Source organism: Anaerotignum sp., from assembly GCF_030625865.1.
Taxonomy (GTDB): domain Bacteria; phylum Bacillota; class Clostridia; order Lachnospirales; family Anaerotignaceae; genus Chakrabartyella.
In genome coordinates this window covers 1-57,354 of the sequence record NZ_DAOUQB010000019.1, presented here as the reverse complement: position 1 = coordinate 57,354, position 57,354 = coordinate 1, and the positions used below count along the sequence as shown (strand labels likewise).

47 protein-coding genes are annotated in these 57,354 nt (G+C 37.6%); 44 read left to right on the top strand and 3 right to left on the bottom strand.

The genetic code is table 11. The features are described from left to right. The first annotated feature begins 569 nt into the window (after window positions 1–569). The 16 genes from spoIVA (at window position 570) to P9Q65_RS07155 (ending at window position 25,220) form a co-directional block, all read left to right on the top strand. The gene (gene spoIVA, locus P9Q65_RS07230) at window positions 570–2,048 is read left to right on the top strand and encodes a stage IV sporulation protein A (RefSeq protein ID WP_304508705.1); all 1,479 of its coding nucleotides are present in this window, start codon (window positions 570–572) and stop codon (window positions 2,046–2,048) included. A gap of 500 nt (window positions 2,049–2,548) precedes the next feature. Beyond that, window positions 2,549–4,996, top strand: coding sequence for an ATP-binding protein (locus tag P9Q65_RS07225; protein ID WP_304508704.1), 2,448 nt, complete (start codon window positions 2,549–2,551; stop codon window positions 4,994–4,996). A 6-nt stretch (window positions 4,997–5,002) separates the two neighbouring features. Beyond that, the gene (locus tag P9Q65_RS07220; RefSeq protein WP_304508703.1) at window positions 5,003–5,758 is read left to right on the top strand and encodes a LytR/AlgR family response regulator transcription factor; all 756 of its coding nucleotides are present in this window, start codon (window positions 5,003–5,005) and stop codon (window positions 5,756–5,758) included. A 299-nt stretch (window positions 5,759–6,057) separates the two neighbouring features. Then, window positions 6,058–11,793, top strand: a complete 5,736-nt coding sequence (locus P9Q65_RS07215) for an S-layer homology domain-containing protein (RefSeq protein ID WP_304508702.1) — start codon at window positions 6,058–6,060, stop codon at window positions 11,791–11,793. A gap of 165 nt (window positions 11,794–11,958) precedes the next feature. Beyond that, window positions 11,959–12,417, top strand: a complete 459-nt coding sequence (locus P9Q65_RS07210; RefSeq protein ID WP_304508701.1) for a stage IV sporulation protein A — start codon at window positions 11,959–11,961, stop codon at window positions 12,415–12,417. A gap of 317 nt (window positions 12,418–12,734) precedes the next feature. Then, the gene (locus P9Q65_RS07205; RefSeq protein WP_304508700.1) at window positions 12,735–13,478 is read left to right on the top strand and encodes a glycoside hydrolase family 25 protein; all 744 of its coding nucleotides are present in this window, start codon (window positions 12,735–12,737) and stop codon (window positions 13,476–13,478) included. 195 nt (window positions 13,479–13,673) lie between these two features. Next, a complete protein-coding gene (locus tag P9Q65_RS07200) occupies window positions 13,674–14,336 on the top strand; it encodes a response regulator transcription factor (RefSeq protein WP_304508698.1) in 663 nt (220 codons plus the stop codon). After that, window positions 14,333–15,343: a sensor histidine kinase gene (locus P9Q65_RS07195; RefSeq protein ID WP_304508697.1), complete on the top strand. Its 1,011-nt coding sequence runs from the start codon at window positions 14,333–14,335 to the stop codon at window positions 15,341–15,343. Before P9Q65_RS07200 ends, P9Q65_RS07195 begins: the two co-directional genes overlap by 4 nt. A gap of 140 nt (window positions 15,344–15,483) precedes the next feature. After that, the gene (locus P9Q65_RS07190) at window positions 15,484–16,122 is read left to right on the top strand and encodes a biosynthetic peptidoglycan transglycosylase (protein WP_304508696.1); all 639 of its coding nucleotides are present in this window, start codon (window positions 15,484–15,486) and stop codon (window positions 16,120–16,122) included. Between the two features lie 110 nt (window positions 16,123–16,232). Further along, window positions 16,233–16,997, top strand: coding sequence for an ABC transporter ATP-binding protein (locus P9Q65_RS07185; protein ID WP_304508695.1), 765 nt, complete (start codon window positions 16,233–16,235; stop codon window positions 16,995–16,997). Next, window positions 16,987–18,960, top strand: coding sequence for an FtsX-like permease family protein (locus tag P9Q65_RS07180; RefSeq protein WP_304508694.1), 1,974 nt, complete (start codon window positions 16,987–16,989; stop codon window positions 18,958–18,960). The genes P9Q65_RS07185 and P9Q65_RS07180 overlap by 11 nt, the downstream gene beginning before the upstream one ends. Before the next feature lie 466 nt (window positions 18,961–19,426). Further along, entirely contained in the window at window positions 19,427–20,140 is a 714-nt protein-coding gene (locus tag P9Q65_RS07175; protein ID WP_304508693.1) for a LytR/AlgR family response regulator transcription factor, read from the top strand. Between the two features lie 3 nt (window positions 20,141–20,143). Further along, window positions 20,144–21,412, top strand: a complete 1,269-nt coding sequence (locus tag P9Q65_RS07170) for a sensor histidine kinase (protein ID WP_304508692.1) — start codon at window positions 20,144–20,146, stop codon at window positions 21,410–21,412. A gap of 169 nt (window positions 21,413–21,581) precedes the next feature. Beyond that, window positions 21,582–21,737 (top strand): cyclic lactone autoinducer peptide, encoded by a 156-nt coding sequence (locus tag P9Q65_RS07165; protein WP_304508691.1) that lies wholly within the window; start codon window positions 21,582–21,584, stop codon window positions 21,735–21,737. A gap of 41 nt (window positions 21,738–21,778) precedes the next feature. After that, the gene (locus P9Q65_RS07160; protein WP_304508690.1) at window positions 21,779–22,375 is read left to right on the top strand and encodes an accessory gene regulator ArgB-like protein; all 597 of its coding nucleotides are present in this window, start codon (window positions 21,779–21,781) and stop codon (window positions 22,373–22,375) included. Between the two features lie 916 nt (window positions 22,376–23,291). Next, window positions 23,292–25,220, top strand: a complete 1,929-nt coding sequence (locus tag P9Q65_RS07155; RefSeq protein WP_304508689.1) for a proline-rich domain-containing protein — start codon at window positions 23,292–23,294, stop codon at window positions 25,218–25,220. Between the two features lie 258 nt (window positions 25,221–25,478). Here P9Q65_RS07155 and P9Q65_RS13420 read toward each other — a convergent pair whose 3' ends face one another. Then, a complete protein-coding gene (locus tag P9Q65_RS13420; protein WP_442870840.1) occupies window positions 25,479–25,661 on the bottom strand; it encodes a hypothetical protein in 183 nt (60 codons plus the stop codon). Further along, window positions 25,655–26,089 carry a hypothetical protein gene (locus tag P9Q65_RS07150; RefSeq protein ID WP_304508688.1) on the bottom strand — a complete coding sequence of 145 codons (435 nt, stop codon included), beginning with the start codon at window positions 26,087–26,089 and terminating at the stop codon, window positions 25,655–25,657. The genes P9Q65_RS13420 and P9Q65_RS07150 overlap by 7 nt, the downstream gene beginning before the upstream one ends. A gap of 200 nt (window positions 26,090–26,289) precedes the next feature. On the opposite strand from P9Q65_RS07150, the gene P9Q65_RS07145 reads away from it, so the two are divergent. The 28 genes from P9Q65_RS07145 to P9Q65_RS07010 all read left to right on the top strand — a co-directional run bounded on the left by P9Q65_RS07145 (window position 26,290) and on the right by P9Q65_RS07010 (window position 56,897). Beyond that, entirely contained in the window at window positions 26,290–27,633 is a 1,344-nt protein-coding gene (locus tag P9Q65_RS07145; RefSeq protein WP_304508687.1) for a radical SAM/SPASM domain-containing protein, read from the top strand. Further along, window positions 27,620–28,498, top strand: coding sequence for a GNAT family N-acetyltransferase (locus P9Q65_RS07140; protein WP_304508686.1), 879 nt, complete (start codon window positions 27,620–27,622; stop codon window positions 28,496–28,498). Before P9Q65_RS07145 ends, P9Q65_RS07140 begins: the two co-directional genes overlap by 14 nt. 16 nt (window positions 28,499–28,514) lie before the next feature. Next, on the top strand, window positions 28,515–28,820 hold the full coding sequence (locus P9Q65_RS07135; RefSeq protein ID WP_304508685.1) for an NHLP leader peptide family RiPP precursor: 306 nt from the start codon (window positions 28,515–28,517) through the stop codon (window positions 28,818–28,820). 43 nt (window positions 28,821–28,863) lie between these two features. After that, complete coding sequence (locus P9Q65_RS07130; RefSeq protein WP_304508684.1) at window positions 28,864–29,184, top strand: NHLP leader peptide family RiPP precursor; 321 nt, start codon at window positions 28,864–28,866, stop codon at window positions 29,182–29,184. Between the two features lie 129 nt (window positions 29,185–29,313). Further along, window positions 29,314–30,453, top strand: coding sequence for a hypothetical protein (locus tag P9Q65_RS07125; protein WP_304508683.1), 1,140 nt, complete (start codon window positions 29,314–29,316; stop codon window positions 30,451–30,453). Between the two features lie 106 nt (window positions 30,454–30,559). Continuing rightward, window positions 30,560–33,031 (top strand): LuxR C-terminal-related transcriptional regulator, encoded by a 2,472-nt coding sequence (locus P9Q65_RS07120; protein ID WP_304508682.1) that lies wholly within the window; start codon window positions 30,560–30,562, stop codon window positions 33,029–33,031. 153 nt (window positions 33,032–33,184) lie between these two features. Continuing rightward, window positions 33,185–33,418: a DUF2442 domain-containing protein gene (locus tag P9Q65_RS07115; RefSeq protein ID WP_304508681.1), complete on the top strand. Its 234-nt coding sequence runs from the start codon at window positions 33,185–33,187 to the stop codon at window positions 33,416–33,418. A gap of 25 nt (window positions 33,419–33,443) precedes the next feature. Further along, window positions 33,444–34,334, top strand: coding sequence for a biotin/lipoyl-binding protein (locus tag P9Q65_RS07110; RefSeq protein ID WP_304508680.1), 891 nt, complete (start codon window positions 33,444–33,446; stop codon window positions 34,332–34,334). 18 nt (window positions 34,335–34,352) lie between these two features. Next, window positions 34,353–36,509: an NHLP family bacteriocin export ABC transporter peptidase/permease/ATPase subunit gene (locus P9Q65_RS07105; RefSeq protein WP_330695276.1), complete on the top strand. Its 2,157-nt coding sequence runs from the start codon at window positions 34,353–34,355 to the stop codon at window positions 36,507–36,509. 18 nt (window positions 36,510–36,527) lie between these two features. Next, window positions 36,528–38,717, top strand: a complete 2,190-nt coding sequence (locus P9Q65_RS07100) for an NHLP bacteriocin export ABC transporter permease/ATPase subunit (protein WP_304508679.1) — start codon at window positions 36,528–36,530, stop codon at window positions 38,715–38,717. A gap of 61 nt (window positions 38,718–38,778) precedes the next feature. Next, a complete protein-coding gene (locus P9Q65_RS07095) occupies window positions 38,779–39,894 on the top strand; it encodes an ABC transporter substrate-binding protein (RefSeq protein WP_304508678.1) in 1,116 nt (371 codons plus the stop codon). Window positions 39,895–39,973: 79 nt separating this feature from the next. Then, window positions 39,974–40,396 carry a DUF3574 domain-containing protein gene (locus P9Q65_RS07090; RefSeq protein ID WP_304508677.1) on the top strand — a complete coding sequence of 141 codons (423 nt, stop codon included), beginning with the start codon at window positions 39,974–39,976 and terminating at the stop codon, window positions 40,394–40,396. Beyond that, window positions 40,393–41,310: a DMT family transporter gene (locus P9Q65_RS07085; RefSeq protein WP_304508676.1), complete on the top strand. Its 918-nt coding sequence runs from the start codon at window positions 40,393–40,395 to the stop codon at window positions 41,308–41,310. The genes P9Q65_RS07090 and P9Q65_RS07085 overlap by 4 nt, the downstream gene beginning before the upstream one ends. After that, window positions 41,285–42,010, top strand: coding sequence for a QueT transporter family protein (locus P9Q65_RS07080; protein ID WP_304508675.1), 726 nt, complete (start codon window positions 41,285–41,287; stop codon window positions 42,008–42,010). The genes P9Q65_RS07085 and P9Q65_RS07080 overlap by 26 nt, the downstream gene beginning before the upstream one ends. Window positions 42,011–42,027: 17 nt before the next feature. Then, entirely contained in the window at window positions 42,028–42,186 is a 159-nt protein-coding gene (locus tag P9Q65_RS07075; protein ID WP_304508674.1) for a bacteriocin, read from the top strand. 358 nt (window positions 42,187–42,544) lie between these two features. Continuing rightward, complete coding sequence (locus P9Q65_RS07070; protein WP_304508673.1) at window positions 42,545–44,197, top strand: HlyD family efflux transporter periplasmic adaptor subunit; 1,653 nt, start codon at window positions 42,545–42,547, stop codon at window positions 44,195–44,197. Window positions 44,198–44,229: 32 nt separating this feature from the next. Next, a complete protein-coding gene (locus P9Q65_RS07065) occupies window positions 44,230–44,928 on the top strand; it encodes a YggS family pyridoxal phosphate-dependent enzyme (protein ID WP_304508672.1) in 699 nt (232 codons plus the stop codon). 39 nt (window positions 44,929–44,967) lie between these two features. Next, on the top strand, window positions 44,968–45,483 hold the full coding sequence (locus P9Q65_RS07060) for a cell division protein SepF (RefSeq protein WP_304508671.1): 516 nt from the start codon (window positions 44,968–44,970) through the stop codon (window positions 45,481–45,483). 15 nt (window positions 45,484–45,498) lie between these two features. Beyond that, window positions 45,499–45,786, top strand: coding sequence for a YggT family protein (locus P9Q65_RS07055; RefSeq protein ID WP_304508670.1), 288 nt, complete (start codon window positions 45,499–45,501; stop codon window positions 45,784–45,786). A 15-nt stretch (window positions 45,787–45,801) separates the two neighbouring features. After that, window positions 45,802–46,593, top strand: coding sequence for a YlmH family RNA-binding protein (locus P9Q65_RS07050; protein ID WP_304508669.1), 792 nt, complete (start codon window positions 45,802–45,804; stop codon window positions 46,591–46,593). Window positions 46,594–46,608: 15 nt separating this feature from the next. After that, entirely contained in the window at window positions 46,609–47,088 is a 480-nt protein-coding gene (locus P9Q65_RS07045) for a DivIVA domain-containing protein (RefSeq protein ID WP_304508668.1), read from the top strand. A 310-nt stretch (window positions 47,089–47,398) separates the two neighbouring features. After that, window positions 47,399–47,878 (top strand): signal peptidase II, encoded by a 480-nt coding sequence (gene lspA, locus P9Q65_RS07040; protein WP_304508667.1) that lies wholly within the window; start codon window positions 47,399–47,401, stop codon window positions 47,876–47,878. A gap of 1 nt (window position 47,879) precedes the next feature. Continuing rightward, on the top strand, window positions 47,880–48,794 hold the full coding sequence (locus P9Q65_RS07035) for an RluA family pseudouridine synthase (RefSeq protein WP_304508666.1): 915 nt from the start codon (window positions 47,880–47,882) through the stop codon (window positions 48,792–48,794). Between the two features lie 17 nt (window positions 48,795–48,811). Then, window positions 48,812–49,741: an aspartate carbamoyltransferase catalytic subunit gene (locus P9Q65_RS07030; protein ID WP_304508665.1), complete on the top strand. Its 930-nt coding sequence runs from the start codon at window positions 48,812–48,814 to the stop codon at window positions 49,739–49,741. Next, window positions 49,738–51,009, top strand: coding sequence for a dihydroorotase (locus P9Q65_RS07025; protein ID WP_304508664.1), 1,272 nt, complete (start codon window positions 49,738–49,740; stop codon window positions 51,007–51,009). Before P9Q65_RS07030 ends, P9Q65_RS07025 begins: the two co-directional genes overlap by 4 nt. Window positions 51,010–51,031: 22 nt before the next feature. Next, window positions 51,032–54,589 (top strand): chromosome segregation protein SMC, encoded by a 3,558-nt coding sequence (smc, locus tag P9Q65_RS07020; RefSeq protein WP_304508662.1) that lies wholly within the window; start codon window positions 51,032–51,034, stop codon window positions 54,587–54,589. A gap of 641 nt (window positions 54,590–55,230) precedes the next feature. After that, on the top strand, window positions 55,231–56,169 hold the full coding sequence (gene ftsY, locus P9Q65_RS13300; RefSeq protein ID WP_334307197.1) for a signal recognition particle-docking protein FtsY: 939 nt from the start codon (window positions 55,231–55,233) through the stop codon (window positions 56,167–56,169). 11 nt (window positions 56,170–56,180) lie between these two features. Further along, window positions 56,181–56,897 carry a suppressor of fused domain protein gene (locus P9Q65_RS07010; RefSeq protein WP_304508660.1) on the top strand — a complete coding sequence of 239 codons (717 nt, stop codon included), beginning with the start codon at window positions 56,181–56,183 and terminating at the stop codon, window positions 56,895–56,897. Window positions 56,898–56,985: 88 nt separating this feature from the next. On the opposite strand, the gene P9Q65_RS07005 is transcribed toward P9Q65_RS07010, so the two are convergent. Then, window positions 56,986–57,354: hypothetical protein (locus tag P9Q65_RS07005; protein ID WP_304508659.1), on the bottom strand; the 369-nt coding region annotated here is incomplete at its 5' end.

Below are 57,354 nucleotides of genomic sequence, written 5' to 3'. Positions count from 1 at the left end.
AAGCTAACAAGTATTTCCCCAAAAGCTCAAAAATTACAGGTATACCACGAAGAACAATCAGTTATCAAAAGCGTCGAATACTAGAGAAATTAAAAAACCTATTAATTTGATAAATTAAATTGCCCACCCCCCTTACTTTTTCGGCTAAGTAGTGAGGGGGTTTTTCAATTCCTAATTTTGTTCTTTGGCAACTGAATATGCGTATCTCAAATACCTTCCTCTTATGGCCTCGAAAGGGAAAGCAACTTAACAGATGCCGCTGTGATCTCTGAAAATTTTTGTGTGAGCGATTTGCATTGTGTTTAAACAAACCAATTGCACGGTTTGATTGCCATTACCCATAAACGATATAATGATACTTTTGCCTTGAACGCATCACCGCATTGGACAGCCGCCTCAGAACGGGGCGGAGATGCTGAGGCACTTGTGAAAAACGGTGGGAATAAATTAGCAGAAAAAACAACTGAAAGGAAAAAATGTAAAAACAATTTGAACTTTGTTCTATTCCTGTAATTTTATCATAAAGTATATTGTATGGATACAGTTTGAAATCAAAGGAGGAAATTACGGTGGAGAAATTCGATATTTATAAGGATATTGCGGAAAGAACAGGTGGAGATATTTACATTGGCGTTGTTGGGCCTGTACGTACAGGAAAATCAACTTTTATCAAAAGGTTTATGGATTTATTGGTATTGCCCAATATTTCGGATCCTCATACCAGAGAGCGGGCAAAGGATGAATTGCCACAATCAGCATCGGGGAAAACAATTATGACAACGGAACCAAAGTTTGTTCCCAATGAAGCGGTTCAAATTTCCCTTGGAAATAATACGGATATGAGAGTTCGTATGATTGATTGCGTGGGTTATCTAGTTCCAGAGGCAGAAGGACATATGGATGGGGAAATCCCTCGAATGGTACATACACCTTGGTCTGAAAATGCAATGCCATTTTTAGAAGCGGCGGAAATGGGGACGAAAAAAGTTATTACAGACCACTCTACCATTGGTATTGTTGTGACAACCGATGGTACGGTGACTGAATTATCCAGAGAAAATTATATTGAAGCAGAGGAAAGAGTAATTCAAGAGCTGAAAGAAATGGGGAAGCCTTATGTAATTCTTTTAAATACAGCAACGCCTTACGCTGAAACAACAGCTTTACTGGTTCAGGAGATGGAGGAAAAATATGGTGTTCCCGTTATTCCTGTAAATGTTGCTCAATTAAAGGCGGAAGATATTAAAACCATTTTGGAACAAGTGCTGTATCAATTCCCTATGCGAGAAATCAGATTCTATTTCCCCGGATGGGTGGAAACACTGGAGGATGACCACTGGCTAAAGAAGTCCCTTGTGGAGGGCTTGAAGGAAATTATGGGGAAGGCTGAACGTCTCAACGATGTTTCCAATGCCATCATGGGTTTAGAGGAGAAGGATTTCTTAAAGAAGGTATTTGCTGATCGAGTGCTGCCTGGAGAGGGTGCTGTGGATGTAGCGTTGACTTTTGATGATGGTTTATTCTATCGCATTTTAAGCGAAACAGTGGAACTTCCCATTGAAAACGACTATTCGTTAATTTCTACCATTCGGATGCTTTCTGAAACGAAGAAAGAGTATGATAAGATTGCCACAGCACTTAGTGATGTGAAACGCAAGGGCTATGGTGTAGTTACGCCAGTGTTTGAAGAAATTGCTTTAGAAAAGCCGGAAGTATTTAAGCAAGGAAGCCGTTATGGAATTAAGTTGCGGGCAAAAGGTGAGTCCATCCACTTGATTAAAGCGGATGTGGAAACAGAAGTTTCACCGATTATCGGCAATGAGGAACAGTCCAGGGAGTTTATTGACAACTTAATTGCAGATTATGAATCAGAACCTGAAAAAATTTGGGATTTAAATATATTTGGACGTACCCTAAGTTCCATGGTTAGTGATGGCATGCAAAACAAGATTTATCGTATGCCTGAGGATGCACAAATGAAATTGGCAGAAACCCTGCAAAAGATCGTAAACGAAGGAAGCGGCGGTTTGATTTGCATTATTCTTTAATGCGCAAAAAGGTTGTTGTCGAGAGACAGCAACCTTTTTGTTGTAGAAAGAAAACCACGTGCTAGATGAAGTTGTCAAGTGAATAGACAATTTAAAAAGCACCTTAAGGAAAGCCTCGTTCAGTTCTATATTGAACAGGGCTTAAATATTTTAAGGCGTAGGCGGGGCATTGATTATTAAGTTGGCGACTGTTTTATCCGCTCCATTCTGTGCGGAGCGTTCCATTTTTCCAGTATAAAAAGCCATACAGAAAAATCTTTGAATACGCCGGCACGGGTGGAGGAACGGGCGGCAGAGAAAAAGCCCTCTATCCGGGAAAGGATTTTATAATGCAAGAATTTATTAAATAAAAATATTTCAAAATAATATGCGCTAATTTTTAATTTATAAGTTATAATTATTACATGAAAAAATTATAAGTATTTAAAAATTTTTATAATTTAGCTCCGAAGTTGATTTGAATAATACTGGTAAGTTTAATGATTAAATAGAGGTTGTTTATGATAAAGATATTTAAAAGAAATAAAATTGAACCTGATTTAGCAGAAAAACTGAATACAGATGCGAATGACATTGTTTCACGCAATACATTGATTATGGGGGTTTTCTGTTGTTTTGTCTTTATTGCAGAAGAGTTGACAAGAATTCAGCAAAATAGAAGTTGGATTATGCATGTAGTGATAGATAGCGCTGTAATTCTGATTGCTGCATCGTTGCCCTTTATACTGAAGAAGTTCAGGGTGCGAGAAAATTTGATTATGCATGCACTGGCAATCGGTTATATTGTAACAATTTCCACGATCATTATAACTTTTGAGGGTGCTAAATTTGGCGGTATTACTGTTTGGGGTAATGTACTTATCATGGTTTTTTTAAGCATGTGCTATTACTCAACCAGCATTTTTTGGTTTTATTCATTTGTTTTCGGGCTTTTTTGGATTACTTTATTTACAGTAAAGACGCCATTTATGTGGACCTATATTGATTTATCCGACCATGTAGGCAGATATGCAATTTTTATAATTATGTCTGGCATAGCGTTTTGGGGCAATCATATGATACGGCGACAAGTATTAGACAACCAAAAACAAATCAATATCATCGAACAATACTCAAAAGAATTAGAGGAAAAAAACAAAGAGCTTCAAAGATTGGATAAGCTGAAAAATGAATTTCTTGCAAATACAACCCATGAGTTAAAAACACCTTTACATAGTATTATCGGTTTGCTGGAACCACTGATAGAATCGGAAAACAAGATGTTAAAGGGTGATGAATTATATGATATTTCGCTGGCGGTTTCCAGTGCAAAAAGACTATCTGGATTAGTAGGGGATATTCTTGATTTTTCAAGCCTCAGAAATCAGGAGATTATTCTCAAGAAGCAGTATGTAGATATTCATGTTTTAACGAATATGGTTTGCTCGTCCTTTGAACATCAGATGAAGAAAAAAAATTTACAACTTGTGAATGCAATTTCTTCTGATATTGATTTAATCTATGTGGACGAAAACCGCCTTCAGCAGATTATGTTCAACTTGATTGGAAATGCAGTGAAATTCACGGAAACAGGGGAAATAAGAATTTCAGCAGTGAAAAGTGCTGATCAAATGCAGATAACAGTTTCTGATACGGGGATTGGAATTGCTTCCGAAAGGCAAGACCATATTTTTAACAGTTTTGAGCAGGCAGATACTTCTATTGCTAGAGAGTTTGGCGGAACAGGCTTGGGATTGACAATTTCAAAAAGCCTTGTGGAGCTTCATGGAGGAAAACTATGGGTCAAATCAAATTTGGGGGAGGGTTCTGAGTTTACGTTTTCACTTCCCTTACCACAAGTTGATGAACCGAAAATTTTACGGTCGCCAGTGACTTCTTTGGAAAAGTGGGAAAACCAATCAGAACCTGACTATGAGATTCAACCCATAAAATATCGGAAAACAATCAAAGAAGATGCACCCCAAATTTTGGTTGTGGATGATGAACCTATAAACATTCGAATTATTTATAATATCTTATCCAAGGAAGGTTATTCTCTTACAGCGGTATACTGCGGTAAAGAAGCGCTCGACTTAATTCAAAAAGGTCAGAAGTTTGATCTTGTCCTTTTGGATGTAATGATGCCGCAGATATCCGGCTTTGATGTTTGCATGAAAATAAGGGAAACCTATTCACTGGTACAGCTACCAATTCTTCTTCTTACGGCAAAGAATTTAACAGAGGATATGGTGGCAGGCTTTAACGTCGGTGCGAACGATTATCTTTATAAACCTTTTAGTATGAAAGAGCTGACAGCCCGTGTGAAAACACTTTTGGAGCTTAAAAAATCAACAGAAAAAGCGCTTGCCGCAGAATTGTTTTTTTTGCAGTCTCAGATTAAACCCCATTTTCTCTATAACGCATTGAATGCCATCATAGCCTACGTTAGAACCAATCCGGATTTGGCACGGGAAATGATTGTGGAGTTGAGCGGATATTTACAGGAAAACTTCAATTTTAACACAATGGAAAAAATAATGCCCATTTCCAAGGAAATCAGCATTATAAAATCATATCTTTTTATTGAAAAGGCTCGTTTTGGGGATAAGCTTAAGTCGGAATTTAATATTGATGAAAGTATCCGATGCAGTATACCCCATTTAATGCTTCAACCCCTTGTGGAAAATGCCGTTCGTCACGGTATTTTGGAAAAACAAGGCGGTGGGACGGTTAAAATTTCAGTAGAAAGAGATGGTAAAGATGTGCTATTAATCGTAGAAGATGATGGCGTTGGCATAAACCCTGAACGAATTTCAAAGCTTTTGCAACATGAAGTGGCGGGCGTTGGAATTGGGCTTTATAATGTGCATCAGAGGATGTTAGCCATTTATGGACATGGCATTGAGATGGAAAGTCAGCCTGGGGTTGGAACAAAAGTCTGGATGAGAATTCCCGAAATGGAGGTTTAACGGAGTATGTTAAGAGTTATTTTAGTTGATGATGAATTGCCTGCTCTGGATGAGCTTTCTTATCAGCTTAGTAAATTTGAACAAATTGAAATGATCGCCCAATTTACAGATCCGATTATGGCCTTGAAACAAATTGAGCAGATAGAGCCTGATGTGGTTTTTCTTGATATTGAAATGCCCATCCTAAACGGTCTGAATTTGGCAACGGAGCTTTTGGAGCAGGATAAGTCTTTTTCTATTGTATTTATTACTGCATACAATCATTATGCACTGCAAGCCTTCGAGGTGAATGCCGTTGATTATATTGTGAAACCTGTGCGTGTGAGCCGTCTGAAACAAACGGTGGAGAAGCTGCAAAAAAATATGGAGAATAATGTACGTCATACGCCACAGCTTATGAAACAGATGAAAGATACAGTGAATGAGGCTGCCGATAAGCTAGTTGTCTTTGACGGGGAAAACTATCATTTTATAGAGTATGAGGAAATTATATATATTGAAGCTCGAATGAAAATTTCGGAGGTTGTAACCAGAAAAGGGGCCTATTCTACCAAGAAAACCATGAATGTAATGGAGGAACGATTGAGAAGCCATGGATTTTTTCGGTGCCATAGAAGCTACATCATCAATCCCAAGCATATAATAAAAATTATGCCCTCAAGCAGTGGTACTTTTCAGATAAAATTAAATCATTCTCCTTTGATTCCCGTGAGCAAACCCCATACGATGGAAGTGAAAAAAATAATTGAGCGTATGGAGTGATTGTTGCAATAAGAAGAAAATCCAATATTTAAAAGGCTATGAAAGTGTTCCCTTAACAGTTTATAGCCTTTTTTTCTTTGAATAATTCATACCAAAAAACAGTTTATTCATACCGTAATTCAGTTCATTGGTAAAAAATCACGTGATATTAATTTTATTTATGATAAAATGAAGCGAATTTTTAAGGGGTTTTTACCAGTAAACTTACCGCTGCAAGTAAAGTATAGAAAAAAAGGGGGCATTTGAAAGCAGAAATGAATTTTACATAAAATTACTTATAAATAAATGGGAGGAGAATTATGGGCAAAAAAATGAAAAAACAATTGTTGAGTGCACTATTAAGCTCCTGTATGGTGTTGGGCTTAATACCTGGCGCATTAACAACAGCGTTCGCAGCTGAACCAGAGTATATCACCATGGCGTATCCAAGCTTTAGCTACGATACGAATCAGGATTCACTAATAACTTCCGGTCGAGTAGCGAATGATTATAGGGGAATTCTGACCTACGCTGGCGAACAAAATCAGGTGGGCGGTTTGTTTGCGAAAAACATTATGCCTATGGGAACTGATGGATTCTCCTTAGCTGCAAAAACAGAGTTTGGAATTTCCAATGGAACAGCTGTTCCGGGAACTGGTATTGCATTTGTTTTTGCGAAGGATGCCACTGAATGCACGGAGGAATACGGTGATGGTCTTGGATATAAGGGTTTAACAGGAGAAAGTATTGCCGTGGAATACTTTGCAACGAATAGTAGACATGGGCTTGCATTGGGACAGGATGGCGTTCAGTATGCTGATACTTTAGATTCTGATGGGCTTTCAGCATCTCCGTATGATAAATATGTTTATTTTTGGATAGACTATAATGCAAGTAATACGGAATTAGCGGTTTATTTGAGTTTTACCTCTACAAGACCTACTGAGCCTACAAAAACATATTCCGTGGATTTGAGCGGCTATAAGAATTTCCATTTAGGGGTTACTGGTGCTACAGGGACGTATCACCAAATGCACAAGTTAAATAGTTGGTATTACGATGCAGCTTATCATAGCGACAGTTTGTCGTTGGATGGCACAACGACTTATGATGATGATTTTTCCGTTAAAAACGTAACTTCTACCGGTGCTACCGTTAGTGATATTAAGAGTACTGAGGGGTTTGAATATCGGGAAAGTGGAGCAGTTGGCACGGAAACTCAAGTAGAAGCAACAGATGGTTCGGCAACGATTACAGGGCTTGCCCCTGGTACATCTTATGAGTATCGCTCTTATTGGACTACCAGTGATGATACCATTTATGGCAATTGGAAGTCCTTTACTACGTTAGAGGAATACCAGATAACGGTACCCGAGGGCTGCTATATCGGGGAGGATACAACTATGACCTCCCAAACTGTCATGGAGGGGGATTCTGTAACGGTAACTGCACCCGAGGTGGCAGGGAAAAATTTCACCTCATGGACAGATGGCGATGGTAATTATATTAGTGACGAAGCAACTTATACCTTCACGGCATCAAAGAATCTTTCTTTGACTGCAAATTATGCAACCATGACAGTATTATCGGGGGCAGGTACGAGAACGAATCCGTATAAGATTAGTAATGTAGATGATTTGAATACCCTTGCTGCTATGGTAAATAATGGTGATACAGAATATGTAGGTGCATATTACAGCTTAACGCAGGATATTACTTTGTCCGATACTCCATTTATACCCATTGGGTTTAAAGGAGTTAATGAAGGCGGTGAAAGTGAGCCTGTAGACTATCCTTTTGAAGGTATTTTTGATGGGAATGAGCATACCATTTCTAATTTACATGTAGAGGGTGTCAACTATGGCGGTTTGTTTGGCTATGCGGAAGGTGCAACCTTTACAAATCTGACGGTTGTGGATGCTTCCGTTTCCGCAGACGAAAATGCAGGCGGTGTTGTTGGCTATGCAAGTGATACGGTAATTTTAGGCTGTAATGCTGTAAATTGTAGTGTAACTGGCGGCGATTCCGACGAAAATTGTTCCGCAGGTGGCATTGTTGGTACTTTTTCTTCAGTTGCCTCCTTATGTAATGCTACGAATTGTACTGTTACAGGTGTTTGCAGTGGTGGGATTATCGGACGCTCCTATAGTGCGGACATTAGTCTTTGTGAGGTGCAAGATAGCACCGTTACCAGTTCCTTGAACAAGTATTCTTCATGTGCAGGTGGTATTATAGGTAAATGTGACACGTATAATCCCCAAGGCAAAATTTCAGATTGTACCGTATCAGGTGGCAGTAAAACAACAATTAGCGGTAAATTCTATACAGGCGGAATAGTAGGTTATTGCACTGAGGATATTGAAAAATGCACGGCGATTTGTGATGTTTCTAGCAAAGAATATACAGGTGGAATTGCTGGTTATCTTCATTGTAAAAAAGTTTCACAGTGCGAGTATAACGGTAATATTACAGGCATTGCAGGAAGTAGCTTTTACGGCGGCGGTATCGTGGGACTAATCTATACTTCCGATGGCAATTTAATTCAAAATTGTGTTGCCTACGGCACTGTAAATAGCGGTGATCCCTCTCATTACGTTGCCTCTGGTATTTTGGGTCAATGTGGCGGTGTTGGGAGCTATAGCTTTACAATTGATCACAATGTAGCAATGCAAAGTGATATTTCAGCAGGTAAGGTAAATAGTCTCTGTGCGGCAAATCAGTCAAGCACTTCTCCATTAACCGATTCATATTGTAATGAGAATTATGCAGGGGATTTTTTAACACTTATGGGAACACTACAAGGGGTTGCATGTGATACGAAGGCTGCGGCAGAGATGGATGAAAGTTTCTGGAGCAATCTTGGTTTCACCCCTGCAAACGGCTGGGTATATGAAACAGAAAATAAAACAACCACAGCTGGGGTGGAGGTGCATCGTGGGGAAGTAACACCATTCACACTTACGGTAAGCGGAAATGCGGTTCCTTGTTATTCCAATACGCCTCTTACAAAAAATGGCGATAACACTTATACTGTTTATGCCGGCATGAAAATTTCTATGAGGGCAGCAGATGAGTATAAAATTACCCAGATGGATGTAAACGGAACAACCCTAAGTGAAAAACCTTGGGAATTTACGGTTTCCGATAATACCGATGTGTCGGTTTCTACGGCAGAGGCAACGAATGCTATTTGGGCTTACAAAGACAAGTATGTTGTAGGAGCATATGATGCAAACAGCACCGTGGATGACATTGATTGGGCAGGCGCAAAAACTTCTAGTATTACGCCTCTTTCTGGCACATATACGGATATGGATCTTTATCTTTTCGGAAGTAGTAGCTTCGGAGGCGACAATGTACTTAAGATTGGGCAACTGAATCTTGGTAATGGCAAAGTTATTGTGCCTGAACAAGAAAACAATCCTAACATTTTTATTTCGGGTAAAGATGAAAACAGCTTTCTTCATGCAGACGCCATATCAGCTGCCGAAGAATTTGAAATTTTAGATTTAACAGTGAATGTTAATACATTATTTTCGGTTGATGGGATTGTCATTTTTTCAGATGGAATAGATACCTCATTAACAGTAAAAAATGATGCTCAGCTTTCAGATTTATTTATGGGTGCACAAGTTACCTTTTTAGGTAATTTAACTGCATCAGATGATGTGGGAGTGTTCTCTGGCAATCTGAAGGTAAGCGGCAATTTGACAGCAGGAGAGTTTGAAATGGGTTCTTCTTATGGGGATGGGAGTTGTGATGGAACTGCCGAAATCAATGGTGACTTAAAAACAACAAGTACTTCAAATGGTGTTTTTGTACGAAATTATTCCGATTTACAGGTATCCGGCAAGGTGGAAGCATATAGTTTTTCTATGGCGGACCACGCAACAGCGAAAATCCTTGGAGGTGCAGTAGTTTCAAATTCTGTATCCTTGGTAGGTTCTTCTGTTCTGGATGTAACAGGTACCCTTTCAGCCGCAAGTGGTATTGATATCAAATCTAAGAATGCGGTGTTGATTAACGCGGCAAGCGACAGCAGCATACCTATTTTTAACAGTGATACAGGCGATACTTATTTTCGTACCATGTTGACGGGAATGCCCAAGAACACATTAATGAACATCGTTTCTGCTTTGAATGCTTCTCAGGATATGTCATTTATTCAACGTACGGATGGAAATGGTCAGCTGGTGGTTTGGCTGCGTAAATCGGGAGATACCGTAACAGCCACAACTTTGGATGGTACGGAATATAGCGGAAGTGACACCGTTGGGAATTCAAAAATTACATTGGGGCTTCCAACTGGCGTTTTCGGCATTGCCCTTTCCGCAGATGTGCCATCGCAATTTAGTGCAGGGGAAACAGTGAATTACTGCAATACAAATGCTGTGAGCGGTGACGGTGGGTATACCTGTGATAACAGTCATATAGAAGTATCCCTGGTTGATGACAGTGGAAATTCTGTTGCAGTAGACACTCCACTTTCAGTAGGTAAATATGATTTGGTTCTTACTTATATTGAAAAAGATGGAAATGGTAATTTGGTTGCCTATGGCACTGTCTCTTATCCCATTACTGTAGTAAATCAGTATACGATAAGTTTTGATGCAGCAGGCGGTTCTGCCATAGAGAGTATAAAGGGTGCAAGTGGGACGCACATTACATTGCCAACGCCTACCCGTACCGGCTATACCTTTGGCGGTTGGTCTGACGGTTCAAAAATATTGGCAGGCGGAACCGGTTATATTGTAACAAAAAATGTAACCCTCACTGCTGTATGGCAAGAAAGGGGCAAATCCCATGGCGGCGGTGGTGAAGGAGGAGGAATGATAATAAATCCTTTTCCAAAATTGATTGATAAGGGTTTTTATAGCCTCAGTGTAGAAAAAGACCAAACACTTGCTGAAATAGATAGTGCTAAAATTCTGAAGGAAGCAGTACAAGGAGGCACCTTGGATGTTGATGCCGGAACGACTCCTACAGGCAAATGTATTATAGATGGAGAAACCTTCAAAAAATTGGGAGAAAAACATGTATTATTGCAAATTCAATCTGACGGTATCGGTTATGGATTTCCAACTGATGCAATAGGAATGGACTCTGTACTGGATGTGCTTGGGGCAGATGAAGAGGACTTGGATCAAATAAAGATAAACATTACAATCCAAGAACTGACTGGTGATTCAGCGAAGTTTATAAAAAACGCAATTGCAAATGCATCGCATACTTTGATGGTACCGCCAGTGGAATTTAGTTTCAAGGCAGAATATAACGGAAAGAGCGTGGAAATTTCTAAATTTCAACATGAAATAGAACGTAAAATTCCGATACCTAAGAGTGTTGATCCGGGCCAAATTTCCACGGCTGTTGTGGTTTCGTCTGATGGCAGTCAACGTCATGTGCCGACATCTATCGTGCAGATAGACGGAACATATTACGCTAAGATTAATTCTATAACAAATTCAGTGTATGCGTTGATTGGCAACTCTGTTAATTTTTCTGATACAATGGGAAAATGGTATAAGGATATTGCTTCAGAAATGGCATCTCGTTTGATTATTAGTGGACGTGACGGTTATAACTTTGATGGAGATAGTAACATTACAAGAGCAGAATTTGTATCTATACTGGTGCGTGCCCTTGGTTTGCCCAAGGATGGGAAAGCCAATTTTGGTGATATTTCCGAGAATGATTGGTACTATGGCGCGGTTGGTACGGCTGTTGAATACGGATTGGTTAAGGGATGTGAAGATGGCAGCTTTCATCCGAATGATAACCTGACTCGTCAGGAGGCAATGTTGATGCTTCAGCATGCTGCAGTTGTGGCAGAATATACGGGAGTTGAAAGCGCATTGGATTTGTCAAGCTTTGCTGATGATAGTCAGATTGGAAGTTGGGCGCAGGATGCAGTTGTTTTCAATGTATCCAATGGACTGGTAGTTGGTTCGGATAATCAGCTTCGTCCCACAGATACCATTACCCGTGCAGAATGTGCCGCGGTTGTGTTAAGACTGCTTCAAAAAGCAGGATTGATAGATATTAGAACACATTAATAAATGGGGAAAATAATTAGATAACAAAAACGAGAAGCGGATTATAGATACGTTTCTCGTTTTTTGCAATTGTCTTTTTGACAAGGATATATAATCAGTGCTGGTTCTTAATTTTTTATTTTGATATTTTACAATTTTTTTGTCCTGTTTTGACAGATGCAGGCTTTGTTAATTTCTACCATTCGGATGCTCACTGAAACGAAGAAAGAGTATGATAAGATTGTCACAGCACTTAGTGATGTGAAACGCAAGGGCTATGGCATAGTTACTTCGCTGTTCGAAGAAATTGCTTTAGAAAAGCCGGAAGTATTTAAGCGAGGAAGCCGTTGTGGAATTAAGTTGCGGGCAAAAGGTGAGACCATACACTTGATTAAAACGGATGTGGAAACAGAAGTGTCACCTATTATCGGCAATGAGGAACAGTCCAGAGCGTTTATTGATATCTTAATTGCGGATTATGAATCAGAGCCTGAAAAAATTGGGGATTTAAATATATTTGGACGCACCCTAAGTACCATGGTTAGTGATGCCATGCAAAACAAGATTTACCGTATGCCTGAGGATGCACAAATGAAATTGGCGAAATCCTGCAAAAGATCCGAAACGAAGGAAGGGGCGGTTTGATTTGCATTATTCTTTAATGCACAAAAAGGTTGTTGTCGAGAGGCAGCAACCTTTTTGTTTGGCGCTAAAGAACAAGGTGGTACCACATAAAGTTGACGGAAAGGGTTAAGAATTTCTTAATTGAAAAATATGGGGATATTACAGTATGATGTAAAAGATATGATGGAGTTTTTATTATTAGAATAGAAGGAAACGAAATGGGAAAAAGAAAACGAAGGAAAAAGAGGAGAGCAAGAGGGTGCATGTCTGTATTTCTCACCATTAGTATTTGTGTGCTTTTTTTACACTATGTACAATATAAGTGGGAGGCCATGTGTGTGTCATATGAAGAGAAAATAAAAGAAAATGAATATGATTGGAGCAGGTTAACTACCGATGAAATGGGACGAAAACGGTATACCAACCAAGAAAATGAATCAGCTTGCTTGGGTATTGACGTATCCAAATACCAAGGAGATATTGACTGGAGAAAAGTGAAAAATGACGGTATAGAATTTGCAATACTTCGAGGTGGCTATCGTGGTTCGGGAAATGGTGAAATTGTGTTAGATGAGAAATTTTTAGAAAACATTCAGCAGGCAACTGATGCAGGAATTAATATAGGTGTATATTTTTTTTCACAAGCCATAACAGAAGCAGAAGCCATTGAAGAAGCCAATTTTTTATTGGAACATACCAAAGAGTATACCATTACATATCCCTTTGTTTTTGATATGGAGGAGTTTGGGGTGGAAGAAAATAGGATAGATACATTAACAATTGATGAACGTACGGTCATTAGTCGTGCATTTTGTGACACCATTCAAACATCTGGGAAAAAAGCTATGATTTATGGCGGAAATAGTTGGCTTTTGAATCGTTTACAACCCTGGGAGATCCAACATTATGATTTGTGGCTGGCCGAATATTCAGGTGAGCCTTCCTACCCCTATCAATTTCAAATATGGCAATATAGCGATTCCGGTGTGGTGGATGGTATTGCGACAAAAGTGGATATGAATCTTTCTTTTTATGATTATAGCAAAAATGAGGAAAATGAAACAGAAAAGACAGAAGATTGATCGGGATGTCAAAATAAAATGACCGATGTTGTTGGTTTCACATGAAAGATGAAAAAATATATTTTGTAGGTAGTATTGGGTTAAAAAAATTTTTTTCAAACCAAATAAATATGGTATTATACTAATTAGTATATAGTTTTTTTCTATAACCATTTGAAGATTTAAAAGGATAGTGGTAATAAGGGGGCGCTGTGAATGACATTATTCATCGTAGAGGATGATTTCGAATTAAGAAAGGAATTAATATCATTTCTCGAAAACTGTAGTTATGATTGCAAAACCAGCAATGATTTTACGAATATTGTAAAGGACGCTTTAGAAGCAGAACCTGATCTGATTTTATTGGATATCAACCTTCCCTACTTTGACGGATATCATATTTGTCGTGAAATACGAAAAGTGTCTGATGTGCCAATTATTATAGTAACAAGCAGGAACACAGATATGGACGAGTTGATGAGTATGAATTTGGGAGCAGATGACTTTGTCACAAAGCCTTATAACACACAGATTTTATTGGCACGTATCAATGCGATATTAAAACGGGCAGAAAAAGTGGGGGATGTTTCTGACTTAAAGTATAACGGTCTTACTGTGTATACAACAAAAAGTATGGCCGCATTCGGTGATAAGAGTGTTGATCTGACAAAAAACGAGTTGCGTATTCTCTCAGTCTTTATAAAAAATCAAGGAATGATTGTAAGCAGAAATGATTTGATGGATGAGCTTTGGCAATCAGATGAATTTGTGGATGACAATACACTTACGGTGAATGTAAATCGCCTGCGAAAAAAGTTGGAACAAATTGGAGCGGTTAATTTTATACAAACCCGGCGTGGACAGGGGTATATTCTATGAAGCTAGTAAAATATTTGAAAGACAAAATCCTTTTTATTGTTTTACAGACTGTTATTTGCAATTTTCTTTTCTTTGTTTTGAAAGTATACCATGTAAACAATTATGCAATCACACTTACTGTTTTGGCTGTTATTCTTGCAAATATTTTTTGGCTAATATTTGATTACACGTTTCGTTTTTTATATTATAAAAAATTGCTAAACAACCTTGCGGGGATGGAAGAAAAGTATTTGATTGCAGGGCTTCTGGAAGAAGCCCATTTTACAGATGCAGAAATTTTAAATGAGGTTATTAAAGAGACAACAAAAGCAATGAATGATGAGATAGCATCCTATAAAATAACGCAAGACGAATATCGTGAATATATTGAAACATGGATTCATGAAATTAAGACACCCCTTTCCTGCATTGATATTATCTGCAAAAATAACCGAAATGATGTTACCCGTAAAATTGCGGAAGAAACACAGAAGGTAGATAACTATATTGAACAGGCTTTATTTTACGCTCGAAGCACAAATGTGGTGGCGGACTATTCCATTAAGAAATTGATTCTTGCTGATGTAGTAAAGAATACAGTGAAAAAAAACTCCAAACAGTTAATTGCCTGCCATACACAGGTGTATTTTGATCTAAATGATTTTACGGTTTATGCTGACGAAAAATGGTTGGATTTTATCATTGGTCAAATTGTCGCAAACAGTATAAAATATAAAAAAGAAAATCCGGAGCTTAGTTTTTTTGGAGCCGAAGATGAAGACAGTGTTATTCTTTCCATAAAGGATAATGGCATTGGAATTCCAGAAAGTGACCAAGCCAAAGTATTCGAAAAAGGATTTACAGGTAAAAATGGTAGGTCATTTGCAAAATCAACAGGAATTGGGCTATACCTTTGCCGTATACTATGCGAAAAAATGTATTTGGGTCTGAAAATACAATCCACCGTGGGGGAGGGAACCACATTACAAATTATCTTCCCGAAGGACAGACAATTATTTATGCAATAACTATAGAAGAAAAGAGATCAGTTCATTCTGGTCTCTTCTTTTGTTTGGTGACAATATTGTTCGTTTTCTGTAAGCATAATCAATGTTACTCATGACCATTGATTGTTATAATATGATCAAATAAGAAAGGGGTTCTTGATATGAAAAATATAACTTATATTATTTTAAAAAATATCATGATTATAAGTATATTTGCTGTGTGTACATACGGATTTACAGAAGTACGCTCTATTGTTGCAGAAGGGTATGATATGTATCAGAATGCAGTGGGTCTTGAGAGTATCTCAAACAGGATTGAGAAATTAAAACAGGACGACAGCTATATAACCACAGATGAAATATCGGTAGAATTCAAAAAAAAGATCATTCAATCAGAGGATCAACGATTCTATTATCATTTTGGTGTTGATCCTATTGCTTTGGGCAGGGCAACCATGCACAACATTCAGGCATTTCGTTTTGTGGAGGGGGGCAGCACCATCACCCAGCAACTTGCAAAAAATCTTTACTTTACTTTTGATAAGAAATTGGAACGAAAAGTTGCTGAGCTGTTTGTTGCATTTCAATTAGAACATATGCTTACAAAAGACGAAATATTGGAGCTATACTGCAATGTTGTTTATTTTGGGGAAGGATGTTATGGATTAGAGGAAGCCTCAGAGCATTATTATAGCATTTCATCCGATGAATTATCGGAGGAGCAGGCATCGGCTTTAGCATTCACAATTAAAAGCCCCAACTATTACAATCCCAATGTATACGAAAACGCAGCAGCATAAGCTGCATGACAAAAATGTTCGTTTTCTGTAAGGGAAACCCATGGAAAGTTATAAATATACATATTACAATTTAAATATGAATGAAGATAAAGAGAAAGGAAGTTTACTTAATGAACACGATTTTAAAGGTACAAAATCTACAGAAATATTATGGCGGAAAAGGAAATGTTACCAAAGCAATCGATAACATCAGTTTTAGCGTTGATGAGGGGGAATACATCGGAATTATGGGTGCTTCCGGTAGCGGCAAAACAACATTGTTGAATTGCATTTCAACCATTGACAGTGCAACAGCTGGACACATCTTTATTGATGGAATGGATGTAACGATGATGAAATCTTCCCCTTTGTCAAAGTTCCGCAGAGAAAAGCTGGGTTTTATTTTTCAGGATTTTAATTTGCTGGACACACTGACTGCATATGAAAATATTGCATTGGCGTTGACAATTATTAAAGTTTCTCCCAAAGAAATTGATAACAGAGTAATAAAAGTGGCAGAACTTTTGAATATCTCAGAGGTGCTAAATAAGTACCCATATCAGATGTCGGGCGGTCAGAAACAACGAGTAGCCTCGGCCAGAGCAATTGTTACTAATCCCAGTCTGATTTTGGCGGATGAGCCCACAGGCTCTTTGGACTCAAAATCTGCAAAAATGCTGTTGGAAAGTTTTAAAAACCTCAATGAGCAAATCGACGCCACAATTTTAATGGTAACCCATGATGCATTTACTGCAAGTTACTGCAAACGGATTTTGTTTATCAAGGATGGAAAATTGTTCAATGAACTTATACGGGGGAATGAAACACGCAAAGCGTTTTTTGACCGCATTATGGAGGTCATTGCACTTCTTGGAGGTGATCTTAATGCTGACTAAATTAGCCTTTAAAAATGCGGGAAAAAGTGTGCGTGATTATGCCGTTTACTTTTTTACCCTTGTTTTAGGTGTTTCTGTTTTCTATATGTTTAATTCAATTTATGCCCAAAAGGATATCATGGTGGTAACGGAAACCCAGAACGATTCTATGGTAGCCCTTTGTCAGCTTTTGTCAATAATTTCTGTATTTGTTGCGGTGGTTCTGGGGTTTTTGATTGTTTATGCCAACAATTTTTTTATCAAACGCAGAAAAAAGGAACTGGGCATCTATATGACCCTAGGCATGGAAAAAAGTAAGATTTCCGTTATTCTTGTACTTGAAACTCTGGTGATGGCTATTGCCGCATTATTACTGGGTCTTGTCGTAGGTATTTTCGGCTCACAGTTTATGTCTGTGTTTACGGCAAGCATATTTGAAGCAGATATGTCAGGATTTCGATTTGTTTTTTCCGTGGATGCGCTCGTGAAAAGTGTGCTCTACTTTGCGATAATTTTTGTTGTTGTAATCCTGTTTAATATTGGTGCAATAAACAGATACAAACTCATTGATTTGATTTACGGGGGAAGAAAAAATGAAGAACTAAAGGTTCGAAACATTTGGGTATCCATTGCAATTTTTTGTGTATCCCTTATTTTCTTGGCAGCGGCATATTATTTGATATTAAAAAATGGTATGGTCAATATTAATGCCTTGTTTTTTTCATCCATTGGATTAGGTACGATGGGAACGCTGCTGTTTTTCTTTTCTGTTTCTGGGATACTTATAAAGCTGATTCAGTCAAGAAAAAATGTATACTACAAAAACCTTAATATGTTTGTTACAAAGCAGCTTTCTTCCAAAATCAATACAAATTTTGTTTCCATATCCGTTGTTTGCATTGTTTTGTTGTTGGTAATCGGCATATTCTCCTGTGGGTACAGCGTGCAAAATTCATTTTCCGCTCAGCTTAGGGAAAATATTATATATGATTTTTCTTTATATGGAGATTCTTCTTTTGAAACAACGATTTATGAAAGTCTACCTGAAGATGTGAAGCAACAGGATATTACATGGCAAGAATATTCCATTTACAATTCCGGAGAAAAACTACACTATTCAGATTTTCCGCTGGACTTTTCTTCGAGCTTTATTGATATGAGCGAAGAAAGCTTGAGTATTATGCTGCTGTCAGACTATAACAAAATGCTTGAAATGCAGCAGAAGCAGGGAATAGCTCTTGGAGAGGAGGAATACCTGATTCTTGCTCCCAATGAATTATTTCAAGATACTGCCCGCCAGTTCTGTGAAAAAAACATTTCACTTCCTCTGTTTGATGGAGTTACTCTGAAACCGACTGATAATACTGTTTCAAGAATTACGACGGCTAATCAGGGTTTTGGGGGTATTTACTTTGTAGTAAGTGATTGTTATAAACAGCAGATTAAAGAGCTTTCTGATACCAGCAATCAAATATTAAATATAAATTGCAAAAGTGATGAGCAGGCGAGCCAAGTGAAGGTGAGTTTGGAAAAGCAAAATGATAACAATAAAGGTTATTATTATTTTGACAGTAAGCAGGGAATTTATGAGAACTCAGTTGGCACGAAAGCAATTGTATCTTTTTTAGCTATCTACCTTGGAATTGTATTTATGATTTCTTGTGCAGCAATTCTTGCCATTCAGCAGCTTTCTGAGGCCGCGGACAATAAATCAAGATACGAACTGCTCCATAAACTGGGGACGGATAAAAATATGATATACAAAGCACTTTTTAAACAAATTTTGTGCTATTTTCTTATGCCTCTTTTATTGGCAGTGGTTCACTCTGTAGTGGGTATTACCGCAGCGAATGAAGTAATTAAGATTTTTGGACGCATTGATGTTACAAAGAATATTATAGTGACTGCTTGTGTTATTATTGGTGTTTATGGTGCTTATTTTGGGCTCACCTATATGGGAAGTAAAAGTATCATTAGTAAGTAAGAGAAGTATTGAAAACATGAAAGCAGTTGTTAAATAAATTGGGATGCAACAAGGGAGAAGGGTGATAATTTTTCTGGAAATCTAGCCAGGCTGACCAGAACTAATTCAATATTTTCGATCAACAGCAGAGAAGAAAAAGATTTTAATATTTTTCTTTCTCTGCTGTTTTTATTTTAAATTATCGTAGTTTCAACATAAAACGTTACTTTATTGTTATTGATGACCAAACGAAAACCACTTGTTTTTAACCAAATTTATGATGCAGATATAGTTAATTCCGGATATCTGTATTTATAACGGCAAGTCAATATAAATATTTTGTGTGCTCAATTTAACATGTTTTACAAAACAATAAAAAGTTAAATTGTTCGCAAAACGAAGTTTCTACTGTAGTCGAAAAATGAAAGTTATGGTAAAATATGATATAAACAATTTAATCTAACATATTTTAGGTGGGATAAGCAAAATGTTTAAGGTTGCAATTTGTGATGACAATAAAACGATTTGTATTGAAATAAAGAAGGTAGTAGAAGAATTTTTTGCAGCTCAAAATTTAAAATATGAAATAGATATTTTTTTTACCGGAGAAGACTTGATAAAGGTTTTGAAAGAGCAAGAAAAATATGATTTGATTTTTCTCGATATCGAGTTGGATGTTATAAATGGGATTATGGTTGGTCATTATATCAGAGAAGAACTTTTGGATGATTATACGCAAATTGCATTTATATCAGCCAAAACGTCATATGCTTTGGAACTTTTTCAAATCCGACCCATTCACTTTTTGGTAAAGCCCATAGCAAAAGTACAAGTATTTCGAATAATAGAGAAAACACTAGAGCTACAGGGAAGGCAAACCAATTTTTTATGTTATAAAAGTGAAAGAGCAGAGAAAAGAGTACCATATAAAGATATTTTATATTTTAGCAGTGAAGGAAAAAAAATAATTATTCATATGAAGTATGGGGAGGATTATTTTTATGGGAAATTGTGTGAAATAACTGTACCTGCTGTGGATTTTATATGTATTCATAAGTCTTTTATTATAAATAGACATTATGTGGTTCAATTTAAATTTGATAAAGTGTTATTAACTAATTCACAAGAATTACCAATTAGCCGTACATATCGAAAAGAGGTAAGAAAACAATTAAGCTTATGGCAAAGAGAGGATTTGTAAAAAATGCTTGTGTTGGATTACAGTGAAGTTATTTATTTGATTTCAAATGTTTTTCGAATATTTGCAATTAATTTATTTTTAGAAGTGTTTTTTTCAAAAAAAAAATTGAGATGGTCTAGTACTGCTCAAAAAGGTGTATTGATTGCATATTTTATTATTAACAGTGTAGTTTATTTATCTTTACGAAACCCTATTTTGACTGTTATTACAAATGCAATATTGTTTTCAGTTTTAACACTGCCATATAGGAGTTCAATATGGAGAAGAATATTTGCAATCTGCTCTATTTTTATGATTGGAGTGATTTGTGAGGGGATTGTGGCGAGAACAGCAATATTATTATATGGTCCGTCCCCTGCAATTGAGATAATTACATATGTATTAAGCAATTTTTTATTATATTTTATTATTTTAATAATGAAACGATTTTTTGGGGAGCATGAAGAGTTATTGCTTCCTAGGATGCATTGGTTATGTATTACCATCATTCCTTGTATATCTTCCGTCGCCGATATCGTACTTATTTTGGGTGGTTATGAGCAGTGGGTAAATGTTACAATTATTTTAAGTCTATTTTTGATTAATATTGCATTTTTTTATTTATATGTACAAGTAGTTGAAAAATACGAGGTTGAACTCCAAAATCAATCTTTAGCCCAACAGAATAAAGCTTACCATCAACAGGCACTTGTAATTCATGCTGCAGAAAACAATATTAGAAGTTTACAACATGACTTTAAAAATCATTTGATTGTTTTAAAGGAAGTTTCCAATTCCAAAAATGAAAAATTTAAAGATTATGTACAAGTTTTAGAAGAAAAATTAACGTTGAATTCAGAATACGTAATGACAGGGAACAAAATGCTGGACGGATTAATTAATTATAAATTGCAGATTATGTATGATCTGGGAGTTAAGGTTGATTTAAATATTAAAATCCCGGATGATATAAATATACATGATTTTGATGTGGTTGTTATTTTGGGTAACTTACTGGATAATGCAATTAAGGCATTACAGGAGCAGGATAACGGGATTTTTCAAATGAAATTTTTATATAACAGAGGTACATTTTTTTTGCAACTGCGAAATTCCTATATTGGTGTATTAAAAAAGAAAGGGAACACCTTCTTTAGTACAAAAAAAGAATCTGATGAACCACATGGAATTGGTTTGAACAATGTGAAAAAAATTGTTGAAAAATATAATGGAAATTTATTAATAAACGCAGAGAAAAATTTCTTTGATGTGGAAATTTTAATGTATATTTGATTTAGCAAAAGCGTATCAGTAACATACAGATACGTTTTTTGTTGTCATTTTTGGAAGAAATATTGCTGATTTTGGCTTTTTCGGTTTTTTCTTTAAAATGATGTTATACTTACATCGTACGGCTTATTACTTATTACTAATCTATATAAAAGAAATGGGGTATTCATTTATGAAAAAAACAATGGGAAATTGGAGATTAGGAATGTGGAAAGCTATTACATCTCTAGCTATGGTAATTACTGTGGTATCGGTTAATTCTGCCTGCATGTTTGAGTATTACCAACCTAAAATGCCTAAAGGCAGCGAAAAACTGAGAAGAGACTAAGGAGTGGGGTTATTCTGTAGTTCGTGTTCGGGGTGATTACGATGACTGAAAGATTGATGGATGGAATATGGAAACAAATGAAACTGTCAAAGGGGCTAGAGGACAGTGACAAGGATATTTACATATTCGGATTATACCAAGGTGCGATATTACTTTTGAATATTTGTACCTCTCTGCTTATTGGAGTCATCCTGAACATGGTTTTTGAAATTATTTTATATTTAATTTTCTTTATTCCGCTCCGTATTTTTGCTGGTGGATATCATGCAAAGACACAGTTGAGGTGTTATATTATGTCAAGTGCTACAACGGTGCTTATTTTGCTGGGAATTCGATTTTTACAACGATATAGCAGCATATGGGAGTTAATTTGTTTTGTGGTTGCGTTCTGTGTGATTTGGATATTTGTACCAGTTGCAGATGCAAATAAACCGCTACTTGACAAGGAAAAAATTAGTTATAAAAAGAAGGTTCGAAAAATACTGGTTATTCTTACAGCTATTGCAGGGATAGCTTATATTCTGAAGGAATTTGTGGTAATGACTGTCATAGAAATGTCGGTTTGTTTTTTATCTATCATTTTGATTATGGGATTATACAAAAATAAGAAACTTATGAAAAATTCAGAACAGGGATAATTTGTGATATATTTTTTTTAAAGAATAGGAAGGTTCAGGACTGTACAGCAGGATATTTGGTGAGGATCTGTTTACTTTGCATTTTAAAAAAGAGAAACATAATTGCAAAATTACGGTGCTTGATGGGAAATAACTTAAGGGTACTATTTTTAAGAATTAAGGGCTTTAATCAAGTGGCAAGATTTGATATAAAAGTGATGAAAAGCATGTTTCATCTATAGCCTATCACAGATATTATCACTTAAGAAGATTTAAACAATTTTGCTGTAATTTTTAAAAGTGAGAAAATAAAAGTTTTTGGAAACTCAGCAGAAGCTTTAATAAAAAGTTGTTATCATAATTAAATAGTTCCGATGAAGAACAATACAGCGACATATAATGTTAAAACTATGTATTTTTTATCTTTACGTACCTCATAATAAACAATTCTTTTTTCATTTTTGCTTTGGTATTATTGGTATTTCTAGGTATTTAATTTTTTACAATAACGTAACGTTTTATAAACGAGAAAATTTACCCGCCTTAAAAAGTCGAGTATTTTTTTATTTTGAGAATCTTTACTGCGGAATATAACTCAATTTTAATCAGATGTAAATATAGAGTACAGTTTATAAGGTTCCATAGTAAGTGGCTCGAAATTGTAGTTAAATGATCATTTTATTATCATAGGTTCAGAATTTTAATATTAACTGTAAGAATAATCTGTTTTATTTTTACAGTTTTTTGTATTTATAGGGCAAAACTGAGGAAACAGATTTTTTAAGATACAATTACGGAAATACCATTGTTAGGCGGATGCAGCTCTTTGCATATATTTATCTAAAATTGAAAATTTTTATTGGTTTTTAGTTTCATTTAAGATTGATATTTTAAAATGAATTTAGAAAAAAATAACAATTACGTGGGAGGATAAATTATGCAATTAGCAAAGATAAGGAGAACGACAGCGTTTACTTTAGCAATAACACTTTCTATGGCAATTGCATCTGCAGGTGTAACTGCTAACGCAGAAACAATGGATGCGACACAACCAATACAGGCGGGAGATGGTTCGGTAGGAGCACCACCGGCAGGGGAGAAACCTTCGGGAGCACCTCCATCAGGAGAAGCACCCATGGGAGAGCTGGGTACACCTCCCTCAGGAGAAGCACCAACGGGAGAGCCGGGTGCACCTCCGTCAGGGGAAGCCCAAACGGGAGAAGTATCAACAGAAGAAGCACCATCCGGTAATACTGTGACACCTCCATCGGGAGAAAAACCGACAGGGGAAGCTCCCTCAGGCGAGGCGCCTTTAGGAGGCAACATGGGTGGAGCCGATACAATGAACTTCGACTATAAAGGAACATATTCAGCCATTCTAACAGCAGATGCCACATCAGAAACTTCAGAAAATGAAACAATTACGGCATTGGATAAAGACCAAAATGCTGCACTTGTTCAAAATGCAGGAACTCTCACAATTTCTAATGATACATTGAACAAATCGGGTGACGATACTGATGGCGATAATTGTAATTTTTACGGTGCAAACTCAATCCTTCTTGCTGTGAATGATAGCTCTAAGGCTTACATATCAGACAGTTCGCTTAATGCTGACAGTGAAGGCAGCAATGGTATTTTTGCTACGGATGGGGCAACTGTTCATGCCAATAATGATACAATTACAACAACAGCAGGAAATTCAAGAGGTCTCGATGCCACATATGGTGGAACCATTCTTGCAAACTTAATGACAATTTCAACTCAGGGAGATCACAGTGCGGCTTTGGCAACGGATCGTGGAGGCGGATATATTTCAGCCGTTAACAGCAAGCTTTCCACTGCAGGTTCGGGTTCCCCTTTGATTTATTCAACGGGAGATATAGAAGTTGATAATGTTAAAGGTACTGCTTCCGGCAGCCAGATAGCCGGCATGGAAGGATTAAATACGATTCTGATTTATCATTCTGAGCTTACAAGTACTTGTACAACAGCATCTGCAAGTGATCCTATTGCAAACGGAGTTATTATTTATCAGTCTACTTCCGGTGATGCAGAATCTACAACAGGAGAGACAGCAACTTTTGAAGCAAGTGATTCCACACTTTCAACTGCAATAAAAAGTGGCGCAATGTTTTATTCAACCAATACTTCAGCAAACATTGTTTTAAGTAATACAACGCTTAATTTTGACAGTAGCAATGTAAACTTACTGACGATCCAAGGGAATGATTCAAATAACTGGGGCACAGCAGGAAGTAATGGTTCAGATATTAAATTCACTGGGCTTGGCGAGACATTAAATGGTAATATTGATGTTGATACAATCAGTAGTCTAGATATGTATCTTCTGGCAAGCAGTGTATATACAGGAGAAACAAGCATTACAACGAATTCAGTCAACACAGATGTATCTTCGGCACCTATAACAATAAATTTGGACAACACATCAACGTGGATTGTAACAGGAAATTCAACGGTTACAAATCTAAATGCGGAAGAAGGTTCTCAGATTGTTGATGAAAACGGAAAAACTGTTACAGTAGTAGCAAACGGTTCAACTGTTGTGAATGGAACAAGTGATTATACAATAACAGTAACAGGAAATTATTTAACAAGCGTAGAAATTGGTAGCGGCAATCAGTTCAGCACGTCATATATTGACCGTACGGAATTTGATAATTATTATGATCTTAGCACTGCATTCGGTCAGAATATTTCTGATGATATGTCAGTGGATACTTTTGCGGAAACGGAGTCAGAGGACAGCGGCAATAGCAGTAACATAGCACTTGCTGCAGTTCTTGCAGCTGTTATTGGAGGAGCAGTAATAATCACGTTATATGTAAAAAGAAGGCGTGAATAATTCCCTTAATGTAAGCCTTTATAATAAAAAAGGCATATATATGGGCAGCTCTCAAATGGGTTTGCCTCCTTGGAAATTTCGGCATAGTCGTAAGTAGCGACTATGCCATTCTTTATGTCTGTTTTTTTGATTGCCATGAAATAATATTTTTTTAATTTCAAAGTAGTGGCTGCTATCAAGAATTAAAAGGAGTTTCTTTCCGCAGATTTTATTTTGGCATTTAATCAAGACGAGAACCAGCATAGAACCATTGATGATTTAGAGGTCAATTTCCATATAAGAATGCTTTCTGTTGTTATTCTGAATAATTAAAATTGCGAAGAGAAAAATGTGTGCCCTCAAAAAATATTTACTTGAGGGTACTTGCGTATATTTTGCATAATCATAGGTGTTTCGATTGGTTATAACAGCTCTTTTGGGGATGGAAACGCTTTTTACAATATGAAAATATGCTGCAATTGCTTCATGGCGCTCCCTTGGTTTGGCAAATGCGATTTTAAATAGGAGGTTCGAACAAAGTGAGCCGGCGAAATATAAGACTGCTGCTGCAAAGCTGTTTTTGTTGACACCATTAAAAAAGCCAAAAATACCATCAAATTTTTAGCCAAGTTCAATAAATCGGTAGGTATCTTTGATTTGATTATTGTTTCGGGGGTTAGTTCAAAGGTGGGAACTGGGGATAACATAAAGTTGTGGCATAATATCATGTGAATTGTTCCATAGCTTTTTTTAAAGGAAGTAATTGTATCAAGCAAGTATTCCTCTGTAACTTCTAAAGATTCTGTTATTTCAAATAGATTGCTGTATCCTTTTAAAACAGGTTGATTCAAATCTTCAATTCTTATCAGACGGTCATAAAATCGTTGCATTTGACTTGACAATTCAAGTTGCAAAGATAAAAGGGCTATGAATAAGACTTTTGAAAAGCATGTCGTAGGTGCTTACGGGAGATAATGTATCGGATGCGATAATATATTTCTGAAAAAAACTCTGATAAACTACTTTTATTAGGGTTGTTACTTTGCAAGCTATGAAAGATAAAATCAGTTGTGCACTAGGAGGTAAAAATGTGAAACCGTCAAAATATAATTTTATTATACAGCATCAAGGAAAGACGCTCATTTACAATACACTAAATTCGTCCCTTGTAGAAATAAATCCTTTATTGACCTCGCTTCTAGAACAGGAACGTATAGAAGTGGATCGTTTTGCACCTTTTGCACAAGGTTTTCTAAGAGAAATGGCAAAGAACGGATTTATCATAGATGATGAAATAGATGAAATAAAAATACTGAAAAATATTTTTAATAAGGCAAGGTATCGCAGCAATATTTTGGAACTGGTTATTGCCCCAACAATGGCATGTAACTTTAATTGTTCTTATTGTTTTGAACAGGGCATTGATGTGGAGCAGGGAAGCCCGATTTTCATGTCAGAAGAGGTGCAACAGGCGTTGCTTTGTTTTGTAAAAAAAAATATTAAGGGAAAAACAAAGCTGAGAATAACTTGGTATGGCGGAGAACCCATGCTGGCTTATGATATTATTTTTAATTTATCGGAAAAGTTGATTAAAATCGCAGAGGAAAACAATGTTGCATATCTGCCGGACATCATAACCAATGGTTATGTGATCGGTCAAAACCCTGCGCTCATTGAAAAATTGATTTTAGCAAAGATAAAATACTATCAAATTACCTTAGATGGAACACCTGAAATACATAATCAAAGGCGATGCTTAAAAAGCAACCCTGAAAAAGGTACTTTTGATACCATTATGAAGGGGATAGAGGCGCTAAATAAAGAGGGCCTTATGGTAAGCGTTAGAATTAATGTTGATTCCAGTAATACGGAGGACGCCCAAAATTTACTTGATATTTTTGAAGAAAAGGGATTAAAGGATGTTTGTGTTTACGTTTCACCTGTTCAGAAAACGAGTGTTACTGGGGATGAAATATCTGAATGTCCATGTCTAACGAACGAAGATGTTTTTCAAATGAAAGATGATTTTGATAAGCTTTTGAAGAAAAAAGGATTCAAGGTTTTTGAAAATATTCCCAGGATGCATCTTGTTTGTTGCGCAAATTTGCATGGTGCATTTGTGATTGATCCTGACGGAGATTTATATAAATGCTTTTGGGAAATCAGTCATAAAGAAAAGTCTTGTGGCTCACTCATAAACGAACACAGCAAGTTACAAAGATTTCAAGAAATAAAATATATCACATGGGAGCCCTTTGAATTCGCCCAATGCCTTGAATGTAAGGCTTTGCCTGTTTGCATGGGCGGTTGTCCGGATAGAATTCTCCGTAATCAGGGCAAGCCTGACTGCTCTGGGCAGGACAATATAATAAACCATATTACAAAAAGCATTAAAGATGGAAAGATAAAGGAGAACATCTATGTTTTTCATTGATCAGCTTGAAGAAAAGGATATAAAAGATTATATTTTATTCACATTTCCATGCTTTAGGGAAAAATTGGAAGAGTTTTGCGTCAATGAGGGTTATGTTGTTTTGGCGGCTTCTTATCATTTAAAACCTGCAGGCTTGCTTCTGGCAAGGTTAAATTCCTCGAAAAAAGCAGCAGTCATACGGTCAATCTATGTTGTAACCGCCTATCGAAGGCAAGGCTTGGGAACAAAACTGCTTCAAGAGGGGGAGAAGGTACTCCGTGAAAAAGGTTGTAAAGAACTTCAAATTTGTTTCCCTATGGACGAAAGCCATTTTTCGCCATTGTCGGAAACTTTGAAAAAAAACGAATGGTCTTCTTTTGTCAAGTTTAGTGAGATATGTAAATTTAAAGTCTCTGATTATTCTTGGATTTTTCATAGCCCATTCAAAAGGGGTGCAGAGGCAATTCCGTTTGATGACATTACGTCGGAGCAACGCACCTATGTAAACAATGGAATTGGGAAGTGGTATCCTGCCTATGCTTCACCGTTTCTTGCCCATCTAAGGGATTATCATAAGGACACAAGTTTTTGGCTTTGCCTAAATGGGGAAATCATCGGTTGGATGGTTACCGTTTTGGTTGCAAAGGATACCATTAGTTTTGAACGGATGTACCTACGGGAAGAATTTCAACGAACCTTTCTTTCCATTCCATTTGTGTCTTATATATGCAGGAAACAGCTTTCTTTGAACATTCCCTACAGTTCAATGCTGATTAACTATAGTGAACCCTATGTGAATCCACCACTAAAGAGTTTTTATGAGAGAAAAATCAAACCATATACAATACTCCACAAAGAGTATTACATATCCAACAAATTATTATAAAAAAGGAGATGTTAGCATGAGTAAAATGGATGAAGTACGCACAAGCTTACAAGAAAAGATAGTAGCAAAGGCCTTGGAGGATGAAGAATTTAAGCAATTGCTATTGACCAATCCCCATGAGGCAATCGCCCAGTTTGGTGTCACGATTCCTGAGGAAATGGAAGTCAAGATATTGGAGGAAACGGCACAAACCTCATATCTGGTTTTACCCTTTGTTGCCGATGAATTAACGGATGAAGCATTGGATTTGATTGCAGGCGGGGGATGTGGCTGCACTGGAAATTGTGGTCCAAGTGTAGTTTCAACTACATCTATTTCATAAATTGTAAATTACTTGTATTTTTGAAAAAGAAAGAGGTGTGAATATGAGTCAGTTGGATGAGGCACGAAGTGAGATAGAAGAAAAGCTTATCAAAAAGGCTTTGGAGGATGAAGAATTTAAGCAATTGCTATTGACCAACCCCCATGGAGCAATTGCCGAGTTTGATGTCAATATTCCTGAGGATATGGAAATAAAGATATTGGAGGAAACGGCGAAAACCTCATATCTGGTTTTACCTTTTGTTGCAGATGAATTATCCGATGAAGCCTTGGATTTGGTTGCAGGCGGAGGATGTGGCTGCAATGGATTTTTAGGACAAGTGAAGAATGACAATCAGCCTTCTTCTTTTCATGAAATGACATAAGTTGAATAGATAAAATGATTGAAATGGTTTTGGTGTTTTACAAGAAAATGCCTTGGAAAAATGAGTGCATTTGGAAAGGTCAGTCTTAAGCATATGGAAAGGAAAAAAATACAGTCTGAAACAGGAATTATGAATTGGAAACAGGATTTAATCACTTTATCTGAAGAATTACCAAGGCTTCATAAAAATTTATTCTTTCGGCGCAATGAGTGGGATATGAAGGAAGAAATATTGGAATTGGAAAAAGAAATTCCGTATCTTACGGATGACGAAATTTTGGCTGCATTCACCCGTTGGGTTGCATCTGTTGGAGATTCTCATACGAAGATTCACGGCAAAAGAGAACGCATTTTTCCATTGGCGTTCTATTGGTTTGAAGAAGGCATTTATGTGACACATACTTCACCCGAGTATTCTTATTTGCAGTACGGGCAACTGGAGGGCGTGGGTGGAGAAAGTATCACTAGTGTCATAGAAAGACTGCGACCGCTGATTTCTTATGAAAATGAGTATCTGTTTCAGGAGGAACTTCCACGGCTTTTGAATTCTCCTCAAATTTTACATGGGGTAAAATTAGCTTCCCAATGTGGGGAAATTACTTATCAAATGAAGACGGGTGAAGGAAAACGAATAGATGCGGTAGTAACACAATGTACGGATGGAATAGAAGCGTTTTATGAGGTTGGCCCCATTGGAATGGGTGGCTCCAAATATGCAAAAAACAACAGCATACCATACTGGTTTGAATATATGGAATCTCATAAAATCTTATATTTTCAATACAATCAATGCGTGGAGGATTCCGCATTTCCCCATGAATTGCTAATGCAAGAGCTATTGTTTATTCTCAATGAAAAACAGGTGGAAAAATTCGTCATCGATCTTAGGTATAACCAAGGGGGAAGTTCTTACTTGCTGAAACCTTTTTTGGACAAGATTCCAAACTTGAAAGCGTTAAAGCGATTTCAAAAGCTATATGCAATTATGGGGAGAGCCACTTTTTCTTCGGCCTTTCTACATTTAATTTGGCTGAAAATGGAAAAGGCAATCCTCCTTGGGCAACCAAGCGGAAGTAAGCCCAATTTTTATGGCGAATTAGGTTTTTTTGAGTTGGCAAATAGTAGATTAATGGTAAGCTATTCCACCCGTTTTTTCCACTTCTTCAAAAAGGATAAGGTAACCCTAATGCCAGATTATCTATTCCCGACTACTTTTGCTGATTACTTGGCAAACCACGATCCTGTGATGGATTTTATTCTTAGGCAATAAAAAACGCAATATATTTAATAAAATATTTGTTTACTATTCTTTTTTGTCATATAATAAAAATATATGACAAAAAGGACGTGATTATACGTTAAATCGACAATATATTTTGAGGCGAGAGAGTATTCACGAACAACTTAAGAATATTTTATATTATCCCCTTACCCTTGTAACAGCCGCTATGGGTTATGGAAAATCTACTGTGGCAAGGGATTTTTTAAATTCTTCGGGTATTTCATACGCTTATTTGTTGGTTGAGAGCGAAGAGGCGTCACCGGAATATATTTGGGATTCTTTAACAAGGCAATTGGGGAAAACCGTTCCTGAGATTGGAAATAAACTTCGTACTTTGGGATTCCCCAATGATTACTCACAAGTTGAGAAGATTTTGGAGCTTATTGAAGATTCTATTTATAGTAAAACCTTCGTTTTGGTTATTGATGATTATCATTTATGCCTATCAGATGAATTTAATAAACTATTGGAACGCATTATTCGGGCAGATATTGAGGGATTTCATGTTCTTATTCTGACAAGGACAATCCCCGAAATTGGGATAGAAGAATTGTGCTTAAAAGGATATGGATATCAGATTAAGAGTGATTTGTTTGAGCTTAATCTGGATGAAATCAAAGGCTTTTTTAAGTTATTTGGTTTTATTATTTCTAATGATATTGCAGAGCAGATTTATACAGTATCGGAAGGGTGGATTTCGGCAATATATTTGATTATGCAAAGGTATCGAGAAATTAATCGAGTTGAGGTTGGTAGAAACCTAGAACGATTGATTGAAACATCCGTTATGCGTCGTTATTCTGGCACAGAAGTTATATTATTAAAGTCTTTATGTGTACTGGATAGTATTTCACCCCAACAGGCTGTATATGTAACGGGGAATAAAGAGGCTGAGTGGATACTTCAAAAAATAAGCTATGAAAATTCTTTTATTCGTTATGATGAGCAAGGCTGTGTTTATCGAATACATAATATTTTTAATAATTACCTAAAAAAATTAATGTTAAAGCGTCCTTTGGAGGTAACGATTGAAACGCTTTATAAGCGTGCCGGGGAATGGTGTATTCAAAACGGAAATATTCTATCAGGTCTGAATTATTTATTAAAGGCAAAAGAATACGGTATGATTCTCAATGAATTCGAGAAGAAAAATTTAACGGGAATTATTGATAGTAATCCCCAATATATTTTGGAAATTTTTGAACGCATACCCATAGAAGATCGGTATTGTTATCCGATAGGATATCTTGCTTATATTGGATTTTATGTTACCAATGTGAATATCGAGGAAGGCACACGTTTGCTATCACATTTTGAGGAACATTATAATCATATGCCAGAGGCGGATGACGATTTCAAAAGGAGAATTTTGGGCGAAATAGAATTGATTCTTGCATATACTACATTTAACGATATTACGTTAATGCATGCCCATCTCATAAAGGCTTATGAACGATTGCAAGGGCAGTCTCTGATTGCCAACAAAGATAAAATTTTTACTTTTGGTTCTCCCCATGTATTGTTTTTGTATTATCGGGATAAAGGAAAGTTTCTCCGGACCATGGAACGGTTAGAACTATCGGTGCCTTATTATATTGAGATGGCCAGTGGCTGTGGTGCAGGGTTTGAATATCTGATTCAGGCAGAATACAATATTGAAACAAGAAATATTGAGGAAGCAAAAAGATGTGCGCAAAAATCCATCTATAAAGCCCAAACCATGGGACAAGTATCCATTGTCATATGTGCAAAATTTGTACTTGCAAGGGTCAGCGTGGCAAAAGGCTTGTTTGAGGAAGCATTTGAGATTATGGATGAGTTAAGTTCTGAGGTGGAATCCTGCAACAGTCCGATATTAACCAGTGCTTACGATTTATGTGCCGGCTATATTGCTGGCATAACGGGTGAGAAGACTTATTTTGCAAAATGGTTAAGTGTGGGAGATATGGAATTCAGCGATGTATTGTATCAAGGAGTGGGCTTTAACTATATCATTTATGGGAAATATTTGCTTGCCCAATGGAATTATTTAAGGTTAGAATCAATATGTGAAGAAATGAAGCGGGTTTTTAATAAGTTTGACAACCAACTTGGTTATCTTCATATGTATGTTATGGATGGGATTGCAAAATATAATTTGTATGGATTAGAAGCAGCGAAACAATCTATTTTGTGTGCCCTAGAAATTGGAAAAGCAGATGAAATCCTTTTACCCATTGCAGAATACGGTGAATACCTTTTCCCAATTTTAAGCAAGGTGATTGGGAAAGAAGCCGAAGATGTATATTTAAGGCAATTATTAAAGCAAACTTCAATCTACTGCACCTATGTAGGCAGTAAAACGAGTATCATAACATTGCCCAGCCTTACCCAGCGAGAGAAGGAGATATTACAGTTGATTATAGAAGGGAAAATCAACCGAATGATTGCATCGGAACTTTACATTGCGGAAGTAACGGTAAGAAAGAATATTACCTCCATATACCGTAAATTGCAAGTCAAAGGAAGGGCTTCCGCTGTGAAAAAAGCAATAGAACTTAATCTGTTGAAACAAACGGATGATTAAAATATGGGGATTATACAAAAAAGTATCTTATGAGATAATATAAAAACAACTAAAACTTTGCTATGATTTTGTAGCAGAGTTTTTTTATTTCGCAAAAACTTTTGTTTAAATATTTTTAAGCAATTGTTTTTGAAAGAAAAGGAGAGATGGTTAGTGGCGAAAATCATTAATATTACACCAAATGATGATTATACATTATCCATTGAGTTAAATAATCATCATAAAATTATATATGATATGAATCAAAGATTACAGGCCATTCGATTTGGGGAATTAAATGATATGGAATTATTTAAGCAAGTAAGAATTTGCAATGGAAACACGCTGGTTTGGAATGACCAATGCCAGATTACGATTGACGAGATTATGAGCTTAATTAAAAGATGAAAAGTACAATATGGAGGTTTGTAATATGCAAAATAGTTTATTCCGAAAAAGCTCCATTGAGAATATATCCTCACCGGAAAGATTGAATGAATATATTAAAATTACAAATCCAGGAGTATGGGGAATCTTGATGGGATGTCTTATTCTTATGATTGCCATTATATTATGGGCTTTTTATGGGAATATACCCAACACAGTAAGTGCCAAGGGCATTATTTTCCCACAAAAAGGGGTGGTTTCCGCAATCCCTTTTGAGGATGGGCGAATTAACGATATGCGGGTAAAAGTCGGTGATTACGTTGAGGCCGGTCAAATATTAGCAGTCATTTCTCAGGATAGTATTTTAGATCAAATTAAAGAATTTAAGAATTCTGGTTTGGAAGACGAAGAAAAACTGCAAGAACTGTATAGCCTTTATGAACGCAATTCCCTTGTTGTTTCACCGGTTTCAGGAATTGTTCTCTATGCAAGAAACACCAATGAAACCGTTTCCTCAACAGAAGCAATTGCAAGAATTGTGAAGCAGGATAAGTATTCAGATAATATGCAGGTGGTGTGTTATATTAACAGCGAAACGGCGAAAAAACTCATGGAGGGCATGGAGGTTCAAGTGTCACCTCAATTTGCCCAAAGAGAAGAATATGGTTTTATGTATGGACATATAACGAGCATAGGTACTTATCCGGTATCTTTACAAGATACAGAAAAATCTTTGGGCAATCAGCAATATGCTGAAGATTTATTAACGCAAAATAATTCGGTGGAGGTAAGAGTTACCCTTACGGTGGATGGAAATTCACAAAATGGAATTAAGTGGTCTAACATAAAAGGAGAGGCGATCCCTCTTAGTATTGGTACATACACGAATATGCGTATTATTGTGAAAAACTACAAGCCTTATGAATTGGTATTTTGATTACCAAGAGCCGGATAAGTGGGTGATAAAGTGTCGAAAATGATAAAGGTGCCCATTGTTATGCAAATGGAAAACCTGGAATGCGGAGCGGCTTCCTTATGTATGATCATGGCTTATTATGGGAAATGGATTCCTCTAGAGCAAGTAAGATTAGATTGTGGGGTTTCACGGGATGGTAGTAATGCCAAAAACATATTAAGGGCAGCAAGGTTATATGGTTTCAATGCCAAAGGATATAAAATGGAGCTTTCTAAGCTAAAAAAGACGGCATTACCTGTTATTATTCATTGGAATTTTAACCATTTTGTGGTATTGAATGGTTTTAAGAAAAATAAAGCCGTTTTAAATGACCCGGCGAGAGGGACAGTAGAAGTTGATATGGAAGAATTTGATAAATCATTTACAGGCATTGTTTTGTGTTTTGAAAAAACAGAAAAGTTTAAACCGGAAGGTAAACCGAGAAGTGTATGGTCTTTTGCAAAGACGAGGCTAAAAGGAACGAAATTAGCTTTTGCTTTTATTATTATCACAGGTATCGTTACTACTGGAATTGGGATGATTATTCCGTTATTTTCTCGCATCTTTCTAGATTATGTTTTGTCGAATAAGAATCCGGAATGGTTAAAATCCCTACTCGCTGCAATGTTATTTACACTGTTGTTTCAGTTTTTGGTTCGTGGGATACAAGGTGTTTATTGGTTGAAAATACAAGGAAAGCTATCCATTGAAGCAAGTGCCTCCTTTCTTTGGCATGTGTTGCATTTGCCGGTTGAGTTTTTTGCCCAGAGATATACGGGAGATATTGTTTCCCGTCAAAGTGCAAATGAAGACATCTCTTTTACTTTGATCAATCGGTTGGCACCAATTCTTATGAATATTGCTCTATTGGCTATTTATATGGGGATTATGGTAAATTACAATATTTTATTATCCATAATTGGTATTGTAACTGCTGTAATTAATCTTTTTATGGTGCGTACAATCGCAAAAAAGCGGATGAATATGAGCCGTGTACTGCAACGGGATGCCGGTAATTTAGCGGGGGTTACTATGTCGGGTTTTGAAATGATGGAAACCATTAAGGCAAGTGGCGCAGAAAATGGATTTTTCCAACGTTGGGCGGGGTATTTTGCCAAACAAAGCAATGGGCAGATCCTGTTTCATAAATCAAATCAGTTTTTTAATATTATTCCCACATTACTTCAACAGATTGCCAGTATTAGCATATTAATGATTGGTGTATATCTAATTTTGGATGGAAAATTTACCATAGGCATGCTCTTTGCTTTTCAGGGGTTTTTATCGGCATTCTTAGCGCCGGTGAATGAACTTGCCGGTGTGGGACAAGCTTTTATTGAAATGAGATCCTCCATGGAACGGGTTGAGGATGTGATGAATTATAAACCGGATGTAGCATACTTAGAAACAGAACAAGAACAGGAAGGAGATTTTGCCAAGCTCAGTGGTGAAGTGGAATTAAGGGGCCTTACCTTTGGTTATAGTAAACTGTCAAATCCACTGATTGAAGATTTTTCGTTATATATTAAAAAAGGGGGAAGTGTTGCATTTGTAGGTGGTTCGGGAAGCGGAAAATCAACACTTGCGAAATTGATATCGGGGTTATATCAACCCTGGGAGGGTGAAATTCTTTTTGGAAATCAAAATGTGTGTTTGATTCATCGCAACACCATTACCGGTTCCATTGCAGTTGTGGATCAGGACATTGTGCTGTTTGAAGATACCATAATGGATAATATAACCATGTGGGATAAATCCATAGAAAAATCTACGGTAGTTAAAGCTTGTAAGGATGCTCAAATTCATGAAGATATTATGAATAGAGTGGATGGTTATGAACATGTAATCAATGAGGGCGGAAAAAATTTTTCCGGGGGGCAAAGACAACGCCTTGAAATCGCAAGGGCATTAGCCGCAAACCCCTCCATTCTTATACTGGATGAGGCAACCAGTGCTCTGGACACTATGACAGAGAAACTCATTATGGAAGGGGTTAAAGCAAGAGGGATTACGCTGATTATTGTGGCACATAGACTTTCAACCATACGAGATTGTGATGAAATTATTGTTTTGGATAAGGGGAAGGTTGCCGAGAGAGGAACGCATGAAGAACTTATCGGTTTGAATTCGATATATACCAGGCTAATTGATAATTAGCGATGGGGAGTGGACAGCTTGAATGATTACGAAAATAAAAAAAATAGAATAGAGATGGATAATAACGCAATGAAGTCAGCCTTGTCCCATTTGATTTCGATTGTTGAAGAAGGAAAGGAAGAACTTTTTGATAGAGAGTCAAATGTCGTAAGTTTGGCACGGCGGGAAGTTCTTGCCTATCTCGGTGTAAAACAAATCCCAATTCCTGAGGAAATAGAAGATTCCAATGCCCAATTGGAATACTTGTTGCGACCCACAGGAATTATGAAAAGGCGGGTTGAATTAACAGATGGATGGTGGAAGGATACCACTGGGCCTTTACTTGGGTACACAAAGGATGGATCAGAAATTGCTTTATTGCCTACATTTCCGTGGGGATATTCTTTTTATGATATTGAAAATAAAAAAAGGATCAAAGTAAACAAAAAAAATAACTGGAAATTAGGTGCAGAGGCATTTTGTTTTTATCGAGCCTTACCGCCCAAAAAGTTAACAATGAATGACTTGATTCGGTTTGTTTTGGGTTCCATAACAGCCTCAGATATTCTCCTGGTTTTACTGGCTAGTTTTATGGTGAGCTTATTAGGTATGTTTTTACCATTTATGAATAAACAAATTTTCAATACGGTGATACCAAGCGGTACAAAAAGTGATGTATTTCCCCTCACGTGTCTCCTTGTGGGTGCCGCCATTGGGGGAGCCTTATTTGAAATATCAAGAGGTCTGTTATTGATGCGTCTGAGGGATAAAATCAACATATCTGTGCAGAGTGCGGCTATGGCTAGATTATTTGGATTGCCAGCCTCTTTTTTTAAAAATCATTCGGCGGGAGAACTAGGCAGTCGTATCATGAGTATTAACTCAATATGCAATATGCTTTCGGATACTGTTTTATCAACAGGATTAGCAGCTTTATTTTCTTTTTTATATATTTTTCAAATGATACATTTTGCACCAGCGCTGGTGATGCCTAGCATTTCTATTTTATTATTCATGTTTGTATTCATAATTATATCAGGTTATGTGCAGCAAAAGCTTTCTAAAAAACGGACAAACATATCAGCAAAAATAAACGGGCTTGTATTCGGGCTATTTGGTGGGATTCAAAAAGTAAAACTGGCCGGTGCAGAAAAGCGGGCTTTTGCAAAATGGGCAAAGGCGTATAAAGAAATGGGAAAATGTACTTATACTCCACCAATGTTTTTGCGTATCAATGATGCTGTATCAGGGGCATTGGTTTTGGGCGGGAGCATTATACTATATTATTTTTCAGGTGTTCATAAAATAGCAACTTCGGACTTTATCGCCTTTAGCGCATCTTATGGTGTAGTAAGCGGAGCAATGACCTCCCTTGCAGGTGTAATCATGACATTTGCAACTGTTAAACCTCTTTTAGAAATGATAAAACCAATTTTGGATGCAGTTCCTGAGGGGGATGAAAGCAAAACCCAGATAACCTCATTAAGGGGTAACATTGAATTATCAAACGTAAGTTTTCGGTACAGCGAAGATGGTCCGTTTATTTTGGATCATGTCAGTTTAAAAATTCATCAAGGAGAATATATTGCCGTTGTTGGTTCCTCCGGGTCAGGCAAATCAACCTTAATGCGTATACTTTTGGGTTTTGAAAAACCGGGATCGGGAGCAGTGTATTATGATGGCAATGATTTAAATAATCTGTATGTACCCTCTGTACGACAGCATATAGGAACCTGTTTACAGGATGGGAAGCTTTTTTCGGGGGACATTTTTTCCAATATTATTATAACAGCACCATGGAGTACAGTTGAGGACGCTTGGGAGGCTGCCCGTATGGCAGGGCTGGATCAAGAAATCAGCGCAATGCCCATGGGGATGCATACCATGATTTCTGAGGGTGGCGGTGGCATATCCGGTGGACAAAGGCAACGGATTCTGATTGCACGGGCATTGATTGGAAAACCCAAAATACTATTTTTTGACGAGGCTACTTCAGCATTAGATAATTTAACCCAAAAGTTTGTTGCAAATAATATTACATCCCTTGGATGTACCAGATTCGTTATCGCCCATAGGCTATCAACAGTCATAAATTGTGACAGAATTATTGTTCTTGACAAAGGAAAAATTGTGGAAGAAGGAAATTATAAGGAGCTTATGAAAAGAAAGGGATTATTTTATGATTTTGCAATAAGGCAGGAAATCAACTCCTCAACACATGTATACTAAAATGTTCCTATTTGCAGTACAAGAGGAAGAATTTTTTGGATAAACGGTAAGAAGGTGAGTAATGAAAAAAAAATACTTGATGTTGCTATGTGTTTGTTTCACAGCTTTTGTATCAGGCTGTAATCAAAAAGCGCAAGTCAGTTCAACGGATATTTATATACCTGTCCTCGGGGATGAAGCATGGCTTACAGCAGATGGCTCTTTTATGAATGGCGTGGATATGGCCATTGAGGAACTTAACCAGAAATATAAGGATACAGGTTACCATGTCAGAACTTCAATTGTAGATGACAAGGCGATATACGAAACGGGTGTAGAGATGGCTACAAAGTTGTCAATGGATGAAGCGGTTACAGCTGTATTCTGCCTGCAAAATTTTGATGTATCCAAAACAACAGCCGGCATTTTATCAGAATCAGATAAACTCACCTTATTTCCATATGGTGCCTATGACAGCATTTTTCAAAGGGATAATTCCTATCTATTTTGTGGTGTTCCTGCTTTTGCCAATTTGGGCGAAGCTATGGCGAAATATGCCGTGGAAAATAATTATAAAAGAATTGCTGTTTATCATAATGGCATACAGTCCCAAGAAGAACTGGTAGCAGCATTTGAGCTTGCACTTATAAACACGGATTCAAAGGTTGTTGATTATGTTCCCCAGATATCGTCAAGCAGTGAATTTGATGATATTTATAACAGATGGTCTGCACTGGGAGTGGATTGTGTTGTGATTTCTCAATATGGACTTGATGAAGCATATGATGTGTTGAACATGATACGAAAGAAAGACAAAAACATTGCCATCATTGGAGAGCCGATTTTTAATAGAGCAAATGCCTTGGAGGAGAATAAAGAAGCAGCAGAAGGGATGGCGGTACCATCTACATTGGTTATGGAAGAGAGTCAGAAATTGAATGACTTTAAAGCCAGGTATCAGGAGCGTTATCAAAAAGAGGCTGATATTTGGGCGGTGCAGGGTTATGACATGTTGTCCCTTGTTATGGATACCGCAGTTAGACTACATACAAATAATCCAACGGAAATTGCCAAGGCCATACAGGAAGACGGATATCAAGGAGTTGGCCGCCAAATAGCTTTCCGCAAGGGTGGAGCAATGGTTATTGATGTAAATAAATTGCCTATGCAACAATGCAAAGACGGAAGATTTCAATAATGTACTTGATTTACTCTGCATTCATTGGGTTGGGAAGTGGGCAATTTCATCAAAAGAGGAATGAAGGAAGGTAAAAAAATTGAAAAAAATAATCCTAATGATAGCTGTAGTAAGTACGATCCTATTTAGTTTTACAGGATGCACAGGAAAGAACATGGAAGAAGAACTTCAAGAAGAAGGGGTAAAATATACCATGTATATTGGATTAAATGATAAAAATTCTTATATACAGGAGATTTCAACAGAGGAAGCAGAGCAGATGGTAACGCAGATTGCATTGCAATATGTTGATGGGTTCACCCAAACCACTTCAAAAGGGGCATATAAGGATGAAGCGGGGGTCGTGACTTATGAAAATAGCTTGGTCTTTTCCTTTTATGATGCAACTGAAGAACAGATGAAAAATATTATGGATGACGTCTTAGAAGACCTTAACCAAAATTCTGTTTTAATTGAACGAGAAAATGTGAATTATGAATTTTATGAGGGGGGGATGGAATGACACATACAGAATCAAATATCGTGTTATTTTCAATCACTTTGTGCTGGGCATCTTCTTATATATTTATGAAAAATATTCCCAATTCCATGTCAACCTTTGCATATCTAACAATTACCACAGGAATCGCAAGCATTATACTGGGTATTGTGTTTTTTAAGAGACTTATGGAATTCAATCGTGAAATTTTGCTAAAAAGCTTTCTTATGGCCGTAATTTTATGCGGCAATCTAATTTTTGAACGATTGGGTGTTGCTTCTATCCCTGCTTCAACTGCTAGTTTTATATCTTCCCTGAATATCGTGATTGTACCGATTATACTTTTGTTTTTTCGAAAGAAACCTTCAAAGAATAATTTGTTAGGTATTGCTTTTATATTAGCGGGACTGGCATTTACCAGTGGAATTAAGTTGGGACGGTCCATAAATATTGGAGCAATCTATATGGTGATTTCTTGCTTTTTTATGGCTTCTTACATTATTGCTATTGATATATATACAAAGAATTGTAACCCGTTGCTTTTAGGGGTAGGGCAAATGTTTTTTACGACACTGATTGCGTTTTTACTTTGGGCATTTGATGACCCAAGAACCTTTGCATCGATTCACTATACCAAAGTTTTACTGGCGAATATTTTTTTACTGGCGTTTTTTGCCAAAGCTTATGCTTATATTATGTTGATGTATTCTCAAAAATATGCTAATCCCATTAGTGTTACTGTAATTGCATCAACAGAACCAATTGTTACGATGGTATTAGCCATACTGATTCCCAGCTCCTTTGGTTCTACAGAGAGTTTTACTTTGGTTAAATTCGTAGGTGCGTTGCTCATCGCGTTTGGTGCTTTTTGTGCAGGTACAAATTTTTTGGATAAAAAGGGGGTAAAGTCAATTGAAGGAGATACTGTATCCCTTTAGACAGAAAAAGACCGTTTTACAAATTGTTGTGTGTACCCTTGTTTTTATTGGCATGGCAGTCCCTTTTAAATCCATGAGTTTGGTAGAAGGATTCACTGAGGTACGTCCGGTGAATGCGGTTCCGGTTGTGGTTGGATTATTGTATGGGCCGGCAGGTGCATGGGGTTGTGCCATTGGAAATGTCATAGCAGACCTGTTTGGGAGTTTTTCAAAAACTTCTATCCTTGGGTTTGCAGGTAACTTTATTGCGGCATATTTGCCTTATAAATTATGGCATATTTTGAGATATGAACAGACACCCAATGTAAAAAACTATAAAAATATTGGCATTTACATATTTATTTCGGCGATAGGCGCACTTGCAACAGGAACGATTCTTACCTGCGGTTTAGATTTATTATTTGGAATTTGGTTAAAACAATTGTTTGTTATTATTTGTTTGAACGATTTCTTTTTTCCTATTTTTTTGGGATTGCCGGTTTTTATTGTACTTACCTGTGATGATTACAAGGTTTCTATCTATATGCCAAAGGATATAGGGAAGTATGAGGGGGTTCGCAAGGTGTTATTTTGGGCATTAGTTTTATCAATTATTTCAATATTGTTTATGATATGTTTGGGGTATACCATGTCTTCTAATTGTCTAATGCTTCTATTTGGGGGGATTTTTCTAGTTTCCCTCGTTGGAATAATTATCTAAAGAAAGGAGGAATTAATATGGAAGGAAAAAAGATAAAAAAAGAAGAAGTTAAAAAAGAAATGGACGAAAAGAATGCTGTAATAAATCAAGATGAATTGACAGAAGATGAATTAACAAAAATTTCAGGTGGACGTAGACGTGGAAAGGTGGAGGCTGGCAAGGGTTTTATTAGTTAGTAAATATTGTAATGCAAGATTAAGAAAATTTTGTTTTAATCATAGCTTCTAAGCTATATTGTGAAATGTTCTAACAGTCCAAATATATTTAAAATTCAATTCTAAAAACAATCAATATAAAAAAGATATTAAAAGGATGTTGTCAAAGGACAATATCCTTTTAGTTTTACAGAAAATATTTGTGACAAGCAAATTAAAATTTGTTTTAAATCATGGAAATGCGTCATTTTATCGCAGTTTTAAGGGAAGCAGAGGGAAGTGTGGAACTTCATGGATTTTTTTTTGTTTACCTTACATGAAAAGTATTATATAATATTGTGATAGAATTTGCTTGATAATGATGATAAGGAGGATTTCAATGAAAAAAGACTCCTCAAAAAATAGAAAGAAAAGGCCTCCTCAAGGCGCAAAACAAAAGGTGCAAAGGCAACAGGCACCTCAGGCCCGACGTACATATCCGATTAAGGGAAATTTATATCAGATAGACTCTGCTTACGCACAGGCCAGAGGAGAACGAGGGGACGGCAAAGCCTTGCCGCAAAGAGTAAAACCAAAAACAAGAAAAAGAACAAGGCGGGTTCGAGTAAATCGAGTTTTGCCTATGTTTGTGTTTATTGCCATTGCAATATATCTCTTTGGGCAGATGATTACCATGTCTGCCAGAAGATCAGATATAGATGTGGAAACCGTTGGTTATGGCGGTGTTGATACGCCACAACGGTATACGGGACTAATTGTACGAGATGAATATGTAGTTAGCAGTGACCGCACAGGGCAGCCCTTTTATCAGTTTGCTGAGGGGGAGTATGTTTCAAAAAATGCGGTGGTTTGTACGGTGAAGGATACAAGTTCCACAACGGATATTGAGGATAAGCTGGACAAGCTAGATAAGGATATTTTGAAAAACCAGAAGAGTCGTTCGGATTTATCTGCCTTTTCCGAAGATGTTGCCAGAATAGAAGATAAAATTCAGCAGGTTGTGGATTCTAATGCAGGCAAGACTCTAAAAACTGATCTAAGCTATCTTTATGATATGAAGGAACAAGTGCAATCTTTTATGACCCAAAGGAATGAAATTTGGTTTACGGAGAGCGTGGAAAGTCTTTCTCAATTAACAGAGGAAAAATCTCAATATGAACAGAAATTGGCGCAAAATTTGAGTTCTATACGTGCCAAGGAAAGCGGTGTTCTAACTTTCTGCTATGATGGCTTGGAGGAAACTTTATCCCATGATACCCTTGACGGGATTAAAAAAGCACAGGTTGGAGATAGCAAGACGACGTATATTTCAAAAGCAAGCACTGTTTCTGAGGGTGACCCATTATTTAAAATAGTTACCAGCAATCAGTGGTATATTGTTGCTTTTTTACCCAATTCTGAAGTTGTGAATTGGGAAAAAGGAGAAAACAAAACATTGAATTTACAGCTTGATGATGATGTAATTAAAATTAACACAAAGATTGAGTTGCTAGAAGCCGGTGAACAGGAAACAAAGATTGTTTTTTCCAGCTATGAGCAGATGGATTCTTTTATAAGCGAGAGAGTTTTGGAATTTTACTTGGAGGAAACAACGATTGAAGGATTAAAGGTTCCCAACGATGCTATTGTTGAAAAATCCCTGCTTCGTGTTCCAAAAGATTGTATTACGGAGAGCATGGGTAACAAAGGGGTTCTTTTGGTTAATGGTGGGAATGCAAAATTTTTACCTGTTTCCATTGTTTCCTATGATGATGAAAATGAATATATTGACCAAAGTGGGCAGTTAAAGTTGGGAGATGTGATATTGCAAGGCACGGGAGAAAGTGCAGTCCAATATAAGGTTTCCGATTTAACTCCGAAGGCAGGGGTTTATGTTGCAAACAGTTCTATGGCAAAATTTGTATCCATTGATATTTTAGATCAAAATCAGGAATATGCCATTATCCGCTCAGGAACAACTTATGGGTTACAGGCCTATGATTTGATCGTATCTGATGCGAAAAATATTACAGAGGGACAAGATCTTTATTGATATATGAATTCAGAAGAAAGGAAGGAAAAAGTATGAGTCATATTGCGGAAAATATTAAAGAAGTTGAGTCTAAAGTCGCAGCTGCCGCAGAAAGAAGTGGCAGAAAGAGAGAAGATATTCTTCTTTTGGCTGTGAGTAAAACACAGACGGTAGAGACAATCCGCCAGGCAGTGGAATGTGGATTAACTGCTCTTGGTGAGAATAAGGTACAGGAAATTATGGATAAGTATGAGCCTATGGGAGAGGGGGTACATTGGCATCTCATTGGTCATTTGCAAACCAATAAAGTAAAATATATAATTGATAAGGTAGATATGATTCATTCTGTGGAAAGTCTAAAGCTTGCGGAAGAAATTGAGAAACGGGCAGCTTCGAAAAACAGGGTTATGGATATTTTAGTAGAAGTGAATATGGCAGATGAGGAAAGCAAATTTGGTATTACACCACAAAAAGCAGAAGCGTTTATTCGTGAGCTTTCAAAAAAGGAGCATTTACGTGTCAGAGGGTTGATGACTGTGGCACCTTTTGTTGAAAATTCAGAAGAAAATAGGGAATATTTCCGCCAAATGAGACAATTACAGGTTGACATCAATGCAAAAAAAATTGATAATGTAGTAATGGACGTACTATCCATGGGGATGACTGGTGATTATGAAATTGCTATAGAAGAAGGTGCGACCATTGTTAGAGTAGGCACGGGTATTTTTGGTGAAAGAGATTACTCCAAGTGAGGAAAATAAAGAAAGAAACGATTAGGAGGAAGCAGACAAGTGGCTAAATTATTCAATAAAATGAAAGACTTAATGTTTGGCGAATATGATGATGATGAATACTACGAAGATGAGGAATATGATGTTCCCGCAAGGGAAATGGTACCCAGCAGCTATGGGCTTAGGGACGTTTCCAGAGAGATGGAGTATTCTGCCCCGGCACCTCGTAAAATGACTGCAAAAGGAAACACACAGGTATATAGCATTAATACAAGTGTGCAGATGCAGGTTGTGATTATCAAGCCCAGTTGCTATGAAGATGCACAGGAAATTTGTGACCAAGTTAAAACCAAAAGGCCTGTTGTTGTAAATCTTGAAAAGGTTGAGTATCCTGTGGCTCAGCGCATTATGGACTTTTTAAGCGGAACTTGCTATTCTTTAGAAGGCTCTATTCAAAGAGTTGCGAATAATATTTTTATTATTGCTCCGGAAAATGTTGATATTTCTGGGGACTTTAAGGAAGAACTGAAAACAAAGGGAGTTATCCTTCCTTGGGTGAATGGTAGTAGTAGATAAGGTGGGTTAAAAATATTGGAAAATATACAATTTTTACTAACGAAAGCGGTTGACCTATTTTTTTATGTCATGGAGCTTTTGATCTTTGGGCGAATTATTCTTTCATGGCTGCCATTAGGATTTAATAACCCCATTGGACAGTTTCTTTATAGCATGACAGAGCCGATTTTAGGTCCTTGCCGTAGAATGCTGGATAAGTCTCCTCTTGGCGGAGGAATGATGCTGGATTTTTCCCCTATCATTGCTTTAATCTTAATGATGCTTGCAAAGCAGCTGATTTTGGGGCTGATTACCATGCTGTAAGGGCAGGGTGATTTTGTGAATAAGCAGGAGATGCTAAAAGGCATTTCGGACCAGGAAGAAAGATTTCTTTTTGCAAAGGTGTTAGATCAGGTGATATTTGCATTGAAGCGCCATGAACCACAATTTACGGATTTTATGGATTTGGCAAAATGTGAGCGGTGTATGGAACGGTTGAAAGGTGTTGTTGACTTAGAAGTACATTCATTTGGCGGTGTAGAGGACACGGAGCGGATGTTGCTTGGATTGGCACCAAGAAATAGGATGATTTCTAAAGAGGAGTTTCCTATCATAGCCTTAAGAATTGTTCCGAAAAGCAAAAAGTTTGGGCAGACGGATTTGAGCCACAGAGATTATCTTGGTTCTATCCTTGGCTTAGGCATTGAAAGGGGAAAAGTAGGAGATATTTTGGTTTCTGAGGAGGGAACAGTTTGCTTTGTTTCTGAAGATATGGCTGAATATATCCAAACAAATTTAGACAAAGTTTCAAAAACAGCAGTTACTGTGAAAAAGCTTGATCAGGCACAGGTTTTCGCCCCGAAGCGTACTGAATTTCGACGTATTACTGTAGCATCATTGCGATTGGATGCTGTTTTGGGAGAGGCATTGCACCTCTCACGAGGGAAAGCACAGACGCTGATTTCAGGCGAAAAGGTAAACGTAAATTGGTCTGCTGTTACCAATACATCATACATATTAAAAACAGGAGATATGGTTTCTGCTCGAGGGTTTGGTCGTTTCCGTGTGGGTGAAGTTGGCGGAAGGACCAGAAAAGAGAGAATTGGGTTGGAACTGGAAGTGTACATTTGATAAGGGGGTTTTTGCGTGATTACACCGAATGATATTGCTACCAAGGATTTTAAAAAAGTTGCTGTTGGGTACTCTCCGGAAGAGGTAGATACTTTTTTGGATGATCTTTATGAAGATTATGAAAAGCTTTATACGGAAGGAAAGAAAGAGAAAGAGCAGATAAGTGAGTCTGTTTCCCAAGCAGAGCAGTTTACCGATTTACATAAAACCTTGGAACGCACGTTGACTTTGGCAGAGGCCGCAGCAGAACAAACAAAGGCAGCGGCGAAGGAAGAAGCCGAATTGATTGTGAAAAACGCAAAGATTCAAGCAGAGGAAATTTTACAAATGGCCAGAACGCAAAACTACGAATTGGAGCAGGAATCGGTTGCGTTGCAAAATCGCTACGAATTAATGCGTACAAGAGTGAAGCTTTTATTATATGCTGAAATTGAATTGTTGGATAAAAATGAAATCCTTGCAGAAAAGGATGAAGAAAGAAAAGCAAACGAATAATAAGCCAAAAAGCGGCAGACAGAGTTATAAGCCGCTTTTTCTGCGGTTTGAAAGATTTATATTATCCACAAACCAAGGAGGCATCTAAAATAAGCTGTGACATAGCATTTTTGCTGCCACGGCTATTTTGCATTTTAATGTAAAAGTGATTTTCAGCCGTATAACTCGTTCTATAACTAGAATAATTGATTTGAGGATACGGGAAAATATATTTTGGTAAGATAACAAAGGCGAAAGCGAATGTGTTTGTTATAAAAAATAAGATGTAACTGGCGTTTCGTGAAAAATAAAATAAAAGGATGAAAGAATTATGTGGTTAATACCTGCAATAACAGCAGTAATTTTAATTGGAGTGGATCAGGCAACAAAATACTTGGCATTGGTAAATTTGAAGCCGATCAGCTCAATGACCTTGGTAGATGGTTTTTTGAATTTAACATTTGTGGAAAATAGAGGTGTAGCTTTTGGTATGTTTTCAGGCCAAAGATGGTTCATTCTGCTACTGACAGCGGTGATTACCGTTGTTTTACTTTATTTTTACGGGAAGCTGCCAAAAACAAAGGAGTATAAATTTGTTCGTATGGCAATGGTACTTGTATTTGCAGGTGCAATTGGAAATATGATTGACCGCGTTTTCCGCGGATATGTGGTGGATTTTTTTGAATTTGACTTTGTCCGTTTTCCGGTATTTAATGTGGCGGATATTTTTGTTGTCGTGGGTGTTTTTATATTGGCATTTTTGATTTTATTTGTCATAAAAGAGCCAGAAGAAAAAAAGAAGGATGAATGATATGGAATATTTTACATTTGGGGCAGAACAGGAAGATGCTGGTTGCCGTATAGATGTTTTTATTGCTGAAAATATGGAGAGCCTATCCCGAAGTGGAGTGCAACGATTGATTGAAGAAGGCCACATCCGCTTAAACGGTGCTGCTGTAAAGGCGAATTATAAACTACGAGAAAAAGATATCATAGATGTTGAAGTTCCTGAAGCAAAGGCAGTGGAAATTTTGCCGGAAAATATCCCCCTGGATATTCTGTATGAGGATAAAGATGTTATAGTTATTAATAAGCCTCAGGGTATGGTGGTTCATCCTGCACCCGGGCATATGACAGGTACTTTGGTAAATGCGTTGCTATACCATTGCAGAGATGAGCTTTCGGGAATCAATGGGGAAAAACGTCCAGGAATTGTGCATCGTATTGATAAGGATACCTCTGGGGTTTTAATGATTGCAAAAAATGACGTTACCCATCAAGCCTTGGCAGAGCAGTTGGCAGAGCATAGCATTACCAGAAAGTATAATGCCGTTGTTTTTAACGGTTTTCAGGAGGAAGAAGGAATAGTGGATCAACCCATTGGTAGAAACCCGCTGGATCGAAAGAAGATGGCGGTAACACAAAAGCATAGTCGCAGAGCGGTAACCCATTATCGAGTCTTAGAACGTATGGGTAATTACACTTTAATTGAGGCACAGCTGGAAACGGGGAGAACCCATCAAATTCGTGTGCACATGACGTTTATTGGACATCCTCTTTTGGGAGATATGGTATATGGTCCCAAAAAGCAACCATTTCACTTGGATGGACAGGCTTTGCATGCCAGGGTTTTGGGGTTTATTCATCCTGGAACAGGACAATATATGGAATTTGAGGCACCTTTACCGGAAAATTTTGAAAAGTTACTGATGCGCTTGAAAGTTTAAGTTTAGGAGGGTCAAAAATGCCGCTGATAAAAAAGGATTTTTTTGGTCTAAAAGACCTGTCTGCGGACGATATACGATATATTCTTGGTACGGCAGAAACGATGAAATATATTTTAAACCAAAAAGATAAAACATCACCCCATTTAAGAGGAAAGTCAGTTATTATTTTGTTTTATGAGCCTAGTGCAAGGGCAAGGCTTTCTTATGAATTAGCGGCGAGGCATTTAAGCGCCAGTGTGGTTGATATGACCAGTTCCATTCAAAATAAGGAATTTGACAGTCTTTTGGACATGGGCCAGTTGGTAGATCAGATGGGGGCAGATTTTATTATTTTGCGCCATCCTAATGCGGGAGCACCTCAGCTCCTGGCAAGTGCGGTTGAGGCATCTGTAATCAATGCAGGAGATGGTTTTAACGAAAACCCGGGGCAGTCCTTACTGGACTTAATGACAATTAAAGAGCAAAAAGGCGGTTTTGAGGGGCTAAGGGTTGCCATCGTTGGAGATTTGATTCATAGTCGTGTATCCAAAAGCAATATTTGGGCACTGACCAAGCTTGGGGCTGAAGTTCGAGTTTCAGGACCTCCTACCTTGATTTCCCCTGAAATAGAAAAGTTTGGCGTGGATGTTTATTATGATGCCCGTGAGGCGTTGAATAATGCTGACGTTATTTTAACCACTCGGATGCATAAATTCAGTCAAAATTCTATGGTTTTGCCCTCCTTAGATGAATACAAAAAATTTTTCCGTATTGATGAAGCTTTGTTGCGCTATGCAAAAAAAGATGCCATCGTCATGCATCCGGGCCCTATTCGCCGTGGAATTGAGATTTCAGCCGGCGTGATTAATGGTCCCCAATGTATTATTAATGATCAAATTGCCAATAGTGTTGCTGTTAGAATGGCAATTTATTATAATTTGACTCAAATCGGAGGTGCTTTTCGGTGAAAACATTATTGAAAAATTGCTATATCGTATCTCCGGGTTTTCGAGAAGATGAATTATATGATATTTATGTGGTAAACGGCATTATCGAAGAAGTAGGCAAGAATCTAGAAATAAGCGATGCAAAAATAATGGATATTGGTGGAAATACGGTCTTACCGGGGCTTATTGATATGCACTGTAATATTTGCGACCCGGGGTTTGAATATTTGGAAAATATTGAAACAGTTTCCCGTAGCGCGGCAAGAGGGGGCTTTACCACAATTACCTGCGAGCCCAATACCGATCCTGTGATTGATAATAAAACAGTTGTGGAATACATTGTATCGAAATCAAAAAATCATTCTTTGGTGAATATATACCCCTATGGCAGCATGTCCATTGGTTGCAAAGGACAGGAAATGGCTGAAATTGGAGAGATGTTTGATGCTGGAATCGTTGGCGTTTCCGATGGCGATGAGTTTACGGATGAGGCGTCTTTCTTACGAAATGTGATGCTTTATGTGAAAATGTTTGATATGCTTGTGATTACCCATTGTGAGGATAGAGGACTATCAGGCAGTGGCGTAATGAACGAAGGATTTGTGGCATCTTGCTTGGGTTTGGCCGGTATGCCGAGAGAGGCAGAAGAAGTCATGGTGGCCAGAAATATTATTCTTGCGGAAAATACAGGAGCAAGGCTTCATGTTGCCCATGTCAGTACAAAAGGCTCTGCCCAATTAATTCGGGAGGCAAAAAGAAGAGGTGCCAAGGTAACCGGGGAAACTTGTCCTCACTATTTCCTTTTGACGGAAGAAGAAGTGGAAAATTATAATGCCTTAGCAAAAGTAAATCCCCCTTTACGTACCAAGGATGACGTGGAGGCGATATTAAATGGCATTGCCGATGGAAGCATTGAGGTCATTGCTTCTGGGCATAGCCCATCGAATGAGGGAGACAAAAATAGGGTATTTACCAGTGCTGATTATGGAATTTCATCTTTGGAAACAGCATTTTCTTTAAGCTATACAGGCTTGGTAAAAACGGGGATAATAACTTTTTCCAAATTAGTTGAGTTGATGAGTACAAAACCTGCGGAGATATTAAAGCTGGAGAATAAAGGGCATATTGCAAAGGGAAAAGATGCGGATTTGATTGTGGTGGATTTGCGCCAAAGTTATCGCATTGATCCCAAGCATTTTGCATCAAAAGCAAAATTTTCACCCTTTGCGGATTGGGAAGTACGAGGCAGAGTGATTTATACCATGGTAGGCGGGAAATTAATTATGTAATAGAAATAAATGAGGTGCAGCGATGTATTTAAAACGTTTGGATCTGCAGGGCTTTAAGTCCTTTCCCGAAAAAGTGAAATTAGAGTTTAACCAAGGCGTTACAGCGGTAGTTGGGCCAAATGGCAGTGGAAAAAGCAATGTTTCCGATGCCGTTCGTTGGGTTTTGGGAGAACAAAGAGCAAAAAGCCTCCGCGGAGATAAAATGGAGGATGTTATTTTTGCGGGAACAGAAAACAGAAAACCTCTCGGTTTTGCAGAAGTTTCTATTATTATAGATAATCAGGACCAAAAATTGCCATTAGAATATACGGAGGTTCAGGTGACCAGAAGAGTATTCCGCTCGGGAGAGAGCGAGTATCGGATTAACGGTACGGCTTGTCGCTTGAAGGATATTCAGGAACTTTTTATGGACACGGGCGTTGGCAGGGAAGGCTATTCCATCATTGGTCAGGGCAGAATTGATGAAATATTAAGCTCAAAGGGTGATGAACGCCGTCGTATTTTCGAGGAAGCGGCAGGGATTGTAAAATACAAAACCCGGCGGAATGAGGCAGTAAATAAACTTGAGAGGGAACAGCAAAATTTGGTTCGTGTGGATGATATTATCGGGGAGCTTGAGGTGCAACTTGAGCCTTTGGAACAGCAAAGCCAAAAAGCAAAGCGTTATCTGGCATTTAAGGAAGAGCTGAAACAGGCAGAGGTTGTATCTTTTTGTAAAGATATGGTCGGTATGGAGCAAGACTTAGCGAAGCTTCTTGAGAGTAAAGAAGTAGCTGAAAATCAGTTACAGAATTATATTGCTCAAGCCGAAAGCAGTAAAAAAAATACACAGCGTTTAAAAGCAAAATTGGAAGAATTGGATGTCCTTTTACAGCAGCAAAATCAAGAAATGACAGATCTTCGTACGGAAAAAGAGCGTAAAGAGGGCGAAATTCGTCTGACGGAGGAACAGCAACAAAATGACAAGGCAAACCTTGAGAGAATTCGTGGTGAAATGTTACAAAAGCAGGAGCAAAAAGCAGAAAATGAAAATCAGTTGGAACTTAGCAACAGCCGCAATACTGCTTTGTGCATAGAAATGGAGCATCAACAGGACAAGCTTTCTAAATTGGAGCACGAGTATGCATCCCTAAATTCGGCTTTGCACCGTGATGAAACACAGGCAGAAACGTTTAAGGATGAAATATTTGAACAAATCAAAATTGGAACAGAGGCAAAAGGTGAAATTGCCAAGCGAGAGGCGTTAAGAGAACAATTTTCTGGTCGTATGAATCAGCTGCAAGCTGAAAAAACGCATTTGGAAAGTAGGCTCCATCAGTTTGAAATACATATACAGGTTTTAGAGAAGCAGGAAAAAGAGATGAAAGAGAATATCTCTTTTATGGAGAAAGAACTTCTCGCCTTAGAACAAGACCGTGCGGAAGCTCAAAGAGAAAAGGAGCGTATACAGGTAAGTCTTGCAAAGGAGGAAAAAGACCTTTCCCAAATTCAATCCAGATTATCGGTTTTGGTGGAAATGGAAAAGGAAAATGAAGGCTTTTTTCATAGCGTAAAGAGTCTGTTGAATTTGCCTGATAAGGATAAAAGAGGAATCTGTGGTGCCGTTGGGCAGTTATTAAGAGTGGATGAGACTTATGAAGTTGCCATTGAAGCTGCCTTGGGCGGGGCGTTGCAAAATGTTGTTACCAAAACGGAAGATGATGCCAGAGAGGCAATTCAATATTTAAAGGCAAATCATTTGGGAAGAGCAACATTTCTGCCCATTTCTGCCGTAAAGGGACGTACGTTTGAAGGCAGACCATCTATTTTGGATGAGGCGGGTGTCATCGGAACAGCATATGAATTGATTAATTTTGATGAAATCTATCGGCAGATAGTCGAGAACTTGTTAGGGCGTACTATTATTGTGGAAAATATAGAGCGGGCTGTTTTACTGGCAAAGAAATATAAGCATCAGTATAAAATGGTGACTCTGGATGGTGATATTTTAAACCCTGGTGGTGCCATGACAGGTGGTTCCAGACAGAAAAAAGCGGCTCATATTTTCAGCCGTAGTAGGGAAATCCGTTCTTTGCAGGAAAAGGCAGAGAACACAAAAAAAGTGGTCAATGATTCACGAGAAAAATTCAACCTCTTCCAAGAGGATATTACGGATATTGAAGAGCAGATAGTGGAAAAAAGGTTAGAATTACAAAAAATGACCGTAACCATGAGCAGCAGCCATGGAGATAAAGAAAAAACAAATCATGATTTTAATGAAAACAAAGAGCGATTACAACTAATTGTATTAGAGGAAAATCAGTTGAAAGAGCAACTATCAAGGGCGGAGAAAGATATTCAGTCAAGTAAAGATGCCTTTGCACTTTCCGAAAGCAAAATAGAGGAAGTGAATGCAGAGCTTTTAAAGTTTCAGGATAGTTTAACCGGTGAAAAGGGAAAACGTGATACTCTAATGGAAGAAATTACGGGGATTCGAATCAGTATTTCCAAGAATAGTCAGAGCATTTCCAATATTGAAGAAACTATTTTGAGACTAAATACAGAAAATCAAAGCTTATTACAGCAAATAAAAGAAGCAGAGAAAAAAGTCGCTTTTTTTGTACAAAGTAGTGAGACGAAGGAAAACCAAAAAATAAAGTTGCAGGAAGAGTCTTGTGCATTGGATAACAAGGTGATTGTTTTGCAAGATGCATATGGAAAAATTGCAGAAGAAAAAATAAGTATCACCCAAGAGTCTGAAACAATGGAACAAAGAGGGACAGAAGTGAGGGAGTCTGCGCGGCAGATGGAAAATGAGTTATTCCGCCTTGAAACAAAAAGAGAGAAGATAGAGGAAGAAAAAATACGCATTACTGCCCAAATGTGGGAAGAATATGAAATGACCTATCGCATGGCCCAGGAATATACAGAAGGTAGACAAAATGCTGAGGTAAGCCGTTCTGTGAAGGAAATAAGGACGGATATTCGTACTTTAGGAGATGTAAATGTTGCCGCAATTGAGCAATTCAAAGAAGTGAAGGAAAGATATGGATTTTTGACCCAGCAAAGGGCGGATATTATTGAGGCAGAAGAGAAACTTAGGGGAATTATTGATGAGCTTTCTATGTTGATGGAAAAGCAGTTTAGAGAGCAATTTCAGGTGATTTCTCAGAACTTTAGTCGTGTATTCCAAGAAATGTTCGGTGGCGGCAAGGCGTACTTGAGATTGCTGGATACAGAACGAGTGCTGGAATCACCCATTGAAATTGTGGCCCAGCCCCCCGGTAAAAATTTGCAAAATATGCAACTACTTTCCGGCGGTGAGAGAGCATTAACGGCAATTGCAATTTTGTTCTCTATTTTGCACATGAAGCCATCTCCCTTTTGCATTTTGGATGAAATTGAGGCAGCGTTGGATGATGCAAATGTAAGTAGGTTTGCCCAGTATTTAAAGAAATTTGCTAAAGATACGCAGTTTATTGTAATAACCCATAGAAAGGGTACCATGGAATATGCGGATGTAATGTATGGTGTAACTATGCAGGAAAAAGGGATATCCAAATTAATATCAGTGGACTTTTCAGTGCAAGATGCGATGTAATTGGAAATATAGAGTTAGAGGTGAAAACAATGGGATTATTTGATTTTTTTAAGAAAAAAACACAAGAAGAACCTTTGCCGGAAGAAAACAAAGAGGGCGTAATGGAAATGGACGGGATTGAGGTTGAAACGCCTCAGGATGAAGCCCCGGGATTTGTTTTGGAGGTCGAAGAGGGCATTGATAAAACGACTGCTGTGAATCAGGCTGTTGGCAAGGCAATGGGAGCGGAAAACATTCAAATTTTCCGTGCCAACGAGGATACCCTATATCAAGAAACAGAGCAAGCAGCGGATGCTTTACAGGAAGAGACGGAAATAGAAATCACCATGGATAATGGAGAGGCATTTACGTCACAAAACGACGAAGAAGCCATTGCCTTTGTTGAGGCTGTTTCGGATTTGGCAACGGAAATGCTTGAAAAGCCAAACGGGGAAGAAGAGCTCATGGTTACAACGACACAGGGGGATTGCTTTGTAGAAGAAACAGCAGAGGAAGCAGAAGCCTTTTTGGAGGAATTAACAGACTTTGTTGGAGAAGCCTTGCAAGAGGAGAAAGCAGAAAAGGTAGATTTTCAGGAAGAGCCTGTAGCCATAGAGCCTGATCAGGACAAAGAGGAAGATTCGGTGGAAATGCCTGTGGACATGGAACCCCAGCCGGAAGAAAAAAAGCTGGGCTTTTTTGCAAAGTTGAAAGCAGGTCTCGATAAAACGCGAAAAAACATCATGGGTGGCGTGGATGCTGTGTTAGGCGGTTTTACGAAAATTGATGAGGATTTGTTCGAGGAACTTGAGGAAGCCCTGATTATGGCAGATATGGGTGTGCAAACGACAATGAACATTGTGGAAAACTTGCGCAAGCGTGTTAAAAAAGAGCATGCAACGGATCCTTCCTTAATAAAAGGAATGCTTGCAGATGAAATTACTGCCATATTATCAGAGGGGGTTCAGGAAGAAGAGTGTCTTCCAAACCCATCGGTTATCCTTGTTATTGGTGTAAACGGCGTTGGAAAAACCACGACTATCGGTAAACTGGCAAGTCGTTATAAGGCAGAGGGTCGTTCTGTTTTATTGGCGGCGGCGGATACTTTTCGTGCGGCGGCCATTGACCAGCTTGAGGTTTGGGGTCAGCGGTCTCAGATTGAGGTGATTAAGCATGAGGAAAACTCTGATCCTGCCGCAGTGGTATTTGATGCAGTTCATGCGGCAAGAGAACAGAAATGTGATCTGTTAATTTGTGATACTGCAGGACGTTTGCATAATAAAAAGAATCTTATGGAAGAGTTGCGTAAAATTGGAAAGGTTATCGAAAGAGAGCATCCCCAAGCCCATAAAGAGGTCTATTTGGTTCTGGATTCTACAACAGGGCAAAATGCGCTGCAACAGGCAAAGCTGTTCCAAGAGGTTGCAGATATTACTGGAATTGTATTGACAAAGCTGGACGGTACGGCGAAGGGCGGTATTGTAGTTGCCATTAAAAGCGAATTGCAAATTCCTGTACGCTATATAGGCGTTGGGGAAAGTATAAATGATTTGCAGAAATTCGATGCCAGAGAGTTTGCCAAAGCATTATTCGGGGAATAGGGAGGGGTACCATGGAAAATCATAAAAATTTTTCTGAGGTTCATTATAAAGAGCCGAAAAAAACAGATAAAAAAAGACCTGTTCGAAAAACAGCCTACGAGAAGGAAATTGATAAGCATATGAAAACGCTATTCCCTGATCGTGAGGAGCGTGTTTTTTATGAGCAGAATTCCGATTTTTTGCAAATAGATATTCATCTATTAGAGGCGCCTACAAAAAAGGATTTTCATGTTCTCTATACAGTAGGGATGAGTGCATTGCCAATGACTTTGCCGGAAGATTTATTGCCCAAATTCAAAGATTTGGAACGAGGGGAGTTAATGTTACTGTTGCCTGCGGAATGGAGTTTACCAATTCCTGAAGATGGCAAGGTGGATAATCGTTTATGGTGGCCTGTGAATTTAATGAAGTATCTGGCTTATTTTCCCCATGAATATCATACATGGATTGCCTTTGGCCATACGGTTTCCAACTCCGATGATTATGTTCCTTATGATGAAAGCACCAAGCTTTGCGGGGTAATGCTAGGTTCATTGCAAGAAGAAATCAGCATTTTGCGGGGAAAAGACGGAACACAAATTAACTTTTATACGTTGATTCCCTTATACAAAGAAGAGATTGAGGGGAAACAAGAGAAGGGCACAGAAGCTTTAATTACCAAATTATCAGACGTAAATGGTTTTGGTATGATTGTTTTTCCCGATAGACCTAATGTTTGGGAAAAATAGAAAAGGCTTTATATATATGGAAAGTGTTTAAAAATTATGGCGTCGGTGCTTCTTTAAGCTTCGACGCCATATGTTGTCTGTTTCTATATTATTTGCAAATAAGTCTATAATTTGCCGCTAGGATGTAATAAATTCCACCTTGTGTTTGCTGTTGATATAGGTGATAGTTATTGATGGAATGTATCATTTCTTCAACGGGTTCTCGGAAATTTAGCATATCATTTTTTTCATGGGGGTCATAATCATAATTCCCATGGTATAAGTACCCTTCCAAGCGATTCTTAAATATTTTTTCCATCAGGCTGATTTTTGCTGCGGGATCAAAAATTTCATAAAGTCCAAATAACTCTGCACCAATGAAATTATCAAAGCAATTCACTTCAAAGTCAATGGCTATGACTTGTTCAAAAACAATGGTTGCATTGGTGGGAATATCCTCTTTAGCAAAATATTTTAT

Coding starts and splice junctions, on each gene's coding strand:
- P9Q65_RS07030 (WP_304508665.1), top strand. CDS start 48,812: ATGCCGCTGATAAAAAAGGATTTTTTTGGTCTAAAAGACCTGTCTGCG.
- P9Q65_RS07085 (WP_304508676.1), top strand. CDS start 40,393: ATGACACATACAGAATCAAATATCGTGTTATTTTCAATCACTTTGTGC.
- P9Q65_RS07155 (WP_304508689.1), top strand. CDS start 23,292: ATGCAATTAGCAAAGATAAGGAGAACGACAGCGTTTACTTTAGCAATA.
- P9Q65_RS07065 (WP_304508672.1), top strand. CDS start 44,230: ATGAGTCATATTGCGGAAAATATTAAAGAAGTTGAGTCTAAAGTCGCA.
- P9Q65_RS07110 (WP_304508680.1), top strand. CDS start 33,444: ATGCAAAATAGTTTATTCCGAAAAAGCTCCATTGAGAATATATCCTCA.
- P9Q65_RS07125 (WP_304508683.1), top strand. CDS start 29,314: ATGAATTGGAAACAGGATTTAATCACTTTATCTGAAGAATTACCAAGG.
- P9Q65_RS07160 (WP_304508690.1), top strand. CDS start 21,779: ATGACTGAAAGATTGATGGATGGAATATGGAAACAAATGAAACTGTCA.
- P9Q65_RS07035 (WP_304508666.1), top strand. CDS start 47,880: ATGGAATATTTTACATTTGGGGCAGAACAGGAAGATGCTGGTTGCCGT.
- P9Q65_RS07195 (WP_304508697.1), top strand. CDS start 14,333: ATGAAGCTAGTAAAATATTTGAAAGACAAAATCCTTTTTATTGTTTTA.
- P9Q65_RS07185 (WP_304508695.1), top strand. CDS start 16,233: ATGAACACGATTTTAAAGGTACAAAATCTACAGAAATATTATGGCGGA.
- P9Q65_RS07175 (WP_304508693.1), top strand. CDS start 19,427: ATGTTTAAGGTTGCAATTTGTGATGACAATAAAACGATTTGTATTGAA.
- P9Q65_RS07135 (WP_304508685.1), top strand. CDS start 28,515: ATGAGTAAAATGGATGAAGTACGCACAAGCTTACAAGAAAAGATAGTA.
- P9Q65_RS07190 (WP_304508696.1), top strand. CDS start 15,484: ATGAAAAATATAACTTATATTATTTTAAAAAATATCATGATTATAAGT.
- P9Q65_RS07170 (WP_304508692.1), top strand. CDS start 20,144: ATGCTTGTGTTGGATTACAGTGAAGTTATTTATTTGATTTCAAATGTT.
- P9Q65_RS07130 (WP_304508684.1), top strand. CDS start 28,864: ATGAGTCAGTTGGATGAGGCACGAAGTGAGATAGAAGAAAAGCTTATC.
- P9Q65_RS07140 (WP_304508686.1), top strand. CDS start 27,620: ATGTTTTTCATTGATCAGCTTGAAGAAAAGGATATAAAAGATTATATT.
- P9Q65_RS07075 (WP_304508674.1), top strand. CDS start 42,028: ATGGAAGGAAAAAAGATAAAAAAAGAAGAAGTTAAAAAAGAAATGGAC.
- P9Q65_RS07150 (WP_304508688.1), bottom strand. CDS start 26,089: ATGCAACGATTTTATGACCGTCTGATAAGAATTGAAGATTTGAATCAA.
- P9Q65_RS07215 (WP_304508702.1), top strand. CDS start 6,058: ATGGGCAAAAAAATGAAAAAACAATTGTTGAGTGCACTATTAAGCTCC.
- P9Q65_RS07095 (WP_304508678.1), top strand. CDS start 38,779: ATGAAAAAAAAATACTTGATGTTGCTATGTGTTTGTTTCACAGCTTTT.
- P9Q65_RS07180 (WP_304508694.1), top strand. CDS start 16,987: ATGCTGACTAAATTAGCCTTTAAAAATGCGGGAAAAAGTGTGCGTGAT.
- P9Q65_RS07200 (WP_304508698.1), top strand. CDS start 13,674: ATGACATTATTCATCGTAGAGGATGATTTCGAATTAAGAAAGGAATTA.
- P9Q65_RS07225 (WP_304508704.1), top strand. CDS start 2,549: ATGATAAAGATATTTAAAAGAAATAAAATTGAACCTGATTTAGCAGAA.
- smc (WP_304508662.1), top strand. CDS start 51,032: ATGTATTTAAAACGTTTGGATCTGCAGGGCTTTAAGTCCTTTCCCGAA.
- ftsY (WP_334307197.1), top strand. CDS start 55,231: ATGGAACCCCAGCCGGAAGAAAAAAAGCTGGGCTTTTTTGCAAAGTTG.
- lspA (WP_304508667.1), top strand. CDS start 47,399: ATGTGGTTAATACCTGCAATAACAGCAGTAATTTTAATTGGAGTGGAT.
- P9Q65_RS07070 (WP_304508673.1), top strand. CDS start 42,545: ATGAAAAAAGACTCCTCAAAAAATAGAAAGAAAAGGCCTCCTCAAGGC.
- P9Q65_RS07165 (WP_304508691.1), top strand. CDS start 21,582: ATGAAAAAAACAATGGGAAATTGGAGATTAGGAATGTGGAAAGCTATT.
- P9Q65_RS07010 (WP_304508660.1), top strand. CDS start 56,181: ATGGAAAATCATAAAAATTTTTCTGAGGTTCATTATAAAGAGCCGAAA.
- P9Q65_RS07220 (WP_304508703.1), top strand. CDS start 5,003: ATGTTAAGAGTTATTTTAGTTGATGATGAATTGCCTGCTCTGGATGAG.